General features: G+C 72.0%; 50 protein-coding genes (1 of these 50 running past the window's edge). 29 read left to right on the top strand and 21 right to left on the bottom strand.

Annotation, left to right across the window (positions count from 1 at the left end; translation table 11 throughout):
• Positions 1–531: the 5' portion of a glucose 1-dehydrogenase gene (locus OJ997_RS18735; protein WP_270026722.1), read on the bottom strand. 201 nt of this gene lie to the left of the window's left edge; only the first 531 of its 732 coding nucleotides appear in the window; it begins with the start codon at positions 529–531; the stop codon falls past the left edge of the window.
• Between the two features lie 18 nt (positions 532–549).
• Between OJ997_RS18735 and OJ997_RS18730 the strand changes: the two genes are divergently transcribed.
• The 3 genes from OJ997_RS18730 to OJ997_RS18720 are packed head-to-tail and all read left to right on the top strand — an operon-like array spanning position 550 to position 2,532.
• On the top strand, positions 550–1,158 hold the full coding sequence (locus OJ997_RS18730) for a CGNR zinc finger domain-containing protein (protein WP_270026721.1): 609 nt from the start codon (positions 550–552) through the stop codon (positions 1,156–1,158).
• The gene (locus OJ997_RS18725; RefSeq protein ID WP_270026720.1) at positions 1,155–2,225 is read left to right on the top strand and encodes a citrate synthase 2; all 1,071 of its coding nucleotides are present in this window, start codon (positions 1,155–1,157) and stop codon (positions 2,223–2,225) included. Before OJ997_RS18730 ends, OJ997_RS18725 begins: the two co-directional genes overlap by 4 nt.
• A gap of 10 nt (positions 2,226–2,235) precedes the next feature.
• Entirely contained in the window at positions 2,236–2,532 is a 297-nt protein-coding gene (locus tag OJ997_RS18720) for a hypothetical protein (RefSeq protein WP_270026719.1), read from the top strand.
• Positions 2,533–2,553: 21 nt separating this feature from the next.
• Here OJ997_RS18720 and OJ997_RS18715 read toward each other — a convergent pair whose 3' ends face one another.
• Positions 2,554–3,030: a hypothetical protein gene (locus tag OJ997_RS18715; RefSeq protein WP_270026718.1), complete on the bottom strand. Its 477-nt coding sequence runs from the start codon at positions 3,028–3,030 to the stop codon at positions 2,554–2,556.
• 97 nt (positions 3,031–3,127) lie between these two features.
• On the opposite strand from OJ997_RS18715, the gene OJ997_RS18710 reads away from it, so the two are divergent.
• Positions 3,128–5,290: a putative bifunctional diguanylate cyclase/phosphodiesterase gene (locus OJ997_RS18710; protein WP_270026717.1), complete on the top strand. Its 2,163-nt coding sequence runs from the start codon at positions 3,128–3,130 to the stop codon at positions 5,288–5,290.
• Here OJ997_RS18710 and OJ997_RS18705 read toward each other — a convergent pair.
• The 6 genes from OJ997_RS18705 to OJ997_RS18685 form a co-directional block, all read right to left on the bottom strand.
• On the bottom strand, positions 5,215–6,984 hold the full coding sequence (locus OJ997_RS18705) for a DUF1963 domain-containing protein (protein ID WP_270026716.1): 1,770 nt from the start codon (positions 6,982–6,984) through the stop codon (positions 5,215–5,217). The two genes, OJ997_RS18710 and OJ997_RS18705, sit on opposite strands and share 76 nt — an antisense overlap.
• Complete coding sequence (locus OJ997_RS38240; protein WP_443732122.1) at positions 6,935–7,114, bottom strand: PaaD-like zinc ribbon domain-containing protein; 180 nt, start codon at positions 7,112–7,114, stop codon at positions 6,935–6,937. Before OJ997_RS38240 ends, OJ997_RS18705 begins: the two co-directional genes overlap by 50 nt.
• Complete coding sequence (locus OJ997_RS18700; RefSeq protein ID WP_270026715.1) at positions 7,111–7,776, bottom strand: Phenylacetic acid catabolic protein; 666 nt, start codon at positions 7,774–7,776, stop codon at positions 7,111–7,113. The genes OJ997_RS38240 and OJ997_RS18700 overlap by 4 nt, the downstream gene beginning before the upstream one ends.
• On the bottom strand, positions 7,773–7,955 hold the full coding sequence (locus OJ997_RS18695; RefSeq protein WP_270026714.1) for a hypothetical protein: 183 nt from the start codon (positions 7,953–7,955) through the stop codon (positions 7,773–7,775). The genes OJ997_RS18700 and OJ997_RS18695 overlap by 4 nt, the downstream gene beginning before the upstream one ends.
• 76 nt (positions 7,956–8,031) lie before the next feature.
• Positions 8,032–8,349, bottom strand: a complete 318-nt coding sequence (locus OJ997_RS18690; protein WP_270026713.1) for a metal-sulfur cluster assembly factor — start codon at positions 8,347–8,349, stop codon at positions 8,032–8,034.
• Positions 8,346–9,275, bottom strand: a complete 930-nt coding sequence (locus tag OJ997_RS18685) for a Phenylacetic acid catabolic protein (RefSeq protein ID WP_270026712.1) — start codon at positions 9,273–9,275, stop codon at positions 8,346–8,348. The genes OJ997_RS18690 and OJ997_RS18685 overlap by 4 nt, the downstream gene beginning before the upstream one ends.
• A gap of 67 nt (positions 9,276–9,342) precedes the next feature.
• On the opposite strand from OJ997_RS18685, the gene OJ997_RS18680 reads away from it, so the two are divergent.
• From OJ997_RS18680 to OJ997_RS18670, 3 genes are read left to right on the top strand one after another with little or no spacing between them, the layout of a single operon-like run.
• Entirely contained in the window at positions 9,343–10,719 is a 1,377-nt protein-coding gene (locus OJ997_RS18680) for an aldehyde dehydrogenase family protein (protein WP_270026711.1), read from the top strand.
• Positions 10,720–10,769: 50 nt separating this feature from the next.
• Positions 10,770–12,590, top strand: a complete 1,821-nt coding sequence (locus OJ997_RS18675; protein WP_270026710.1) for a feruloyl-CoA synthase — start codon at positions 10,770–10,772, stop codon at positions 12,588–12,590.
• Between the two features lie 2 nt (positions 12,591–12,592).
• Entirely contained in the window at positions 12,593–12,997 is a 405-nt protein-coding gene (locus OJ997_RS18670) for a PaaI family thioesterase (protein WP_270026709.1), read from the top strand.
• Here the strand turns inward: OJ997_RS18670 and OJ997_RS18665 are convergent.
• From OJ997_RS18665 to OJ997_RS18655, 3 genes are all read right to left on the bottom strand, one after another.
• Positions 12,994–13,677 (bottom strand): SDR family NAD(P)-dependent oxidoreductase, encoded by a 684-nt coding sequence (locus OJ997_RS18665; RefSeq protein ID WP_270026708.1) that lies wholly within the window; start codon positions 13,675–13,677, stop codon positions 12,994–12,996. The genes OJ997_RS18670 and OJ997_RS18665 overlap by 4 nt on opposite strands.
• Before the next feature lie 89 nt (positions 13,678–13,766).
• Positions 13,767–15,278: an alkaline phosphatase PhoX gene (locus OJ997_RS18660; RefSeq protein WP_270026707.1), complete on the bottom strand. Its 1,512-nt coding sequence runs from the start codon at positions 15,276–15,278 to the stop codon at positions 13,767–13,769.
• A gap of 68 nt (positions 15,279–15,346) precedes the next feature.
• Complete coding sequence (locus OJ997_RS18655; RefSeq protein WP_270026706.1) at positions 15,347–15,769, bottom strand: SRPBCC family protein; 423 nt, start codon at positions 15,767–15,769, stop codon at positions 15,347–15,349.
• Between the two features lie 50 nt (positions 15,770–15,819).
• Here OJ997_RS18655 and OJ997_RS18650 point away from each other — a divergent pair, with 50 nt between their 5' ends.
• Positions 15,820–16,671 carry an FRG domain-containing protein gene (locus tag OJ997_RS18650; protein WP_270026705.1) on the top strand — a complete coding sequence of 284 codons (852 nt, stop codon included), beginning with the start codon at positions 15,820–15,822 and terminating at the stop codon, positions 16,669–16,671.
• A gap of 1 nt (position 16,672) precedes the next feature.
• Here OJ997_RS18650 and OJ997_RS18645 read toward each other — a convergent pair whose 3' ends face one another.
• On the bottom strand, positions 16,673–17,815 hold the full coding sequence (locus tag OJ997_RS18645; protein WP_270026704.1) for an HD domain-containing phosphohydrolase: 1,143 nt from the start codon (positions 17,813–17,815) through the stop codon (positions 16,673–16,675).
• Between the two features lie 191 nt (positions 17,816–18,006).
• On the opposite strand from OJ997_RS18645, the gene OJ997_RS18640 reads away from it, so the two are divergent.
• A complete protein-coding gene (locus tag OJ997_RS18640; protein ID WP_270026703.1) occupies positions 18,007–18,636 on the top strand; it encodes a TetR/AcrR family transcriptional regulator in 630 nt (209 codons plus the stop codon).
• A gap of 14 nt (positions 18,637–18,650) precedes the next feature.
• A complete protein-coding gene (locus OJ997_RS18635; RefSeq protein ID WP_270026702.1) occupies positions 18,651–19,385 on the top strand; it encodes a FadR/GntR family transcriptional regulator in 735 nt (244 codons plus the stop codon).
• On the opposite strand, the gene OJ997_RS37670 is transcribed toward OJ997_RS18635, so the two are convergent.
• Complete coding sequence (locus tag OJ997_RS37670; protein WP_270026701.1) at positions 19,367–20,170, bottom strand: malate dehydrogenase; 804 nt, start codon at positions 20,168–20,170, stop codon at positions 19,367–19,369. The genes OJ997_RS18635 and OJ997_RS37670 overlap by 19 nt on opposite strands.
• A 6-nt stretch (positions 20,171–20,176) precedes the next feature.
• On the bottom strand, positions 20,177–21,175 hold the full coding sequence (locus OJ997_RS18625; protein WP_270026700.1) for a sugar phosphate isomerase/epimerase family protein: 999 nt from the start codon (positions 21,173–21,175) through the stop codon (positions 20,177–20,179).
• A 39-nt stretch (positions 21,176–21,214) separates the two neighbouring features.
• Between OJ997_RS18625 and OJ997_RS18620 the strand changes: the two genes are divergently transcribed.
• The 10 genes from OJ997_RS18620 to OJ997_RS18575 all read left to right on the top strand — a co-directional run bounded on the left by OJ997_RS18620 (position 21,215) and on the right by OJ997_RS18575 (position 35,311).
• Entirely contained in the window at positions 21,215–23,356 is a 2,142-nt protein-coding gene (locus OJ997_RS18620; RefSeq protein WP_270026699.1) for an oxidoreductase, read from the top strand.
• Positions 23,353–24,024 (top strand): SDR family NAD(P)-dependent oxidoreductase, encoded by a 672-nt coding sequence (locus OJ997_RS18615; RefSeq protein WP_270026698.1) that lies wholly within the window; start codon positions 23,353–23,355, stop codon positions 24,022–24,024. Before OJ997_RS18620 ends, OJ997_RS18615 begins: the two co-directional genes overlap by 4 nt.
• An 81-nt stretch (positions 24,025–24,105) precedes the next feature.
• Positions 24,106–24,888, top strand: a complete 783-nt coding sequence (locus tag OJ997_RS18610; RefSeq protein WP_270026697.1) for an enoyl-CoA hydratase family protein — start codon at positions 24,106–24,108, stop codon at positions 24,886–24,888.
• Positions 24,889–25,947 carry an acyl-CoA dehydrogenase family protein gene (locus tag OJ997_RS18605; protein ID WP_270026696.1) on the top strand — a complete coding sequence of 353 codons (1,059 nt, stop codon included), beginning with the start codon at positions 24,889–24,891 and terminating at the stop codon, positions 25,945–25,947.
• Positions 25,940–27,394, top strand: coding sequence for an AMP-binding protein (locus OJ997_RS18600; protein ID WP_270026695.1), 1,455 nt, complete (start codon positions 25,940–25,942; stop codon positions 27,392–27,394). Before OJ997_RS18605 ends, OJ997_RS18600 begins: the two co-directional genes overlap by 8 nt.
• Entirely contained in the window at positions 27,391–27,777 is a 387-nt protein-coding gene (locus tag OJ997_RS18595) for a RidA family protein (RefSeq protein WP_270026694.1), read from the top strand. The genes OJ997_RS18600 and OJ997_RS18595 overlap by 4 nt, the downstream gene beginning before the upstream one ends.
• A gap of 21 nt (positions 27,778–27,798) precedes the next feature.
• Positions 27,799–28,305 (top strand): hypothetical protein, encoded by a 507-nt coding sequence (locus tag OJ997_RS18590; RefSeq protein WP_270026693.1) that lies wholly within the window; start codon positions 27,799–27,801, stop codon positions 28,303–28,305.
• A 122-nt stretch (positions 28,306–28,427) separates the two neighbouring features.
• Positions 28,428–32,930 carry a plastocyanin/azurin family copper-binding protein gene (locus OJ997_RS18585; protein WP_270026692.1) on the top strand — a complete coding sequence of 1,501 codons (4,503 nt, stop codon included), beginning with the start codon at positions 28,428–28,430 and terminating at the stop codon, positions 32,928–32,930.
• A 52-nt stretch (positions 32,931–32,982) separates the two neighbouring features.
• Positions 32,983–34,182, top strand: coding sequence for a hypothetical protein (locus OJ997_RS18580; RefSeq protein WP_270026691.1), 1,200 nt, complete (start codon positions 32,983–32,985; stop codon positions 34,180–34,182).
• Position 34,183: 1 nt separating this feature from the next.
• Entirely contained in the window at positions 34,184–35,311 is a 1,128-nt protein-coding gene (locus tag OJ997_RS18575) for a hypothetical protein (protein ID WP_270026690.1), read from the top strand.
• Here the strand turns inward: OJ997_RS18575 and OJ997_RS18570 are convergent.
• Both OJ997_RS18570 and OJ997_RS18565 read right to left on the bottom strand, forming a co-directional pair.
• Positions 35,308–36,156, bottom strand: coding sequence for a tryptophan 2,3-dioxygenase (locus tag OJ997_RS18570; protein ID WP_270026689.1), 849 nt, complete (start codon positions 36,154–36,156; stop codon positions 35,308–35,310). The two genes, OJ997_RS18575 and OJ997_RS18570, sit on opposite strands and share 4 nt — an antisense overlap.
• A complete protein-coding gene (locus tag OJ997_RS18565; RefSeq protein WP_270026688.1) occupies positions 36,153–37,577 on the bottom strand; it encodes a WS/DGAT/MGAT family O-acyltransferase in 1,425 nt (474 codons plus the stop codon). The genes OJ997_RS18570 and OJ997_RS18565 overlap by 4 nt, the downstream gene beginning before the upstream one ends.
• Before the next feature lie 38 nt (positions 37,578–37,615).
• Here OJ997_RS18565 and pgm point away from each other — a divergent pair, with 38 nt between their 5' ends.
• The 4 genes from pgm (at position 37,616) to OJ997_RS18545 (ending at position 44,159) form a co-directional block, all read left to right on the top strand.
• Positions 37,616–39,178 (top strand): phosphoglucomutase (alpha-D-glucose-1,6-bisphosphate-dependent), encoded by a 1,563-nt coding sequence (gene pgm / locus OJ997_RS18560; protein WP_270026687.1) that lies wholly within the window; start codon positions 37,616–37,618, stop codon positions 39,176–39,178.
• A complete protein-coding gene (gene glgC / locus OJ997_RS18555; protein WP_270026686.1) occupies positions 39,175–40,404 on the top strand; it encodes a glucose-1-phosphate adenylyltransferase in 1,230 nt (409 codons plus the stop codon). Before pgm ends, glgC begins: the two co-directional genes overlap by 4 nt.
• Entirely contained in the window at positions 40,401–41,585 is a 1,185-nt protein-coding gene (glgA, locus tag OJ997_RS18550; protein ID WP_270026685.1) for a glycogen synthase, read from the top strand. The genes glgC and glgA overlap by 4 nt, the downstream gene beginning before the upstream one ends.
• 69 nt (positions 41,586–41,654) lie before the next feature.
• Positions 41,655–44,159, top strand: coding sequence for a metallopeptidase domain-containing protein (locus tag OJ997_RS18545; RefSeq protein ID WP_270026684.1), 2,505 nt, complete (start codon positions 41,655–41,657; stop codon positions 44,157–44,159).
• A 160-nt stretch (positions 44,160–44,319) separates the two neighbouring features.
• Here OJ997_RS18545 and OJ997_RS18540 read toward each other — a convergent pair whose 3' ends face one another.
• Both OJ997_RS18540 and OJ997_RS18535 read right to left on the bottom strand, forming a co-directional pair.
• The gene (locus OJ997_RS18540; RefSeq protein WP_270026683.1) at positions 44,320–44,772 is read right to left on the bottom strand and encodes a hypothetical protein; all 453 of its coding nucleotides are present in this window, start codon (positions 44,770–44,772) and stop codon (positions 44,320–44,322) included.
• Positions 44,772–45,128, bottom strand: coding sequence for an SET domain-containing protein-lysine N-methyltransferase (locus OJ997_RS18535; protein WP_270026682.1), 357 nt, complete (start codon positions 45,126–45,128; stop codon positions 44,772–44,774). Before OJ997_RS18535 ends, OJ997_RS18540 begins: the two co-directional genes overlap by 1 nt.
• Here OJ997_RS18535 and OJ997_RS18530 point away from each other — a divergent pair.
• On the top strand, positions 45,127–45,822 hold the full coding sequence (locus tag OJ997_RS18530) for an ion channel (protein ID WP_372517911.1): 696 nt from the start codon (positions 45,127–45,129) through the stop codon (positions 45,820–45,822). The genes OJ997_RS18535 and OJ997_RS18530 overlap by 2 nt on opposite strands.
• The gene (locus tag OJ997_RS18525; protein ID WP_270026680.1) at positions 45,819–47,354 is read left to right on the top strand and encodes a glycoside hydrolase family 127 protein; all 1,536 of its coding nucleotides are present in this window, start codon (positions 45,819–45,821) and stop codon (positions 47,352–47,354) included. The genes OJ997_RS18530 and OJ997_RS18525 overlap by 4 nt, the downstream gene beginning before the upstream one ends.
• Here OJ997_RS18525 and OJ997_RS38130 read toward each other — a convergent pair.
• Positions 47,288–48,088: a 4'-phosphopantetheinyl transferase family protein gene (locus tag OJ997_RS38130; RefSeq protein WP_272599949.1), complete on the bottom strand. Its 801-nt coding sequence runs from the start codon at positions 48,086–48,088 to the stop codon at positions 47,288–47,290. The two genes, OJ997_RS18525 and OJ997_RS38130, sit on opposite strands and share 67 nt — an antisense overlap.
• On the opposite strand from OJ997_RS38130, the gene OJ997_RS18515 reads away from it, so the two are divergent.
• Together OJ997_RS18515 and OJ997_RS18510 are read left to right on the top strand one after the other, a co-directional pair.
• Positions 48,058–49,590, top strand: coding sequence for a hypothetical protein (locus OJ997_RS18515; RefSeq protein ID WP_270026678.1), 1,533 nt, complete (start codon positions 48,058–48,060; stop codon positions 49,588–49,590). The genes OJ997_RS38130 and OJ997_RS18515 overlap by 31 nt on opposite strands.
• Positions 49,591–49,594: 4 nt before the next feature.
• Positions 49,595–51,202, top strand: coding sequence for a hypothetical protein (locus OJ997_RS18510; RefSeq protein WP_270026677.1), 1,608 nt, complete (start codon positions 49,595–49,597; stop codon positions 51,200–51,202).
• Here OJ997_RS18510 and OJ997_RS18505 read toward each other — a convergent pair.
• Positions 51,199–51,864 (bottom strand): (2Fe-2S)-binding protein, encoded by a 666-nt coding sequence (locus OJ997_RS18505; protein WP_270026676.1) that lies wholly within the window; start codon positions 51,862–51,864, stop codon positions 51,199–51,201. The two genes, OJ997_RS18510 and OJ997_RS18505, sit on opposite strands and share 4 nt — an antisense overlap.
• Position 51,865: 1 nt before the next feature.
• Positions 51,866–52,495: a transglutaminase family protein gene (locus tag OJ997_RS37660; RefSeq protein WP_270026674.1), complete on the bottom strand. Its 630-nt coding sequence runs from the start codon at positions 52,493–52,495 to the stop codon at positions 51,866–51,868.
• A gap of 268 nt (positions 52,496–52,763) precedes the next feature.
• On the opposite strand from OJ997_RS37660, the gene OJ997_RS18495 reads away from it, so the two are divergent.
• Positions 52,764–56,483, top strand: a 3,720-nt coding sequence (locus OJ997_RS18495; RefSeq protein ID WP_270026673.1) for a fatty acid synthase subunit beta domain-containing protein, incomplete at its 3' end; no start/stop codon positions are given.

The following is a 56,483-nucleotide window of genomic DNA, read 5'->3' as shown; positions in this document are numbered from 1 at the left end:
GCCGTCCGGGCCGAGCTCCTTCGCGAGCCCGATCGTGATCGCGTCGACGGCGGCCTTCGCGCCCGCGTAGTGCACGTACTCGTTGGGGGAGCCGAGGGTCGCCGCACCGGAGGAGAGGTTCACGATCGCGCCGCCGCGCCCGAGCAGCTCGCGTGCGGCCCGGCGCGCGCACAGCAGCACGCCGATCACGTTCACGGCGTACACGCGGGGAAGCTCGGAGACGTCGATGTCCACGAGCCGTCCGACCGGGCCGACGATCCCCGCGTTGTTGACCAGCCCGGTGATCGGGCCGAGCTCGGCGGCCGCGTCGAAGAGCCGGTCGACGTCGTCGGGGTCGGCGGTGTCGCCCGCGACCGTGATCGCGCGCGCACCGGCGGCGCGCACCTGCTCCGCGACGGCTTCCGCGCGGGCGGCGTCGGAGCGGTACCCGATCACGACGGCGTGGCCCTCGGCGGCCAGGCGTGTGCAGATCGCGGCGCCGATGCCGCGCCCGCCGCCGGTGACCACCGTGATCTTGTGCGTAACCCCCATATCGGCAATCATACGGTTATGGACCTGCCCGCGCATCTGCCGCTGCCGCTCGAGCGTGGCGCGCCGTGGTGGTACTGGCTGGCTGGCCGGCCGGCACTGGACTTCACGAACACGTTGCGCGAGCGCTGGAACCGGCGCGTCGAGACGCTCGTGTGCGGCGAGGACCTGGGGGAGTGGCTCGTAGCGGCGGAGCTGCTGCCCGCGACGCCGGCCGTGACGGACGACGTGCTCGAGCGGGCGCGCACGCTGCGCGAGGCGATCGACGCCGGCGTCGTCGCGAGTCTCGCCGGGCAGCCCGTGCCGGACGCGACGCTGATCGCCCTCGCGCGCGAGCTCCCGCACGCCACACGGCCGGAGACGCTCACGCGCACGGAGGACGGCGGCGTCGCCGTGGTGCTCGCGGAACCCGCCGCGCCCGCCGTGCACGGCCTCGGCCTGCTCGCGCGCGACGCGGCCGAGATGTTCGGCGCCGCCGAGCGCATCCGCGTCTGCGCGTCGGACACGTGCAGCGCGCGCTTCTTCGACCGCTCACCCGCGGCCGGGCGCCGCTGGTGCTCGAGCCGCGGCTGCGGCAACGTGGAAAAGGCCCGCCGTCACCGGCGGCGGCAGAAGGAGACACCGCAATGAGCGCAGTGCAATCGGGACTCGAGGGCGTCGTCGCCTTCGCCACGCAGATCGCCGAGCCCGACCGCGAGGGTGGCGCGCTGCGCTATCGCGGCGTGGACCTGGAGGAGCTCGCGGGCCGCGTGCCGTTCGAGCACGTCTGGGGCCTGCTGGTGGACGGCGAGCCCGCACCGGGCCTGGCGCCGGCCGAGCCGCGCGAGCTGCCGCTGCGCAGCGGGGACACGCGCGCCGACGTGCAGGCCGCGGTCGCCGCGCTGGGCGCTGAGCTTGCACCGCTGATCGACGTCGACGCCGGGCAGGTACGCGACGAGCTCGCGCGGATCTCGGCCCTCACGCTCGACTTCGTCGCGCAGTCGGCGCGCGGCGCGGATCTCCCGGAGGTCCCCTTCCCCGCCGACGGCACGCTGGCCGAGCGCTTCCTCACCCGCTGGCGCGGCGAAGCCGACCCCACGCACGCGAAGGCGATCGACGCCTACTGGGTCTCCGCCGCCGAGCACGGGATGAACGCGTCCACGTTCACCGCGCGCGTCGTCGCCTCGACCGGCGCGGACGCCGCCGCCGCGATCTCGGCCGGGATCGGTGCGCTGTCGGGCCCGCTGCACGGCGGCGCGCCGAGCCGCGTGCTGAAGATGCTCGACGCCGTCGAGCGCAGCGGCGACGCGACCGGCTGGGTCAACGACGCGCTCGACGCCGGCGAGCGGCTGATGGGCTTCGGCCACCGCATCTACCGCGCCGAGGACCCGCGGGCGCGCGTGCTGCGCCGGACCGCGCGCGAGCTGCACGCCCCGCGGTTCGCGGCCGCCGAGGCGCTCGAGGCCGCGGCGCTGACCGCGCTCGCCGAGCGCAAGCCGGACCGGGTGCTCGCCACCAACGTCGAGTTCTGGTCGGCGGTCGTGCTGGACTGCGCGGCCGTCCCGCCGGAGCTGTTCACGCCGCTGTTCGTGTGCGCGCGCACGGCGGGCTGGTCGGCGCACGTGCTCGAGCAGAAGCACGAGGGCCGCCTGATCCGCCCGACCGCGCTCTACACCGGCGAGCCGCCGCGGAGCCTGGAGGCGCTCGCCGCGGGGTAGGAACCTGCAGATGACGGGGCGGATCGCAGCCGGAGTCGCCGCCGGCGCGATCGCCGTCGCCGGGCTGTTCGTCGCGATCCTCGGCATCTTCGTCGGCGCGGACGCGGCCGATCCCGCCGATCCGGCGAGCACGGGGGAGGCGGTCGCGCTCGGCCTCGGGTTCGGCCTCGTCCTGGGGGCGGCGGTCGCCGGCGTGGTGGGCTGCGGCGGGTATGCGCTCAACGGCCGCCTCCCCGGCTGGCGCTGGCTGTTGGCCGTTCCCGTCGGCCTCGCGATCGTGATCGCGGTCCTGGCCGCCGCGGGCTAGGACGCCACCTCGGCGGGGCCCTCAGGCGACCGCGCGGCGGAACGCCTCGACGTCCGTGCCGGCCACGAGCTTGTGCGTGAGCGTGTCGTCGCCGTGGCCCGTGTCGACCGCGACGAAGCAGTCCAGGTGCTCGCGCAGGAGCAGCGAGAGCTGCGTGCGGACGTGCCCGAGGCGCGCAGGCTGAGACGCGGTCGCACGGCACATGCCGACGGATTCCGAGTCGAGCCGGTCGCCAAGCTCGAGCCGCTGGACCAGCCCGCGCGGCACGCCGTCACGCAGATCGTCCATCGTCACGCGCTCCCCGCGCTGCCCGGCACGGACGTGCTCGCGCCACTCCGCGCCGGCGAGCCAGCCCGTCGGCGGGAGCTCGAGGCGGTTGCGCGCCGCCCCGACCAGCAGCAGGAAGGGCTCCGCGATCGCGCTCTCCGCGACCGCCGCGCGCAGCGCCCCCGCCAGCGCGTCGGCGAGCGCGTCCAGCTTCTCCACGTCCTCAGTCATCCCCGAGGTCCTCCCTGGCTGGCCTTTGCCATTCGCTGGCACAGCTTGACGGTGTCTTGACTCCATCGGACACCCCGCGCGTCGATTACCGAGAGCGATGGCCGTAGTCCAGCCGATGGTGTCGACGACCCTGCTGCTCGCGGCCGTGTTCGCCTGCCTGCACCGCGGGCTGCGCGGCGAGCACGACCGCGGGGCGTGGATCGCGTTCGGGCTCGGGATCCTGGCCTGGACGCTCGGCGACCTGGTGCGCGCGATCTTCTACCCCGTCGTGCGCCCGCAGCCGTCGGTGGCCGACGTGCTCTACCTGTCGTTCTATCCGGGAGCGGCGATCGGGCTCGTCCTGATCACCCGCGCCCGGCTGCGCCACCTGACGCGCAGCCTTTTGCTCGACGGCGCGACCGCACTGGTCACGGTCGCGGGCGTAGCGGTCGCGTTCGTGATCCCGGAGGTGCTCAGCTCGGTGAGCGAGCGGGCGCGTGATACGGCGCTGGTGAACCTCGCGTACCCGGTCGGCGACACGGTGCTGCTCGCGTTCCTCGCGTCCGTGATCGCGGTCACGGGCCTGCGGCGGCTCGGGCGCATCACGGTCGCGCTGGTGATGTTCGCCTTTGCCGACGTGGCGTACACGATCGCGCTGCCGGAGTACGGCCAGACGATCCTCTGGATCGGCGCCTTCTGGGTGCTCGGGATGCTGCTGCTCGCGACCGGCGCGCGCGACGACTCGCCGCCGCCGGACGCGCACCAGCGCGCCGACTGGACCCTGTTCCTCGTTCCGCTGCTGGCCGCGCCGGTCAACCTGGCGGTGCTCGTGGCCGACGTGCCGCCGGTGCTGGCGATCCTGCCCGCCTCCGGCATCCTGCTCGGCATGGTGCGCACCGGCGTGACGTTCCGGCACACCTTGACGCTGCTCGAGAGCCGCCGCCAGGCGGTCACCGACGAGCTCACCGGCCTCGCGAACCGGCGCCGCTTCAACCAGCATCTCGCCACGGCGTTCGCGGCGGACGAGCCCTTCGGCCTGCTGGTGATCGACCTCAACCGCTTCAAGGCCCTCAACGACGGGCTCGGCCACCACGTCGGCGACCGGCTGCTGGTCGACTTCGGCCGGCGCCTCACCGCGGCGCTGCCTGACGCGCGGCTGGTCGCGCGCATCGGCGGTGACGAGTTCGCCGTGCTCACCGACGGCGGGATCGAGGCCGCCGCGGCACGGATCGAGGCCGCGCTCAGCGAGCCGTTCGTCCTCGACGGGCTGGAGCTGCACATGGGCGCAAGCCTCGGCGGCGCGCTCGCCCCCGAGCACGCGGCCACGCCCGTCGAGCTGCTCCAGCGCGCCGACAGCGCGATGTACGACGCCAAGCGCGCGAACCTCGGCTTCCGGCTGTACCGCCCCAACGGCGAAGGGCCGTCACGCGACCGGCTGGCGCTCGGGGAGGAGCTGCGGCGCGGCATCGCGGCCGGCGAGCTCGAGGTCCACTACCAGCCGCAGACCGACATCGCGCGCCGCCGGATGGTCGGCGTCGAGGCGCTCGTGCGCTGGCGCCACCCCGAGCGCGGGCTCCTGTTCCCCGACACGTTCATCTCCCTGGCGGAGGATCTCGGGATCGTGCGCGACCTCACGCGCCACGTCCTGCAGACCGCCGTCGACCAGGCCGCGACGTGGCGTGCCTCGGGGCACGACCTCTCCGTCGCCGTGAACCTCGCGCTGGCCGACCTGCTCGATCCGGAGCTGCCGGCCGTCGTCGACGCCGCGCTCGCGCGCTCCGGGCTGCCCGCGCACCGGCTCGTGCTCGAGATCACCGAGGACGTCGCCATGACCGACGAGGACCACATCGTCGCCGTCCTCGCACGGCTGCGCGACCGTGGCGTCGAGCTCGCGCTGGACGACTTCGGCACTGGCCTGTCCTCACTCGCCCGCCTGCGCCGGCTGCCCGTGCAGGAGCTCAAGATCGACCGCTCGTTCGTGATGGGGATCGACGCCGGTGACGAGGACGCCTCGATCGTGCGGATGACGATCGAGCTCGGGCACGCGCTCGGCATCCGCGTCGTCGCCGAGGGCGTGGAGACCGAGGCCGCCCTGGACCTGCTCGCGTCGCAGCGCTGCGACACCGCCCAGGGCTTCCACTTCTCCCGCCCGGTCCCGGCCACCGAGCTGACCGGGCTGCTCGAGGTCGGCGTCGCGGGCCTGGCTCAGCCCGAGTCCGCCATCGTGATCACGCGCGACCAGTCCTCCGCGGCGAGCGCGTCCTCCGGGATGCGGAACTGAAGCGTCCCGCCGTCGCCGTACTCGAAGCCGAGCTCCTCGTCCCAGTCCAGGTGCAGCAGGAGCACCGTCCCGGGCTCCGGCCGCTCACCCTGCACGCCGCTGGCGTAGCCGCCGAAGCGGTGCTGCTCCTCCACGAAGTTCCCGATGAGCTCCGACCACGCCTCCGACTCGGCGGCGCTGAGCCCGAGGTCCTCGCCCGCGTCGGACCACTCCGGCAGCGTCAGCCGCGGCTGGAACCGCACGGGGCGCGGCGTGAGCGCCGGACCGTCCGCGGGCACCGGCGCGTCGGTCGCGAACAGGCGGATGGGGGAGCCCGGGGCGTTGACCTCCTCCCACGTGAGCTCGTCCAGGTCGGCGAAGAACAGCAGCCAGCCCGTGCCGAGGCCGACCTCCGCGCGGTCGATCGCGGCGAGGAACGTGTGCCCCTCCGGCCACGCCTCGCCGGGCGGGAGCAGCGCCGGGCCGCCGAGGTGCGAGCGCCCGTCGCCGGGCACGAGCACGAGCGACTCCAGCGCGACCGCGTGCGCGAGCCGGTGGGCGTGCGACTCGAGTCCGGCCGCGCAGATGAGCGCCTCCAGCGCGCCACGGTCCCGCAGCGCGGCGGCCAGCGCGTCGGGTGACGCGGTCGAGCTGAGCGAGGCGCGGAACGCCTCGACGTCCGCTCCGCCCGTGTAGGTGTTGCGGAGCGCGTCGGTGCCGTCGCTCGGGTCGACCGCCGCGAGCCACGCCGCGCCCGCGTTGAGCCGCGTCGCGAGCCGCTCCTGCAGGGCGTGCAGCGCGTCCCAGGCCTCGGGGTGCGTGGTGGAGAGCAGCGCGCAGGCGCGCAGCGCGTCCGCGTCCAGCCGGTCGCCGACCTCGAGCTGGGCGACGAGGCCACGGTCCACGCCGCGGTGCAGCCACGTCGCCGCGGCGCCGTCCGTGAGGTCGGTCGAGCGCACGTGCTCGCGCCACGCGGCGCCCGCCAGCCAGGCCTTCGGGGGGAGCGCCGGGGCGCTGTGAGGCGTGACGACGTGCAGGAGGAACGGGTCCGCGATCCCGCTGTCGGCGACGGCTCCGCGCAGCGCGGCGTCGAGCGCCTGGGCGAGCGGCTCGACGAGCGCCCGCGCGGCCTCGGCGCCGGGCCAGACGACGAGTTCCTTCGCCGTCCAGTGGACCTCGGTCGGCGCGAGCTGGGTCGCCCGCTGGAGGCCCGCCTCGACGCTGCCGTCGGCCTCGGCCTGCGCGCGGCGCACGTGCCGCACCGCGCCGTCCGGCGCATGGTCGGCCTCGCGCGCGATGTCGACGCCGACCCGGCCGCCGGTCGCGAATCGCAGCGCCTCGTCCGAGCGCACGGCGACGTCGCCGTCCCAGGTGAGCCGCTGCACGCTCACGCGCGAGAGCATGTCGATGCTCACCACGGTGTCGCGGCGGATCAGCGTCGCGCGCGGGCCGAGCGCCGTCATCGCCCGCTCGAGCACCGACCCGTCCTCGCGCCACTCCCACGTGTAGCTCGCGATCCCCGACGTGGCGGAGATCGGCCGGCCGGCGTCGTCGAAGCACATCTCGCCCGGGTGCTCGGGCACCTGGTCGTGCGCGACGAGCGGCACCGGCAGCAGCGCCGGGTCGAACGGCTGGACGCGCGCCGCGAGGGGCGGCTCCGCGGGCTCAGCCGCGTACTGCCGCTCGACCTCCTCCAGGTCCGCTTTCCAGTTCATTGTCAAAGTCCTCCCTGACCGCCTCGAAATAGCTGGCGCAAGTTTTACAGCGCCACTGAGACGTGATGATTTGGCCGCCCCACTGGGCGATGCGCTCGATTTCGGGGGAGTCGCAGAAGGGACAGGTCATGGCTGCCACCGGCGGCGTTCGGCGTCCCAACCGCCGAATGTCGGCTCGGGCAGGGTGATGGTCACGCCCTCGGCGGCCAGCAGGTCGGTCAGCCACGAGCGCATCAGCTCGCGCTGCTCGGCGGCGGTGCGTGAGACCTCGCCGGCCTCGACCGCGGCGGCCAGCTCGGCGTCGTCGTCCGGACCGACCCAGCGGCTCGCGTGCTCCCACGTCTCCAGCACGCGCGCGACGAACGGGTCGCGCTGCTCGCCGCGGAGCAGTCGCCGGGCCCAGGCCTCGCCGTGTGCCCGGTGCGAGCCCTCTTCCTGGAGGATCTTCTTCGCGCGCTGGGCCATGGGGGTCAGCGACGAGTCCACGCACGAGGCGACGAACGTGGTGAGCACGCCGTCCACGACCAGGTTCGCGGCGATGAACGCGTTCCAGTCGGGCAGCTCCTCGTCGAGCAGGGCGAAGCGCTTGTCGCCGCCGAAGCCGTCCTCGTTGGCCTCGACGCCCAGGCCCTTGAGCACGGGGTAGGTGGAGCGCGCGTGGCCGAGCTCGTCCTGCGCCATCGCGGCGGCGGCGACGGCGGACTCGAGTGTCGGCGCGGACACGGCCCACTCGGCGTAGCGGCGGCCGAGCGCCGCCTTGTTGTCGGCCAGCGAGGCGAGGAGCGTCTTCATGGCTTGATCGCCTCCCGGATCGAGTCGCGCGGCACGATGATCATGTGGATCCACGGCTGCTCGTCGTAGATCGAGCGCGCGGACACGAGCGCGAGGTCCACGTCGGACTCGGTCACCGTCCCCACGTGGTGGAGCGGATCCTCGTAGGCCTTGCGGGCGAAGACCTCCCAAACGGTCATACCTCCACCTCCCGCGAGTACGAGCCCCCGGGGCGAGTACTCGACAGCGACGCGAGCCGCCAGGCGAGTGTCGCCATCACGCGACGATCCCCAGGCCGCGCATCGTCTCGCGCGCCTCTTCGCGGATCATCTTGCGCGTCCACACCGGGTCCCAGACGATCTCGATCCGGACCTCGTCCACGTCCGGCTCGGCGAGCAGCCGCTCGCGGATGTCGTCCTGGATGAACTCCATCGCCGGGCAGCCCATGGCCGTGAACGTGAGCTTGAGGTCGACGACGCCGTCGGCATACGCGATCGCCACGATCAGCCCCATGTGCACGACGGAGATCGGGATCTCGGGGTCCTCGACCTCGGTCAGCGCCTCCCACAACCGGGCCTCGACGGCGGCGCTCATCCGCGGTAGCCCTTCTGCAGCTTGGCGACGTAGGTCTCGTTCATCGGCCCGCGGCCCTTCCAGCGCACCATGACCTCGTCCCAGCCGATCTCGACGCCGCCCCACTCCTTCTTCTCGGAGTCGAAGGCCTGCGGGAACGGGCAGTCGATGACGTAGCGCTGGGTCTCCTCGTCGAAGTGCGCGGGCACGTTGAGCCCGACCTCGTCCATGAACGGGACCACGTGGCCCATCCAGTCCTGGCGCAGCTCGTCGTTGGTCTTGCCCTTGAAGCCGTACTCGAGCTGGATGCCGTGCTTCTTCTGCGCGTCCGGGAGCCCGAACCACTCGAGCGTGAGGATGAACATCCAGTCCAGCGAGGACTGCAGCTTGCGCTTGTGGTCCGCGTCGGCGGCGAACTTCTTCACCCACGTGCGCCCGTGCCGCAGGTGGAACGTCTCCTCCTTGTCCACCTTCGCGAGCGCGCGCTTCCACGGCCCGAACGTCGACGACTGGTGCACATCGCTGAGCAGCACGAACCCGGCCTGGTCGTACAGCGCGTTGGCCAGCACGAGCTCGTACCAGGAGTCCAGCGGCACGTCGAAGGCGTACGGGTACTTGAACGCGCGCGCCTCGCGCTCGTAGATCAGCGCGGGCATGTCCACGCCGAGGTCCCCGAGCAGCCGGTACCCGATGTGCGCGTGCGCGAGCTCGTCCTGGATGATCGAGACCGCGGAGCCGAAGTTGTTCAGCGCGGGCGCGTGCGCCGCGGCGCGCAGGTACGCGGGGGCGGAGACGAGCTCGGTGTCGGCCGAGACGGTGAGGATGCGGCGGATCCCCTTCAGGTACTCCGGGGACATGTGCTGGAGCCCTTCGACCAGCTTGCCGGCGGCCAGATGGGCGCGCACCTCGTCCTCGCTACGGGGCGCGAGCTCCTCCACCGCCGTCATCGCTCTCCTCCAACGTGAGACAACATGTTGACGAGCGGGAGCGTATCGTCTAACTTGAGCGGGGTCAATGACCAGTCTTGAAATCGTCAACCCGGGTACGGGTGAATCGGTCGCGTCCGTGCCCGCGGCAACGCCCGAGGACGTCGACCGCGCGGTGCAGGCCGCGTTCCACGCGCAGAAGGGCTGGGGCGGGCTCAGCTACGAGGCGCGCGGCAAGGTCCTGCACGCGATGGCGAAGGCCTTCGAGGCCCACGTGGACGAGCTCACGCCGATCCTTGTCGCCGAGCAGGGCAAGACGATCCGCGAGGCCAAGATCGAGCTGCGCAAGGCGGCCGACACGCTCGAGCACTACGCGGGGCTCTCCCGCCAGGTCCGGGCGATCTCGGTGCACAACATCGACACGGACGTGGACGCGCGGGTGCTGCGTCGCCCCCTCGGCGTCGTCGCCGCGATCGTGCCCTGGAACTTCCCGACGACGCTGCTGTGCAACAAGCTCGGGCCCGCGCTGCTGTGCGGGAACACGGTCGTGGCCAAGCCCGCCGACTCGACGCCGCTCACGACGCTGCGGCTGGCCGAGATCATCGCCGAGGCCGGCGTGCCCGAGGGCGTGTTCACCGTGCTGCCCGGCACGGGGGCCGAGGCCGGTGAGGCGCTCGTCCGCCACCCGCTCGTGCGCAAGGTCGCCTTCACCGGCTCCACGCCCGTGGGCGAGCGCGTCGCGGCGCTCGCGGCGGTCGGCTCCAAGCGGGTGACGCTGGAGCTCGGCGGCAGCGACCCGATGATCATCTGCGACGACGCCGACCTGAAGGCCGCCGCGTCCGCCGCCGCCATGGGCCGCTTCTACAACTGCGGCCAGGCGTGCCTGGCGATCAAGCGCCTGTACGTGTTCGACGCGGTCGCGGACGAGATCATCGAGGCGGTCACGGCCAAGGCCAAGCGGCTGCGCCTCGGTCTCGGCGATGACCCCGACAGCCAGATGGGCCCGCTCCACAGTGAGCGCCAACGTGCCCAGCTCGAGCGCCAGATCGCCGAGAGCGGGGGCGAGATCGTCGCGGGCGGCGGCCGTCCGGACGGCTTGGAGAGCGGCTGGTTCCACGAGCCGACCGTGGTCGTCGAGCCGGGCAAGGACTCGCCGATGGCCGTCGAAGAGGTGTTCGGGCCGGCGCTGCCGATCTGGCGCGTGGCGGACATGGACGAGGCGCTCGAGCTGGCGAACGCGTCGCCGTTCGGGCTGGGATCGAGTGTGTGGACGAGCGACCTGCGCCGCGCCGAGCGCGCCGCCGCGGAGCTCGACTGCGGCTACACGTGGATCAACTCGCGCACCAAGGTCTACGACGAGCTCCCCTTCGGTGGACTCAAGGCGTCCGGCTACGGCAAGGAGCACGGGTCGGAAGCCCTCGACTACTACACGGACCAGAAGTCAGTGGTGGTTCGCCGGGCGTAGGTGGCTGTATGTTCGAGCCCTGAGAGAGGCTCATTGGAGGAGGGAGAGAGATGACGGTTGTCCAGCCTGCGCTGGCGGCGCCCCGGATCGTCGCCTCGGGCGCGCCCGACGGCAGCCTGATCCTGCGGTCGGAGGTGGAGCTCGAGCCCTATGAGGCGAGCCTTGGCCTGCTGCTGCGCCACTGGGCGCGCGAGGCTCCCGACCGGCTGTTCCTCGCCGAGCGCGGTCCGGAGGGAGACTGGATCGAGCTCACGTGGGGTGAGGCCGGGCGCAAGGCGAACAGCGTCGCGCAGGCGCTGCTCGACCGCGGCCTTGGTCCCCAGCGCCCGCTGCTGATCCTGTCGGGCAACGCGATCGACCACGCGCTGCTGACCTTAGGGGCGTTCCTCGCCGGCGTGCCCGTCGCGCCGGTCTCGCCGGCGTACTCGCTGATGAGCCAGACCTACAGCAAGGTCAAGCACATCGCGGCGCTCGTGAAGCCCGGCCTCGTGTACGCGTCGGACGCCGGGCCGTTCAGCGGCGTGCTGTCCGCGGTGGACTTCGGCGGCGCCGAGCTCGTCCTCTCCAGCGGCACCGGCGCGACGCACTTCGGCGAGCTGCTGGAGACGCGGCCGTCGATGGACGTCGAGGACGCGCTCGAGTCCGTCGGTCCCGACAGCGTGGCCAAGATCCTGTTCACGTCGGGCTCGACGGCGATGCCCAAGGGCGTGATCAACACGCACGGGATGCTGGGCGCCAACCAGCAGTCGCTCGCGCAGATCTGGCCGTTCACGGCCGGCACGCCGCCCGTGCTCGTGGACTGGCTGCCGTGGAACCACACGTTCGGCGGCAACCACAACTTCAACCTGATCCTCAAGCGCGGCGGCACGCTCTACATCGACGCCGGCCGCCCGGCGCCGCCGCTGATGCCGATCACGGTCAAGAACCTGACGGAGGTCGCGCCGACGATCTACTTCAACGTGCCCGCGGGCTACGGCGCGCTGCTGCCGTTCCTCGAGCGCGACGAGGCGCTGCGCGCGAAGTTCTTCGAGCGCCTGGACCTGATCTTCTACGCCGCCGCCGCGCTCCCGCAGGACCTGTGGACGCGGCTGGAGGCGGTCGCTCGCGAGGCGCGCGGCGAGCCGGTGATGATGACCTCCTCGTGGGGCCTGACCGAGACGTCGCCGCTGGCCACCGCGGCCCACTTCCCGATCGACCGCGCGGGCGTGATCGGCGTGCCCGTGCCGGGCGTGGAGCTCAAGCTCGTGCCGGTCGAGGGCAAGCTCGAGATGCGCGTGAAGGGCCCGAACGTCACGCCCGGCTACCTCGGCCAGCCCGACCTCACCGCGAAGGCGTTCGACGAGGACGGCTGGTACCGGACGGGGGACGCGGGCAAGCTCGAGGACCCCGATGACCCCAACCAGGGCGTCGTGTTCGACGGTCGGGTCGTCGAGGACTTCAAGCTGCTCACCGGTACGTTCGTGTCCGTGGGGACCCTGCGCGTGAAAGCGCTCGCGGCCGCTTCGCCGCTGCTGATGGACGCCGTGGTCTGCGGCCACGACCGCGACTACGTGGGGCTGCTGGCGTGGATGAACCCGGGTGCGGCGCGCGAGATCGGCGAGGCGGCGGACGCGGAGATGGAGACGCTGATCTCCTCGCCGAAGATCCACGCGTTCGTGCGTGAGCGGCTGCAGGCCTACAACCGCGAGCACCCCGGCTCCTCGACCCGCGTGGAGCGCGTCGTGCTGCTGGCGGAGCCGCCGTCGCTGGACGCGAACGAGATCACCGACAAGGGCTACGTCAACCAGCGCGCGGCGCTGCAGCGGCGGGGCGCGTTCGTCGACGCGCTGTTCTCCGAGCGGCCGAGCGCGGAGGTGATCATCTGCCCGTAGGGATGCCCAAGGTCGGCGGCGAGGTCGTCGGGGAGGAGGACTGCCTCGACGGCGTCCTCGGCTTTCAGGTGGTGTCGATCGGCGACGGGGAGGCGGAGGCGCGCTTCCCGGTCGCCGACCGCGTGCGCCAGCGCTTCGGGCTCGTGCACGGCGGCGCGTACGCGGCGCTGGCCGAGATGATTGCCACCGAGGCGACGGTGGCGGTCGTGCATCCGGACGGCTTCGCGGCGATGGGCTCCTCGAACGAGACGAGCTTCCTCAAGCCCGCGCGCGGCGACTGGATCACCGCGCGCGCCCGGGCACGCCACCGCGGGCGCACGACCTGGGTCTGGGACGTCGACCACACGGACGGCGAGGGGCGGGTCGTCGCGGTGAGCCGCGTGACGATCGCGGTGCGGCCGCGCTAGCGGGGCCGGCTGAGCAGGCCGCTCACGCGCGCCGTCACGGCGGCCGGCAGCACGCGGCTGACGAAGTGCGTGGCCTGCTTCGTGATCGACGGCGCGACCACCGTCTCGCGGCCGGCCATCAGCGCCTCGAAGGCCTGCGAGGCGACGTGGGAGGGAGCGTCGGTCGGGGCCGCGCTCTCGGCGGGCGCGTCCGGCTCGAGCACGGTGACGCTGACGCCGTGGTCGCGCAGCTCGTGGCGCAGGCCGATCCCGAACGCGCGGGCGAACGCCTTGCTCGCGGTGTACGCCGCCTGGTATCGGCCGGGGAAGGCCTCGCCGATCGAGGCCGTCACCAGCACGCGTCCGCGTCCGCGCGCCGCCATCTCGCCGGTGAGCAGGCGCGCGAGGTGCACGAGCGAGCGGACGTCGAGGTCGACGAGCTCCAGCTCGCGGTCGAGGTCGTCGCTGCGGGCGGTGACGCCGGCGTTCAGCGCGAGGGCGGTGACCGGGCGGTGCCGGAGGCGCTCGTGCAGCGCGAGGACGCCCTCAGGGGTCGCGAGGTCGACCTCGACGGACTCGGCGTCGAGGTCGACGGCGACGGCATGGACGGCGGGTGCGCGAGCCGCGACGACGAGGTCGAAGCCGTGCTTGGAGAACTGGCGAGCCAACTCCAGCCCTATGCCGCTGGAGGCGCCGGTCACGACCGCCAATGGTCGGTCCGGTTCTGTCATACGGAACGGCTTACCCACCTATTGCTTGCTCATGACGCAAAGGCGCGCAGCCGCTTGTCCTATAGGGGGCCGCGGTGCCACGGCCCGGTCACCGCGCAGGTCATTCCCTCCACCGGGTCCTCGTCGAACCGGGCCCGGCCGAACAGGTTGAAGAACAGCGTCCGGCCGCTCGGGCTGAAGCTCACGCCCGCCAGCTCGGAGCCGTTGAGGACGTTGACCGCGAGCTCGAACGCCTGCCCGCGCGGCGTGATCCCGATCAGGCGGTTGACGTGCTCGATCCCCGGGGCGAGCGGGTGCGTGTCCACGAGCGCGGACGACGCATCGTCCTCGCACGCGATGAGCCCGCCGCGCGGCGTGACGGTGAGGTTGTCGGGCGAGTCGCACTCGGCGCCGGACGGCGACTCGTACACGAGCGTCAGCGTGCCGCCGCCCCGGTGCTCGGCCCGGTACGCCCACACCTGCCCAAAGCCCTCCGCGTAGCCGTCGGTGTTGACGTCGCCGTTCTTGGCGTCGCCCCCGCTGGTGGAGACGAAGAAGATCGTGCTGTCGTCCTCCCAGCAGCCCTCGAGCCGGTTGAACTTCGCGCCGCCCTTCGCCCAGCCCTGGTTGAACGTGCTCCTGGGGTCGGCGATGCCCATGACGGCGGGGTCCGGGTCCTCGATCCGCACCCAGCTGACCGGCAGCCGCTCACCGCGGCGACGGCCCTGGCGCAGGTCGATCTGCGGGCGTCCCTGGATGGCGAGCATGTCCAGCGTGCCGCCCGCGGCCAGGTCGTCGGGGCGCTTGGGCGTGTAGCGGTAGAAGCCCCCGCCGACGCCGGAGCCCGGGTCCTCGGTCTCGTAGACGATGCCGGTGCGCTGGTCGACGGCCGCGGCCTCGTGCGAGAAGCGGCCGGCGGCCTTGATCGGCACCCCCGGCCGGAGCTCGCCCGGGTCGCGGTCGACCGGGGTCTGGAACAGGTAGCCGTGGCGCTTGGCGAAGCGCTGCGTGGCGTCGGACGCCTCCGGGCCGCCGACCGACTCCTCGCCCGTGAGCCAGTACTTGCCGCGGTAGGAGATGCCGCCGGCGCAGTTGACGATCGTGCCGTTGAGGCTGACGAAGTCCTCGACGAGCACGCGCCGGCGCTCGTCGTAGACCAGCGTGCTCGTCCCTCCGTAGCCCGTCGGGTCGTAAGCCTTCGTGCGGTCGCCGAGCAGCCCGCCGACTGTGCCCGCGGGGTTGCGGTCCTCGCTGTTGCGGACGAGCCGCACGAGGTCGGTGCCGTGATGGCCGCGCCGCCGACCGCCCGGGAACGAGCCCATCCCGTCGAGCGCCAGCGGCGTCGGGTTGCCGTCGGCCATCTTCGAGCCGCTGTGGCTGAACGTGACGTACGTGAAGCCCGCGGGCAGCGCGAGCACCTCGACGCCCCGCTGGTCGCGCGTCCGGCGCAGCGGACCGTACGGCTGCGCGCCGCCGCCGCGGCCCTCCTGCGCGCGAGCGTCGCGCGCCACCAGTCGCTCGAGCGCGCCCAGGCTCATCAGCCCGCCGCCGGTGCGCACGAGGAACGTACGCCGATCGAACCCTGTCTCCATGCCGCTCCCTCCCAAGGGTCGTGCAGGACCCTCGAGAAGATAAAGCAACCTAAAGGGGTCTGACCCTTTTAGGTTGCTTTAGGTTTCGCGACGGCGAGCTCCTCGAGTCGCTTCAGTGACTCCGTGTTGCGGATGCGGGTCGCGATCTGCACCGGCGGGAGGTACTTCAGCGGGGTCCAGAGCTGGTCGGGATCCTCGAGCATCGTGACCTGGGTGCCGCCGTCGAGCGGCTCGAGCTCGAGCACGACGGACGCCGTGCCGAGCGGGCGGCCCTTCGCGCGCAGCTTCAGGCGCCGGGGCGGGTCGGACTCGAGCACCTCGGTGTGGTCGTCGAGCGTCAGCGGGCCGACGCCGATCGTGTGGTGGAGCTTGGTTCCCGCCGCCGGGAACGTGTCGTCGGCGCCGCGGATGTACTTGGAGCCGACGACCCAGTGCCCATACGAGGGAGGATCGGCGAGCACCGCCCACACCGCTTCGGGGGATGCCGACATGAAGCGCTCGTTTCTCGCCATGTCTTGGCTCTACCCAATACGTTGATGGGGTGGAACGGATCACGTCCTGGCGGGAGTTCGACGACGCGGTGGCCACGGCGGGCGCGGCGGGCTCCGACGAGCGCGTGCACTCGTCGCTCGTGTTCCGCGGGTTGGCGCGTTCGAGCTACTCGAACGTGCCCAGCCTCGCGCGACTGGGGGAGGACTCGTCGCGGCTGGAGCGGCACCTGATCCGCAACTTCCGCAAGTACGCGCACCGGGAGCGGCCGGGCCCGACGCTGTGGGACTGGTTGTCACTCGCGCAGCACCACGGCCTGCCGACACGCCTGCTCGACTGGACGTTCTCGCCGTTCGTGGCCGCGCACTTCGCAACCGCCTCGCACCCGGAGGACGAGGCCGTGGTGTGGGCGGTGGACTGCGCCGCCGCCCACGAGCTGCTCCCGCTCGGGCTCAAGACCGCGCTGGGCTCGGAGGGCGCGACCGTGTTCACGACCGAGCTGCTCGCCGCGCACGCGCCGTCGCTGGACGTGCTCGACCGCTTCGGCGAGGGCGAGCCGTTCGTGCTGTTCTTCGAGCCGCCGTCGCTGGACGACCGGATCGTCAACCAGTCCGCCGTGCTGTCGACGATGTCGGACCCGAACACCGGCATGGACCAGTGGCTCGCCGCGAACCCCGGCGTGTGGCACGCGTGGCTGCTCACGCCCGACGCGAAGGCCGAGATCCGCGAGCGCCTCGACCAGGCGAACATCACCGAGCGCGTGCTGATGCCCGGGCTCGACGGGCTTGCCGCGTGGCTGCGGCGCTACTACGGCCCGGCGCGCGCGAGCTCCGACGGGCAGGAGGGCGGCGCGACGATGGCCGGCCCGACCCCGCTCGAGGCAGGGCAAGGCGACCACATGTAATTCAGCCGCGTTTCTCCAGCAGACCCTGCTGGAGCGCGGTGAACAGCCGCCGCGTGTACGCGATCTCGGTCCGCGCGGCGCCGGCACGGACGAGCGCCCGCACCGCGACCTGGCCGAAGCGCTCCAGGAACGCGTGGCGCTCGAGCAGGCTCGCCGCGTGTGAGTGCGCGTGCTTCATCAGCGCGTCGGAGGCCTGCAGCACGGGCGGGTAGACGCCCCGCTCGCACGCCGTCTCGAGCGTGCTCATCCACTCTCGGAGGTCCTCGCGCGCCAGCTCGGAGGCGAACCAGCCGTGCGGGCCTTCGCGGTACACGGCCGCGGCCGCCGCGGACACCATCTGCGCCCCGAAGCCACGCAGCTGCTGCGCGAGGATCGGCAGCGGCTCCTCGGGCGGCTCGACCGGGCGGACGTTCGGTCGCACACCGCGCTCGGCCGCGAGCTTGCGCACGGCCTCGAGCGGGAAGCGCCGGTGCCCACCCGCCGTGCGGACGGCGGAGATCCGGCCCTCGTCGGCCCAGCGGCGCAGGCGTGAGGGGGAGATCGCGAGCGTCGCGGCGGCGGCCTGCAGCGTCATCGGCGCGCCGTCGCCGTCGCGGGCGGGGTCGACGACCTCGACCGGCGCCGGGAACTCCGCGAGGATCGCGCGCACGTCGTCCAGGTGCTCGAGGAACGCGTCGACCACGCGCGCGTCGAACTGCCGGTTGCGCTCGGCGCGGAGCACCTCGACGGCGTCTTCGACGGACCCGGCGGTGCGGTAGGCGCGGTCGGTGGTGAGCGCGTCGAAGGCGTCGGCGACCGCGACGATCCGGCCGCTGATCGGGATGTCGTCGCCCTCGAGCCGGCGCGGGTAGCCCGTCCCGTCCCAGCGCTCGTGGTGCGTCAGGGCGATCTCCGCGGCGATCTCCAGCACGTCGACGCCGGAGCCCGCCAACATGGCGTATCCGAGCTCGGTGTGCTCCTGCATCTCGGTCCGCTCCTCGCGCGTGAGCGGGCCCGACTTCGTCAGGGCGGCGTCGGCCGTTCCCGCCATCCCGACGTCGTGCAGCCGGCTCGCCACGCGCACGCCGTCGGCTTCGACGTCCAGTGCCTCGGCGAGAAGCGCGCTGTAGGCGCTCAAGCGCTGCAGGTGCGAGCTGATCACCATGCCCCGACGACCTTCCCCGGTCACGCTACTCCCCAAAGATGGGTGATGTCGGGTGGGATCAAGCTCAAGCATTTCAATCTGGTCATCGGATCGGGAGCGGGTGCCACCAGCATAACGCTGCAAGCCATCGCAAAGTTGCAATTGGGCGCAGATTTGCGTTGAATTGCACTCAGTAGGGGTATGGTTGGCGTGTGGCCACTTCGAACTTGCGTGAGCGCAAGAAGGAACGCACCCGGGCGACGATCACCCGGGTGGCTCTGGACCTGTTCGCCCGGGACGGCTTCGCGGCCACCACGCTCCCGGCGATCGCCGAGGCGGCCGAGGTCTCGCCGCGCACGGTCTCGACCTACTTCCCCAGCAAGGAAGGGATCGTCTTCGACGTCTACCAGGCGGCGATCGACCGCTTCGCGCTGCGGCTGGAGGAGCGCTCGCCCGACGAGAAGACGTTCGACGTGCTGCGCGCCTGGCTCCGCGACGAGGAGTCGATCCAGCTCGGGGCCGACGCCGGGCTCGTGCACCCGGGCGCCGAGGACGAGGGCGATTTCCCGCGCCTGCGCGAGGCCGCGATCGCCAGCGACGAGGACCTGTGGGGCCTGCAGCGGCGCTACATGCGGCCGATGAAGCGCCACGTCGCCCGCGGCATCGCCCAGGACCTCGACAAACAGCCCGACTCCTTGCCCGCGCAGCTCATCGCCGAATCGGTCGTGAGCGCGCTGCTGGCCGTCAACGCGTACGCCGCGCGCGATCACGCCGCGGCCACCGACGCCTTCGAAACCGCTCTCGCGTTCCTGCGCGAGGGCTTGTCCGCCTTCGAGACCTAGGATTGCCGCCCCAGATGTCGTCCGCGTCAGAGCTCCCTGAGCCCCGATTCGCCCCCGCCAGCGTCGACGCCAGCCATCAGATCGCGCTCGAGATCCGCCGCTACCTGGAGCGCGAGGGCCTGCGCCCGGGCGACCGGATCGGCACCGAGCAGGAGCTCGCCGCCGAGTTCGGCGTCAGCCGTCCGACGCTGCGCGAAGGGCTGCGGCTGCTCGCCTCCTCCCACCTGATCCGCGTCGGCCGCGGGCGCGCGGGCGGCATCTTCGTCGCCCGCACGGCGGGTGAGGGGATGAGCCGCAACGTCAGCGAGTCGATCTCGATGATGCTCGCCACGGAGAGCGTCTCGCTCGGCGAGCTGCTCGACGCGCGGATGTTCCTGGAGGTGCCGCTGGCCGGGCTGGCGGCGCTCAACGCCACCGACGAGACCGCGGCCGAGCTGCAGGCGGCGATCGACGACGCCACCGGGCACGAGTCCGGCACGCCGTCGTTCAGCGACGCCGACACGCGCTTCCACCAGACGCTCGCCCGGGCGGCGGACAACCAGCTGCTGACGGCGTTCACCGACTGGATCCTCGAGGTGCTGCAGCCGCGGCTGATCGAGGAGATCGGCGCGATCACCGACGCCGACGAGATCCTGCGCCAGCACCGCGACATCCAGCGCGCGGTGCGCCGCAAGCAGCCCGCGGCCGCCGAGAAGGCGATGCGCGCGCACATCGAGTACCTGATGCGGATTCAGCGCGGCGACGTCTGAAGCGCGGCGAGCTCGTCCGGCGCGAGCTCCCACTCCTGGATCGCGACGAGCCCGCGCGGGCCGATCGTCACCGGCACGCCGGTGGCGACGTCCCGCAGCCCGTACTCGCCGTCGAGCAGGACGCTCGCGACCCACTGCTCGCCGTCGTCGCGGGCCATGGCGGCGAGCATGCGGGCGATCCCGGTGGCGCTCGTCCAGGTTGAGGAGCGGCCGGCGTCGAGCGCGACGTGGCGGCGGTACCAGCCACGGACGAACGCGCGCGCGTCGGTGCGCCGCGCTTCGTCGACGGGCGGGTGGACGCGGCTGAAGATCGGCACGGCGGCGTCGCCGTGCTCGCCCAGCACCCACACGTCCTTCCCGCCCGGCAGCGCGGCGCGGAGCCGGAGCGTGTCGTTGAGCGTGTAGCCGAGCACGCGGCGGCGGTCGCCGAGCGTGCGCGCGAGCCGGGCGGTGAGCGCGTCGACGGGGTTGGTGACCACGAGCACGGCACCGTCCCAGCCGCTGAGCCGGCCGGCGATCTCGTCGATGATCGGCGCGTTGTCGGCCGCGCGCGTCGGCGAGGCGGACGCGCAGATCACGAGCACGTCGCCGTCCGTGACGTCGGGGCAGCTGCCGGCGCGGACGCCGCCGGCCTCGAGCAGTAGCTCGAGGTCCATCACGTGGGAGGTCACCCGCTCGAGCCCGCGGTCGATCAGGACGACGTCGAACGGCTCGGGCCGCGTCACGAGCGTGTAGGCCAGCGCCGATCCGACGCCGCCGGCCCCGCCCGTGATCGCGACCCGCACCGCGGGCTACTTGCGCTCGAAGGCGGCGTCGAACGCGACGTCGGACGGCGAGAAGTCCGTCCGGCGCACGAAGGCGAGCGCGTCGGGGGCACCCCAGTCGCGGTCCATCCCGGAGTCCTCCCACTCGATCGAGAGCGGACCCTGGTAGCCGATCCGGTTCAACGCGCGGAAGAGGTCCTCGAAGTCGACGTCGCCGTGGCCGGGGGAGACGAAGTCCCAGCCGCGCTCGGCCTCGCCGAAGTTGATGTGGCTGCCGAGGATCGAGCGGCGGCCGTTGAGGCGCTTGATCGAGTCCTTGACGTGCACGTGGTAGATGCGGTCGGCGAACTCGCTCACGAACTCGGCGCTGTCGAGGAACTGGTGCGCGAAGTGGCTCGGGTCGAAGTTGATGCCGAACCCGGGCCGGTTGTCGAGCGCGTCGAGCGTCTTGCGCGTGGTGACGAAGTCGTAGGCGATCTCGGTCGGGTGGACCTCGAGCGCGAACTTGACGCCCTCGGCGTCGAACACGTCGATGATCGGGCTCCACTGCTCGGCGAACTGCTCGTAGCCGCGCTCGATCTCCGCGAAGTCGTTCGGCGGGAACGAGTAGAGCATGTGCCAGATCGGCGAGCCGGTGAAGCCGGTGACCGTGGTGACGCCCAGCTTGGCGGCGGCGCGCGCGGTGTCCTTCATCTTCTCGGCGGCGCGCTGCTGGACGCCCTTGGGGTCGCCGTCGCCCCACACGTCGGGCGGCACGATCGCCTGGTGGCGGGCGTCGATCGGATCGGAGATCGCCTGGCCGAGCAGGTGGTTGGCGATCGCCCAGACGTTGAGGCCGTTGCGCTCGAGGATCTCGCGACGGCCCTTGACGTAGCTGTCGTCGGCGAGCGCCTGGTCGACGTCGAAGTGGTCGCCCCAGCAGGCGATCTCGATGCCGTCGAAGCCCCAGCCGCCGAGCTTCTCGGCGAGCGTCTCGAACGGCAGGTCGGCCCACTGGCCGCTGATCAAAGTGACGGGTCTAGCCATGTGCGGCCTCAGGATATGGAGCCGCAGTACTGTCAGGACATGCGGATCGCCATCGCGGGTGGAGGACCCGGCGGGCTGTATCTCTCGATCCTGTTGAAGCGCCTGGATCCGGCGCACGAGGTCGTCGTCCACGAGCGCAACGCGCCGGACGACACGTTCGGGTTCGGCGTGGTGTTCAGCGACGAGACGCTGGCCGCGTTCGAGGCGGCGGACCCGGAGTCCTACGCGGAGATCGCGGCTTCGTTCGTGCGCTGGAGCGAGATCGACGTGCACTACCGCGGCGAGGTCGTCACGAGCGGCGGCCACGGCTTCTCGGCGATGGGCCGGAAGGCGCTGCTGGGGATCCTCCAGCGGCGGGCGGCGGCGTTGGGCGTCGACCTGCGGTTCGGCTCCGAGGTGTCGGAGCTGGAGGGCGATCTCGTGGTGGCGGCCGATGGCGTCAACAGCACGCTGCGGGCGCGCTACGGCTTCGAGCCGTCGCTCGACCGGCGGCGCGCGACCTACGCGTGGTTCGGCACCGACCACGTCTTCGACGCCTTCACGTTCATCATCGCCGAGACGCCCGGCGGGGTCGTGCAGGTGCACGCGTATCCGTACAGCGATGTTCGATCCACGTTCATCGTCGAGAGCACGGGCGTGCAGCTGGACCGCGCGCAGTGCGAGGACCTGTTCGGCTACCGGCTGATCGAGAACCGCACGCGCTGGATCAACTTCGTCACGGTCCGCAATCCGGTCTGGCGGCGCGGGAACGTCGTCCTGCTCGGGGACGCCGCGCACACCGCGCACTTCTCGATCGGCAGCGGGACGAAGCTGGCGATGGAGGACGCGATCTCGCTCGCCTGGGCGGTGCGTGAGGGCGATCTGGACGCGTACGAGGCCGAGCGGCGGCCGATCGTGGAGTCCACGCAACGCGCCGCGCAGGGGTCGCTGGAGTGGTTCGAGGGCATCGGTCGCTACGTGCGCCAGGAGCCGCGGCAGTTCGCGTTCAACCTGCTCACGCGGTCGCGCCGGATCACGTTCGGCGAGCTGCGCATGCGCGACCCGGAGTTCGTGGAAGGGGCGCCGCCGATGTTCACGCCGCTCACGCTGCGCGGGCTGGAGCTCCGCAACCGCGTCGTCGTCTCGCCGATGGACATGTACACGTCGGTCGAGGGAACGCCGGGCGACTTCCATCTCGTGCACCTCGGCGCGCGGGCGATCGGTGGCGCCGGGCTCGTCATGACGGAGATGATCTGCACGTCGGCGGAGGGGCGGATCACGCCCGGCTGCGGCGGCCTCTACCGCGACGAGCACGTGGACGCGTGGCAGCGGATCGTCGACTTCGTGCACGCGCACTCGCGGTCGGCGATCGGCGCGCAGCTCGGGCATGCGGGCCGCAAGGGTGCGACGAAGCTGATGTGGGAGGGCGACAACGAGCCGCTCGACGACGGTGGCTGGCCGCTGATCGCGCCGTCGCCGGTGCCGTGGTCGGATGCGCACCAGACGCCGCGGGAGATGACCCGCGCGGACCTCGACGACGTCGTCGGGCAGTTCGTGGCCGCCACGGAGCGCGCCGCCGCCTGCGGGTTCGACCTGCTGGAGATCCACATGGCGCACGGCTACCTGCTGTCGTCGTTCCTGTCGCCGCTGACGAACGTGCGCGACGACGCGTACGGAGCGGACCGCGCGAAGTTCCCGCTCGAGGTCTTCAGCGCCTGCCGCGCCGTGTGGCCGGCCGAGAAGCCGATGTCGGTGCGCATCAGCGCCACGGACTGGGTGGACGGCGGCTTCGACGGCGACGACGCGGTCGCGTTCGCGCACCGGCTGCGCGACGCGGGTTGCGACATCGTCGACGTCTCCACCGGCCAGGTCTCGCCCGACCAGCAGCCGGCGTACGGGCGCTCCTTCCAGACGCCGTACGCCGACCGCATCCGCCACGAGGCCGAGATCCCGGTGATCGCGGTGGGCGCGATCTCGTCCTACGACGACGTCAACACGATCATCCTCGCGGGCCGCGCGGACCTGTGCGCGCTGGCGCGCCCGCACCTGTGGGACCCGCACTGGACCCTGCACGCCGCCGCCGACCAAGGAGTGGACATGGAATGGATCCCGCAGTACCGGTCCGGCGCGCGTGAGCCGCAGACCGGTAAGGACGTGCGGCGGATGCCGCTCCGGCGCTTCGACACGCAGGTCCCGGCGTGAGGCGGGTCGTGGTCACGGGCGGCAAGCGCGGGATCGGGGCGGCGATCACCGCGGCGTTCTCCGGCGACGAGGTGCTCGCCTTGGGGAGCGCGGACATGGACGTGACCGACGAGGCGGCCGTGGCGCGCGTGCTCGGTGAGCTGGAGGTCGACGTGCTCGTCAACAACGCCGGCGTGTCGTCCAGCGCGCCCGTCCATCGCACCTCGCTGGAGGAGTGGGAGCGCCAGATCCGCGTGAACGCGACGGGCGCCTTCCTGGCCACGCGTGCGGTGCTGCCGGGGATGCGGGAGCGCAACCGCGGCCGGATCGTGACCGTGGCGAGCGTCGCGTCCGTGCACGGCTCGCGCTACACGAGCGGCTACACCGCCTCCAAGCACGCGGTGCTCGGCTTCACGCGCGCGCTCGCGACCGAACTCGCCGGCACGGGCGTGACCGCGAACTGCGTCTGCCCGGGCTACGTGCGCTCCGACATGACCGACACGACGATCGCCAACATCGAGTCCCGCACGGGCAAGGACGGTGAGGCGGCGCTGGTCGGGATGACGCCTTTGGGGCGGCTGATCGAGCCGGAGGAGGTCGCGTTCGCGGTGCGGTTCTTCGCGGCGGACGAGGCGGGCGCGATCAACGGCCAGACGCTCCTGATCGACGGCGGAGGCGTCCATGGCTGAAAGGCGACACTCGCCTAGCGGCTCGCGTCGCGACGAGGGCTCGCCCCAGGGGCTCGCCCTCGAGCGTCCGGAGGGTTCGGCGTGAGCGGTTTTCGGTGGGAGGTCCGCGACGGCGTCGGCTTCGTCCGGCTGATCGGGGCGGAGCGCAAGAACCCGCTGACGTTCGCGTCCTACGCGGCGCTGCGCGATCACTTCCGCGCGCTCACGTACGACGACACGGTCGACGCGGTCGTGATCGCGGGCGAGGGCGGCAACTTCTGCAGCGGCGGCGACGTGCGCGACATCATCGGCCCGCTGACCGAGATGACGATGCCGGAGCTGCTGCGCTTCACGCGCATGACGGGCGATCTGGTGAAGGCGATCAAGGGCTGCGGCAAGCCGGTGATCGCGGCGGTCGACGGCGTCTGCGTGGGCGCGGGGGCGATGATCGCGACGGCCTCGGACCTGCGGCTCGGCTCCCCGCGCGCGAAGGTCGCGTTCCTGTTCACGCGCGTGGGGCTCGCGGGCTGCGACATGGGCGCGTGCGCGATGCTGCCGCGGATCGTCGGCCAGGGCCGCGCCGCCGAGCTGCTCTACACGGGGCGCTCGATGGGCGCCGAGGAAGGCGAGCGCTGGGGGTTCTTCAACTCCGTCGTCCTGGACGTGGAGGGCGAGGCGGCGGAGCTGGCGGCCTCGCTCGCGTCCGGCCCGAACTTCGCGCACGCCATGACCAAGACGATGCTCGACCAGGAGTGGGACATGTCGCTGCCGGCGGCGATCGAGGCCGAGGCGCAGGCCCAGGCCATCTGCATGCAGACGGCGGACTTCGAGCGGGCGTACCGCGCCTTCCTGGCCAAGGAGCGGCCGGTCTTCGAGGGCGACTAGATGCTCCACACGGACTGGCCGTTCTTCGAGGACCGCCATCGCGAGCTGGCGTGGCGTGTCCCTGACGTGGCGGAGACGGACCTCGACGCGCGCTGCCGCGCGTTCGTGCGCGCACTCGCCGACGACTGGCTCCCGCACACGGTCGCGCGGCCGCTCGACGTGCGCACGCTGTGCCTCGCGCGCGAGACCCTCGCCTACCACGACGCGCTCGCGGACTTCGCGTTCGCCATGCAGGGCTTGGGCGCGGGGCCGATCACGCTGTTCGGCGACGACGCGCTGCGGGCGCGCTACCTGCCGGGTGTAGCGGCGGGGGAGCGGATCGCGGCGTTCGCCCTGTCCGAGCCCGAGGCCGGCTCCGACGTGGCGGCGATGCAGACCACGGCGGAGCGCGACCGCATCACCGGCACGAAGACCTGGATCTCCAACGGCGGGATCGCGGACTTCTACACCGTCTTCGCGCGGGCACCCGAGGGCATCAGCGCGTACGTCGTGGACGCCGAGCACGTCGAGGTGGTCGAGCGGATCGACGTGATCGCGCCGCACCCGCTCGCGACGCTGCGCTTCGACGGCGCGCCCGCGACGCCGATCGGCGAGCCGGGGAAGGGGATGCGGGTCGCGCTCGGCACGCTCGACGTGTTCCGCTCGACGGTCGGCGCGGCGGCGCTGGGCTTCGCGCGGCGCGCGCTGCACGAAGCGCTCGCGCGCGTGAAGGAACGGCAGCTGTTCGGCGCGCCGATGGCCGAGCTGCCGCTGGTGCAGGCCAAGCTCGCGGACATGGCGCTCGGCGTGGACGCGAGCGCGCTGCTCGTCTATCGCGCCGCGTGGACGAAGGACAATGGCGCCGCGCGCGTGACCCGCGAGGCGGCGATGGCCAAGCTGCACGCGACCGAGACCGCGCAGCGCGTGATCGACGGCGCCGTGCAGGTCTTCGGCGGGCTCGGCGTGACCTCGGGCCAGGTCGTCGAGCGCCTCTACCGCGAGATCCGCGCGCTGCGGATCTACGAGGGCGCTTCGGAGGTCCAGCAACTCGTGATCGCCCGGGAGGTGTTACGTGGATAGCTTCACGCGCGACGGGTTGCCGCCGCGCGAGCAGTGGCCCGATCTGCTGCTGCTCGACTACCCGGCGCGGCTGAACGTGGCCGAGGAGCTGCTCAAGAACGAGGGGACGGCGATCGCGAACGGGTGGTCCTACGCCGAGCTGGCCGAGCGCGCCGACGCCGTGGCCGGGGCGCTGAACATCGAGCCGGGCGAGCGCGTGCTGCTGCACTCGCCCAACACGCCGGAGGCGATCGCGTGCTGGCTCGGGATCCTGCTCGCGGGCGGCGTCGTCGTGGCGACGATGCCGCTGCTGCGGCGGGGCGAGATCGACAAGGTCGTGGCCAAGGCGAACGTGACCAAGGCGCTCGTCGCACGCGACCTGACGGGCGAGGTCGACGTGCTGGACATGCTGGTGATCGAGGACCTGCCGACCCGCGGCTGGTTCGACGCCTGCGACACGGCCGCGGACGACGTCGCGATCATCGCCTTCACGAGCGGCACGACCGGCGTGCCGAAGGGCTGCGTGCACTTCCATCGCGACCTGCTGGCGAGCTGCGACACGTTCGCGCGCGAGATCCTCCGGCCACAGCCGACCGACGTGTTCTCCGGCTCGCCGCCGATCGCGTTCACGTTCGGGCTCGGCGCCTCGCTGCTGTTCCCGCTGCGTTTCGGCGCGGCCACCGCGCCGACCTCGCCGCCGCAGCTGCTGGAGACGCTGCACGCCAAGCGCGTGACGACGCTGTTCACCGCGCCGACCGCCTACCGCGCGCTGCTGCGTGAGGAGCTGCCGGACTCGTTGCACACGTGCGTGTCGGCGGGCGAGCCGCTGCCCGCGGGCGTGTCCGACGCGTGGCTGGAGAAGACCGGCATCCGGATCGTGGACGGGATCGGCTCGACCGAGATGCTGCACATCTTCATCGCGTCACGGGCCGACGAGGCGAAGGCCGGCTCGTGTGGGCGACCCGTACCCGGCTATGAGGCGCGGATCGTGGGACCGGACATGGAGACGCTCGGCGCGGGCGAGGTGGGCCGGCTCGCCGTGCGCGGCCCGACGGGCTGCCGCTACCTCGACGACGAGCGCCAGACCACGTACGTGCGCGAGGGCTGGAACCTCACCGGCGACGCGTTCTCGGTCGACACCGACGGCTACTTCTGGTTCCAGGCGCGGACGGACGACATGATCATCAGCGCCGGCTACAACATCTCCGGCTTCGAGGTCGAGGCCGCGCTGCTCGAGCACCCGCTCGTGGCCGAGTGCGCGGTCGTCGCAGTCGACGACGCCGAGCGCGGCCACGTCGTCAAGGCGTGGGTGGTCGCGACCGAGCCCGTGGAGGCGAAGGCGCTGCAGGACTTCGTGAAGGCCCGGATCGCGCCCTACAAGTACCCGCGCCGCGTCGAGTTCGTGGACGCGCTCCCGCGCACGCCCACGGGCAAGGTCCAGCGCAACGTCCTGCGAGACCGCGGGTGAGGCGCCTGCAGCCACCCGGCTGGCCGCCGCCGAAGGGCTACGCCAACGGGATCGAGGCGAGCGGGCGGCTCGTGTTCGTCGCCGGCCAGATCGGCTGGGACGAGACGGGCGCGTTCGTCTCCGACGCGCTCGCCGCGCAGGTCGAGCAGGCGCTGCGCAACATCGTCGCCGTGCTCGCCGAGGCGGGCGCCGGGCCCGAGCACGTCGTCCGCCTGACCTGGTTCGTGACGAGCCGTGACGAGTACCTCACGTCGGTGAAGGAGATCGGCGTGGCCTACCGCGCCGTGATGGGCCGCCACTTCCCGGTCATGTCCGTGGTCGAGGTCAGCGCGTTGGTGGAGAAGTTCGCAAAGGTGGAGATCGAGGCGACTGCTGTGCACTAGATGTGGGGAGGACCTCAGGCGATGAACCTCGCAGCGGCGGCCATCGCCCTCACGTTCGCAGCGCCGGCTCAGGACCCGGCCGACGATCTCGCCACGTGCACGGCGCACCGCCCGGGCCCCGAGCCGGGCCGGACCGTCCTGCAGCTGTGCGTGCCGCGTCTGGTGAAGGCCTGGGCGGACAACGGGCTCGTCTCCGTGCCCGAGGCGCGACGGCTGCAGCCGATTCCGCGGCCGGGCCTGGTGTTCGGCTCCTTCGGCGGCTCGCCCGAGGCGCTGCGGCTGGACGGCGGGGTGCGCAAGCTCGCCGGGCGGCGCTTGCACAACCGGGCGCGGGTGGCGATCACGACCCGGATCGATGTCGTCTCCTGGGACGGTCAGACCCGTTACGCGCGGTCCGGCCACCGGCAGCTGCGGCTCGCGCCCGACACACGCATCCGGGTCCGTGGCCGCACCGTGATCGAGCTCGTGTCCTCGACGGGCACGACCCGCATCCCGCTCCGGCAGTCGTCCACCGCCGAGGACAGCTGAGCCTGTACAGAAGATGAGAAGGGCTCCCACGAGCGTCCTGTATGGTCGCCTCGGTCCGGTTGGTAGGAGGAGAGAGCCCGTTGCATCGCTGGAGAAGTGCGCTGCCGTGGTTGGTGTGCGCGATGGTGTTGGTCATCGTCGGCCCGACGTTCGCGCGCGCGAACGCTGAGCCGCGGCCGTCCGCGGACGCGCGCATCGTCGCCCACGACTCCACGTCCGACGCGCCGTACCTGTGGTTCCAGGACGGCGCAAGCCCCGACACCGCGGACAACAGCGTCACGATCGCCGCCGGTGGGACGGTCCAGTTCTCGTTCGAGGAAGGTGGCGCCCCGCACAACGTGGCCTTCCCCAACCAGCAGCCGAGCTCATGCAGCCAGGACGAGGACCCGACGCTCGTGGCGGCGCCGCTGCCGCGGGGGCCCGAGTTCCCGACCTGGAACGGCGTGTGCACGTTCAACACGCCCGGCAGCTACCGCTTCTACTGCCAGGCGCACTCCGGCATGGAGGGCTTCGTCGAGGTGGAGGGCACGGCGCCCACCCCGACCCCGACGCCGACCGTCACGTTCACGCCGACCGCGACGCCCACGGTCACGGCCACGGCGACGCCGACGCCGACCGGGCGGCCGCTCATCGTCGCCAAGGACGGCGGCGCGCAGCCGTACTGGTTCCAGGACGCGTCCAGCAGCAACCCGGACGACAACTCGGTGACCATCAAGGTGGGCGAGAAGGTCGATTTCGCGTACCCGACGGGGTTCAACGTCCACAACGTGAAGTTCGACACCAACCCGTCGTCGTGCGTGCAGAGGACCGGCAACGTCCGGCCTGCGCCGCCGCTTCCGCAGGGCGTCGAAGGGCCGGGCTGGTCGGGTGAGTGCACGTTCAACACGGCGGGCACCTACACGTTCCTGTGCTCGGCGCACCTGTCGATGACGGGCTCGGTGGTCGTCGAGCCGCCACCGGACCCACCGGACACGACGATCACGAGCGGGCCGGCGCCGCAGACGAACCAGACCACGGCGAGCGTCACGTTCACGTCTCCGCAGTCCGCGGCCGCGTTCGAGTGCAAGCTGGACACGCCGTCGGGCGCCGGCAGCTACGGCCCGTGCACGTCGCCGTGGTCGCGCAGCGCGCTGACCGACGGCGCGTACACGTTCTCGGTGCGCGCGGTCTACCCGGCCGGCAACCCCGATCCGACGCCCGCCACACGGGTGTTCACGGTGGACACCGGGCCACCCGACACGACCATCAACGGCGGCCCGAGCGGCACGGTCAACACCGCGTCGGCGTCCTTCCCGTTCTCCGGGACCGAGCTCGGCGTGACGTTCGAGTGCAGCCTGGATTCGGCCGTCTACGCGCCCTGCACATCGCCGCGCGCCTTCAGCGCGCTGGCCGACGGAGCGCACACGTTCTCCGTCCGCGCGACCGATCTCGCCGGCAACGTGGACCCGACGCCGGCCTCGCGCGCCTTCACCGTCGACACGATCGCGCCCGACACGACGATCACCAGCGGTCCGTCCGGGCCGACGAGCTCGAGCTCGGCGTCCTTCGGGTTCTCGAGCGAGGCGAACGCGACCTTCGAGTGCCGGCTCGACGCCGGCGAGTACGTGGCGTGCACTTCGCCGCGCGTGCTGAGCGGGCTGGCGGACGGGGCGCACACGTTGTACGTGCGTGCGAAGGATGCGGTCGGCAACGTCGATCCGTCGCCGGCGTCCCGGGCGTTCACGGTCGACACGACGGCGCCGGACACGACGATCAACGACGGGCCGAGCGGCACGGTCAACACGACCTCGCCGAGCTTCCAGTTCTCCGGGACCGAGGTCGGCGTGACCTTCGAGTGCCGCCTGGACACGGGCGCGTACGAGGTGTGCTCGTCGCCGCGGGCGCTCACCGGGCTGAGCGACGGGGCGCACACGTTCTCCGTGCGTGCGAAGGACGCGGTCGGCAACCTCGATCCGTCGCCGGCCTCGCGCATGTTCACGGTCGACACGGCGGCGCCCAACACGATCATCGACTCCGGTCCGACGGGCACGGTCAACACCGCCACGCCGGCGCTGGGCTTCTCGTCGAGTGAAACCGGCTCGAGCTTCGAGTGCCGGCTCGACGGGCCGGGAGCGGCCACCGGGACCTACGCGCTGTGCACGTCGCCGCGGACCGTCGGCCCGCTGGTCGACGGCGCGTACACGTTCTCGGTGCGCGCGACCGACGCCGCCGGCAACGTCGACGCCACGCCCGCGACCCGCACGTTCAGCGTCGAGACGAGCCTGCCGGACACGGGCATCACCGCCGGCCCGTCGGGGCCGACCAACGGCACTTCGCCGTCGTTCGCGTTCACCTCGACCAAGGCGGGCTCGACGTTCGAGTGCCGCCTGGACACGCCGAGCGGTGCCGGGACATTCACGGCGTGCACGTCGCCGCAGACGTACACGACCACCGCCAACGGCGCCTACACGTTCCTCGTGCGCGCCAAGGACGCGGCGGGCAACCTGGACGCCACGCCCGCGTCGCAGTCGTTCACGGTCGACACGGTGGCGCCGGACACGGCGATCGACGCGGGGCCGAGCGGGACCGTGACCACGTCGTCACCCAGCTTCAGCTTCTCGAGCGAGGCGGGCGCGAAGCTCGAGTGCCGCCTCGACGGGCCGGGCGGCGCGACCGGCAGCTACGGCCTCTGCACCTCGCCGCGCGTGCTCGGGTCGCTGGCCGACGGCACGTACACGTTCCTCGTCCGCGCGACCGACGTCGCCAACAACGTCGATCCGACGCCCGCCTCGCGCACCTTCACGGTCGACGCGACGGCGCCGGACACCACGATCGACACGGGCCCGAGCGGCGCGGCGTCGTCGCCGACGTTCACGTTCTCCGCAAGCGAGTCGGGCTCGACGTTCGAGTGCCAGCTCGACGGTCCCGGCGGCGCGACCGGCACCTTCGCCGCGTGCACGTCGCCGCGCACGCTCAGCCCGCCGGCGGACGGCACGTACACGTTCCGCGTGCGGGCCAAGGACGCGGCGGGCAACGTGGACGCCACGGCCGCGTCACGGTCCTTCACCGTCGACACGACGGCTCCGGACACGGCGATCGACTCGGGTCCGAGCGGGACCGTCACCACGGCGTCACCGTCCTTCAGCTTCTCGAGCGAGGCCGGCGCCACCTTCGAGTGCCGGCTCGACGGTCCGGGCGCCACGGCCGGCACGTACGCCTCGTGCAGCTCGCCGCGCGTGCTCGGCTCGCTGGCCGACGGCGCGTACACGTTCCTCGTGCGGGCCAAGGACGCGGCGGGCAACGTCGACGCCACGCCGGCCTCCCGGACGTTCACGGTCGACGCGGCGGCGCCCGACACGACGATCGACACCGGGCCGAGCGGGTCCATCGCGACGGCCTCGCCGTCGTTCACCTTCTCGTCGAACGAGCAGGGCTCGACGTTCGAGTGCCGGCTCGACGGTCCCGGCGGCGCGACCGGCGCCTACGCCCAGTGCACGTCGCCGCGCACGCTCACCACGCTGGCCGACGGCGCGTACACGCTCCGCGTGCGCGCGAAGGACGGCGCGGGCAACCTCGACCTGACGCCCGCGAGCCGGACGTTCACGGTCGACACGACCGCCCCCGACACGACGATCACCGGCGGCTCCTCGGGGATCGTCACCGGCACGACGCAGTCGTTCACGTTCACGGGGGAGGCGGGCGCGACGTTCGAGTGCCGACTCGACACCCCGTCCGGGGCGGGCGCGTTCTCTGCCTGCACCGCACCGCGCGCGTACGACGTGACCGCGCTGGGCGCCTACACGTTCCGGGTCCGCGCGCTGGACACCGCCGGCAACGTCGACGCGACCCCGGCGACGCGCGCGTTCACGCTGCAGGCCGCGCCGGCACCGATGGCGGGCACGATCGACGCCCGCGACGACGGCACGGGCAACGCCAACTGGTTCCAGGACGCTTCGCAGAGCAGCGCCGCCGACTCCACCGTCAGCATCACCGCCGGCGAGACCGTGCGCTTCCGGGCGGTGCCGCCCGCGGCCGGCGCGCCGCAGTTCCACAACGTCAGCTTCAAGAACTCGGCGCTCAAGCCGGCGAGCTGCGACCTCCCGGGCATCAAGCCCGGCCCGTGGGAGGGGACCTGCAGCTTCGCCGCGCCCGGCACGTACACGTTCCTGTGCGAGATCCACCCGGCGACGATGACCGGCACCGTCGAGGTCACGGCGGCGCCGCAGCCGACGGTCACGGCGACGCCCACGCCGGTGCCGACGTTCTCGGCCACGCCCGCGCCGACCGTGGCGCCCACGCCATCGCCGGCGCCACCGCCGAAGCCGTCCGCGAGCCTCGACGCGCCCTCCAAGCCCAAGCTCGCGACCTACCTCAAGAGCGGCCTGAAGCTCACCGGCCCGTGCGCGTCGCTCAGCTCGGGCACGGTCACGCTCTCGGTCACCAAGGCGGTCGCGAAGAAGCTCAAGCTCAAGGGCACGTCGCTCGGCACGGGCACCGGCCGCTGCGCGTCCGGCAAGTTCTCCGTCACCGTCAAGCCGTCGGCCGCCGTGAAGAAGGCGCTGAAGAAGCACAAGGGCGCGGTCAGCGCGACCGCGACGCTCAAGGCCGGCTCGGTCACGAGCGTGCGCAAGCTGACCCTGAAGTAGCGATTGCGAGGGATCCGCGCATCCATTGCGCGAATCCCCCGTTTCCAAGCGCATGAGAGTTCCCGCGCTCGCCGCGCTGCTCGGCTTGCTCGCCGCCGCTCCGGCCCAGGCCCGGCCCGGTGACCTGGACCGCACGTTCGGGAAGGGTGGGCGCCTCGCGGTGATCCCGTGGGACAGTGGTGGATCGACGCGCTCGCTGGCGCTGGTGGACGGCGTCCGTCCGCTCCTGAGCGTCTACGCCGACCGCGCCGGCGACTACGCCCCGGCGCTGCTTCGGTTCAGCGGCCGAGGGCGACTCCTGGCCACGACGGACGTGCCGCACGCGGAGTACGACCCGCCGCTGCTCGCCGACGGCTACTCGCTGACGCCCGACGTGCTCTCACTGGTTGCGGGGCAGGAGGTCCAGGTGCTCACGCGCATCGGGTCCTCGCACTCGGTGGCGCTCCCGGCGCAGTCGCCCAAGGCGTTCGGCGTCGACCGCCGGGGCCGCGTGACCGTCGTCAGCTCCAAACAGGCGGAGCGCTTCCTGCCCGACGGGCGGCGTGACCTCGGCTACGGCGAGGGCGGCATTGCAAAGCTCACCGACGCCAAGCTCGAACGGGTCGTCGCGGCGCTGGTCCGGCGGGACGGCCGCGTCTACGCCAGCGGCGGACGCCGCATCGTCGGGCTCGACACGCGAGGCCGGATCCTGCGGCGTCTGAACCGTGGCAAGGTCACGGTTCCCGGCGTGCCCCTCCCGGGTGTCTCAGCGTTCGCGGAGGGCCCGGGCGGCACGGTGCTCGTCGCGGGGCCCGACCGCTTCCGGGACGCGTGGGTCGGGCGCCTGCACGCGGACGGCCGGCCCGACCGGCGCTTCGGCAAGCACGGCTGGGTCACGGGCCGGCGCGACAAGCGCCGCGTGCTGCGCAGCCCGCAGGCGCTAACGCAGGTCGACATCGCTTCGATCACGCGCGACCGGCGCGGGCGGATCGTGCTCGGCGGATCACGGATCGAGACCGAGTTCCCCTGGCAGGCGACCGTGGTCCGGCTCTCTTCACTTGGCCGTGTCGATCGCTCGTTCGCGACCGGCGGACGCAAGTTCGTCGGCCTCGGCGACATCCCTGGCGTCGACATCATCGCCTCCGCGGTGACCCAGGTGGCGGTCGACCGCCGCGGCCGGATCGTCGTCGCCGGCACCGTCTTCGACGACGACGCCGTGCTGCGCGAGGACCTCGGCACGCCGTATCCCGGCATCGCGCGGCTGCGGGGTTAGCGTGCTCCGCCGCCTCGGCACGACGCTCGTCGCCCTGCTCGTACTCGCCGCTCCCGCCCATGCCGGGCCGGGTGACCTCGACCGCACGTTCGGCGACCATGGACGGCTCACGCTCACGACGACCGGCCACGTGGCCGGGGCGGCACTGCCCGACGGACGGCGCCTGTGGCTGAGCGTCCAACCGCCCGGCGCGCGGCCCGCGCCCCTTGCGGTCGGCCTCACCGCGGCCGGGCAGGTCGCCGACCGCACCCGGTTCCCAGCGCCGGTGACCAGAGCGCCGCGCGTCGCCGACGGCCACACCCTGGCTGAAGCGGGCGACGGCCGCCTCGCGCTCGCGCCGATCGGCGGTGCGCCCGTGGTGCTCACGGTGCCCGCGTCCACGCCGTTCGACCTGCATGACTTCGGCGTCGACGGGGCCGGTCGCGCGGTCGTGTTCGGAAGCGAACGCGGTGGACGCGCCCTAGCGATCCGGTTCCTGCCCGACGGTGCGCTCGACACGACCTACGCGACCGGTGGCGTCGCGGAGCTCTCAGGGGTCGCGGGCTTCGCCGACGCGGTCGTCAAGCGCGACGGTCGCGCGTTCGTCTTCGGCGAGGAGACGCAGATGGCGCTGGACGCGAGTGGCGCCCCCATCGCCGCCTACGAGCGATCGATCGTCTGGCCGCGTGCGCTCGACCCGGGCTCCGTCGCCACGGTGGCCGACGGCCCGGGGGACACGGTGCTGATCGCCGGCGACGGCGTCGACGACAACGCGTTCGTCGCGCGGATCGCGAGCGACGGTCGACCGGACCGGCGCTTCGGAATCCGCGGTTACGTGACGGGCTCGCCCGTGCTGGACCGCCTCACGGTGGAGTCGTTGATCCGCGACCGGCACGGACGTCTGCTGCTGGGCGGCGCGTACTACGAGGCCCGCAACCGGTCCAAGGGCGCGGTGCTGCGCTTCTCCGGGCGCGGCCGACCGGACACCGCCTTCGGCAGGGACGGGGCGAAGCTGCTCTCGCCCGCGTCGAGGCCGAAGGCGTGGAGCGTGGAGCACATCCTCGTCGACGCCCGCGAGCGGATCGTCGTCGCCGGCGCAGCGGGGGCCTTCAGCGCCCCGCACCCCGCGATCGCGCGGTTGAAGGGCTAGGCGCCGATCTCGGTGCGGACGTCGAGCAGCTCGGGGAAGAACGTGAGGTCCAGCGCGGCGCGGAGGAAGCCGACGCCGGACGAGCCACCGGTGCCGCGCTTGTAGCCGATGATCCGCTGGACGGTCTTCATGTGCCGGAAGCGCCAGAGCTGGAAGCTCTCCTCGACGTCGACGAGCCCCTCGCACATCTCGTAGGCCTCCCAGTCGCGCTTGGGGGCGTCGTAGATGGCCTTGAAGACCGGGACGAGGTCCTCGCGGCGGCGGTGCGGCTCGGAGACGTCGCGCTCCAGCAGGTCCGTGGGGACCTGGTAGTCGCGCCGGGCCAGGTAGCGGAGGAACTCGTCGTACAGCGACGGCGCCTCGAGCACGGTCCGGAGCCGTTCCTGGTCCGCCGGCGAATGCGCGAACACGTCGAGCATCTGGCGGTTCTTGTTGCCGAGCTGGAACTCGATGATCCGGTACTGCAGCGACTGGAAGCCGCTCGCGTCGCCGAGCACGCCGCGGAACTTCACGTACTCGGACGGCGTCAGCGTCGCGAGCACGCCCCACTGCTCGAACAGCTGGCGCTGGATCTGCTTGACGCGCGCCAGGCCCTTCTGCGCGGGGCCGAGGTCGTCGAGCGAGAGGGAGGACAGCACCGCGTCCAGCTCGTGGATGATCAGCCGCATCCACAGCTCGCTCGTCTGGTGCTGGATGATGAACAGCAGCTCGTCGTGGTGCTCGGGCTCGCTCAGCGGGTGCTGGGCGTCGAGCAGCCGGTCCAGGGCGAGGTAGCCGGCGTAGGTCTGGCGGTCGCGCAGGTCGCGGGTGACGCCTTCCTCGACGTCACGCAGGTTGTCGCTCACAGCGCCGCCAGCTCCTCGCGCATGTAGCCGAGCAGGACGTCCACGTCCGGCATCTGGTCGCGGTCGGCGACGATCCCGAAGTCCATGTGGCCCATGTAGCTCATGACCGTGATGTTGAGCCCCATGCCGTCGAGGATCACGGACACGGGGTAGTTGGCCACGAGCTTCGCGCCCGCCATGTAGAGCGGGAACTGCGGGCCGGGGACGTTGGAGATCACGAGGTTCCACGCCGACCGGCCGGCGCGCGAGGTCGAGTACCCGAACGTCAGCCGCGCGGCGCGCGCGAAGACGGCCGGCGGGATGAAGTTGTTCGCGTCCTGGAGCAGCATCGCGGGCAGCGCGCCACGGCGCTCCTTCATGTCCGAGAGCGCCTCGTGCGTCTTCATCAGCCGCTCGACGGGGTCCTCGACGTCGGTGTACAGCGGCGCCGCCATCAGCAGGATCCGGTTGCCGTAGGTGCCGAACTGGTCGCCCGTGCGCACGGACACCGGGACCTGCGCGACGAGCGGCACGTCCGGCAGGTCGTCGTGCTCGATCAGCCACCGCCGCACCGCGCCCGCGCACGCGCTGACCACGACGTCGTTGACCGTCGTGCCGTGCTTGTTCTTCGCGGCCTTGAACTCGTCCAGCGGCACCTGCCCGAAGGCGAAGCGCCGGTGCGGGGAGATCCGGCCGGAGAACTTCGTCTTGGGCGCGACGAGGTCCGGGCGGTCCACGCCGTCACGCACGAGCTTGGCGGCCACGCGCGAGACCGTGCCCATGCCCGGGAAGACGCCGAACGCGGTCTGGTCGAGGTTCGGGAGCGCCTTCGGGAGCCCGCGCAGCATCCGCAGCGGGTAGCGCGGCAGCCCGGCCAGCCCGAGCCCGAGCATCTGCAGCGTCGAGGGCGAAGGGTCGGCGAGGTCGTCGTCCGGGTCGACCGGCTCGATCTCGCGCCCCTCCGGCGTGAGGTCGAGCAGCAGGGCCATGATCTCCGCGCCCGACAGGCCGTCGATCACGGCGTGGTGGATCTTCGTCAGCACCGCCACGAGCCCGGACTCGTGCCCCTCGATGACGTAGATCTCCCACAGCGGCCGCGCCCGGTCGAGCGGCCGGGCCATGATCCGCGCGACCTGGTCGGCGAGCTGCGCGTCCGTGCCGGGCGAGGCGAGCGCCATCTCGCGCACGTGGTAGCCGAGGTCGATCTCGGCCTCCTCGACCCAGTACGGATGGTCGAGCCCGAGCGGCACGTTCGCCAGTCGCCAGCGCAGCGGCGGGAGCTGGGTACCGCGCTCGGATAGCAGCCGCGTCACCTCCTGGCAGCCGAACGCGCCGTCGGGCGCGGTCGTCGCGTCGAGCATCGCGAGGCTTCCCACGTGCCCGGTCTGGCGTGGGTTCTCCAGCGCGAGGAACTGCGCGTCGAGGGAAGTCAGCTGCCGCATGCGCGCACCCTATCGCCGGAGGTGACAATGTTCGCCGCGTGAGTCCCACTGCCGGCACCCGTCCAGACCCGTCCCAGCTCGTCGATCTCGACGAGCTGCACGCTGCGTATCACCGTCCACCGACCGGCCCCGTCTCGTTCGGGACGTCCGGCCATCGCGGCACCTCGCTCAAGGGCACGTTCACCGAAGCCCACGTATTGGCGATCAGCGAGGCGATCGCCCGCCACCGCTCCGAGCAGGGCATCACCGGCCCGCTGTTCGTCGCGCGCGACACGCACGCGCTGTCGGAGCCCGCGTTCCACACCGCGATCAGCGTCTTCAGCGCGCACGGGATCGACGTCCGGATCGACGCGGAGAACGGCTACACGCCGACGCCCGCGCTCAGCCACGCGATCCTCACGCACCCCGGCTCCGACGGCATCGTGCTCACGCCCTCGCACAACCCGCCCGAGGACGGCGGCTACAAGTACAACCCGCCGTCGGGCGGCCCGGCGGGGACGGACATCACCAAGCAGGTCGAGGCGGTCGCGAACGAGCTGCTGGAGGATGCGGGCAGCATCGCGACCGCGGACGCGCAGACGACCCCGCACGACTACGTCAGCGCCTACGTCGACGACCTCGCCAACGTCATCGACCTCGACGCCATCCGCGAGGCCAACGTGCACATCGGCGCGCACCCGCTCGGCGGCGCGTCGGTCGCGTACTTCAAGGCGATCGCCGAGCGGCACAAGCTCAACCTCGAGGTGGTCTCCGACGAGGTCGATCCGACGTTCCGCTTCGTCCCGCTCGACCACGACGGCAAGATCCGGATGGACTGCTCGAGCCCGTACGTGATGAGCGGCCTGATCGAGTACCGCGACCGGTTCGACGTCGCCGTCGCCTGTGACCCGGACGCCGACCGCCACGGCATCGTCACGCCGACCTCCGGCCTGATGAACCCGAACCACTACCTGGCGGTCGCCATCCACTACCTGTTCGGCGGCGCGCGGGACTGGGGGCAGGACGTCGGCATCGGCAAGACCCTCGTGTCAAGCACCATGATCGACCTCGTCGCGCGGGATCTCGGGCGCCGCCTGGTCGAGGTGCCGGTCGGCTTCAAGTGGTTCGTCGACGGCCTGATCGACGGCACGCTCGGCTTCGGCGGGGAGGAGAGCGCGGGCGCGTCCTTCCTGCGCAAGGACGGCTCGCCCTGGTCGACCGACAAGGACGGCATCCTGCTCGCGCTGCTGGCCGCGGAGATCACGGCCAAGACGGGCAAGGACCCGGGCGCCTACTACGAGGAGCTGACCGCGCGCCACGGCGCGCCCGCCTACAAGCGCGTGGACTCGCCGATCGACGCCGAGCGCAAGCAGAAGCTGCTCGAGCTCGAGCCGGACGACATCACGGCCACGACCCTCGCCGGCGACGAGATCACGGCGGTGCTCACGAAGGCGCCCGGCAACGACGCGCCGATCGGCGGCGTGAAGGTCGTCACCGACAGCGGATGGTTCGCCGCCCGCCCTTCGGGTACGGAAGACATCTACAAGCTCTACGCGGAGAGCCTCAAGGGCGAAGAGCATCTGCACCAGATCATCGATGAGGCACGGGAGATCCTCGGATGAGCAAAGTCCTGACCATGGTGTTGGCCGGCGGCGAAGGCAAGCGCCTCGCCCCGCTGACCGCCGACCGCGCCAAGCCGGCCGTGCCGTTCGGCGGCAACTACCGGCTGATCGACTTCGCGCTCTCGAACCTCGTCAACGCGAACTACCACCAGATCGTGGTGCTGACGCAGTACAAGAGCCACTCGCTCGACCGCCACGTGACCACCACCTGGCGCCTGAGCCCGCTGCTCGGCAACTACGTCACGCCGGTGCCCGCGCAGATGCGGCTCGGGCCGCGCTGGTTCGTCGGTTCCGCGGACGCCATCTACCAGAACTACAACCTGATCGCGGACGAGCGGCCGGAGCACATCATCGTCTTCGGCGCCGACCACATCTACCGCATGGACCCGCGGCAGATGGTCGAGCAGCACATCGCCTCCGGCAAGGGCGTGACGGTCGCGGCGCTGCGCGCGCCGATCGAGCAGGCCGACCAGTTCGGCGTGATCGAGACCGCGCCGAACGGCCGTGACATCTCCCGCTTCCGCGAGAAGCCCACGGACGCCGTCGGGTTGCCGGACTCGCCCAACGAGGTGTTCGCCTCGATGGGCAACTACGTGTTCTCCACCGAGGCGCTGATCAGCACGGTCTCGGCCGACGCGAACGACGAGACGTCCAAGCACGACCTCGGCGGCAACATCATCCCGGCGCTCGTGGCGCAGGGCGACGCGCAGGTCTACGACTTCTCGACCAACGAGGTGCCGGGCGCCACCGACCGCGACCGCGGCTACTGGCGCGACGTCGGCACGCTCGACGCGTACTACGACGCGCACATGGACCTCATCTCGGTCCACCCGATCTTCAACATGTACAACCACGACTGGCCGATCCACACGTGGCCCGGGATCACGCAGCCGGCCAAGTTCGTGTTCGACGAGGACGGCCGCCGCGGCCAGGCGCTGGACTCGATGGTGTGCGCCGGCGTGGTCATCTCCGGCGGCACCGTCCGCCGGTCGATCCTGTCGCCGCTCGCGCACGTGCACTCGTACTCGCTCGTGGAGGACTCGATCCTCATGCACGACGTCGAGGTGGACCGCAGCGCGGTCGTGCGCAAGGCGATCCTCGACAAGAACGTCTACGTGGGGGAGGGCGTCGAGATCGGCGTCGACCCCGAGAAGGACCGCGAGCGCTTCCACGTCTCGGAGGGCGGCATCGTCGTCATCCCCAAGGGCATGCGGGTGACTGAATGAAGGTCGCGCTCTTCACCCGCGAGTACCCGCCGGAGGTCTATGGCGGGGCGGGCGTGCACGTCGAGTACCTGGCGCGCGAGCTGCGCGCGTTCGAGGACGTCACCGTGCACGCGTGGGGTGTGGGCGATGTCCCGCACACGGCGTGGGATGCGCTGTCCGGGGACGCGCCGGAGCTCGCCGCGCTGCGGTCGCTCTCGATCGACCTGACGATGGCCGCGGGCGCGCAGGACGCCGACCTCGTGCACACACACACGTGGTACGCGCAGTACGGCGGGCATCTCGCCAAGCTCGTGTGGGGCATCCCGCACGTCGCGACCGTGCACTCGTTGGAGCCGCTGCGGCCGTGGAAGGAAGAGCAGCTGCGCGGCGGCTACCGCCTGTCGTCCTACGCCGAGAAGACGGCGCTCGAGCACGCCGACGCCGTCGTCGCGGTCTCCAACGGCACCAAGGGCGACATCCTCCGCGTCTACCCGGACATCGACCCCGACCGCGTCCACGTGATCTACAACGGGATCGACACGGACGAGTACAAGCCGGACCTCGGGACCGAGGTGCTGGAGAAGTACGGCATCGATCCGAACAAGCCGTCGGTCGTGTTCGTCGGCCGGATCACGCGCCAGAAGGGCGTGGTCTACCTGCTGGAAGCGGTCAAGCAGTTCGCGCCCGACGCGCAGCTCGTCCTGTGCGCGGGCTCGCCCGACACGCCCGAGCTCGGCGCGGAGATCGCGCAGCGTGTGGAGGACCTGAAGGCGACGCGCGAGGGCGTGTTCTGGATCGAGGAGATGATCCCCAAGCCCGAGGTCATCCAGCTGCTCAGCCACGCGACCGTGTTCGCGTGCCCGTCGATCTACGAGCCGCTCGGCATCGTCAACCTCGAGGCGATGGCCTGCGAGGCGGCGGTCGTGGCCACGGCGACGGGCGGCATCGTCGAGGTCGTGGTCGACGAGGAGACCGGGTTCCTCGTGCCGATCGAGCCGGGCGACGACGGCACGGGCGCCCCGCGCGACCCCGCCAAGTTCGCGAGCGACCTCGCGGCGCGCGTCAACGAGCTGATCGCGGACCCGGCCCGCGCGAAGGCGATGGGGGTCGCGGGCCGCAAGCGGGCCGTCGCTTCCTTCGCTTGGCCAGCCATCGCTGAACAGACGTCGAGGCTCTACCGCCCTCTCATCGTCCCCTCCTGAGGGGTCCGGTAACTAGGTGATCGGGTGCGGTTGGGTGCCGCACCGGGTCTAAAGAGAGGGTTTCATCAGATGAAGGTGCTTCACGCCGCAGGGATTGCGGCGCTGCTGGCGCTGTCCGCGCCGGCCGTGGCCACGGCCGCGGACGGTGCGCCCGCGCCGATCGATCCCCAGAACTGGTCGTGGCAGGACAACCTCGGCTGGAACGACTACAAGCCGGTGCCGGGTCCGGACTACTCCGATCCGAGCATCCAGCCGACGGTCAAGAAGTGGAAGGTCGCGCTGGTCGCGCTCGACTTCCCGGACAAGACGTTCACGATCACCAAGCCCGAGGGCGGCACGGTCTTCGGCACGCCGACCAGCGCCGCGAACAACATCCCGCGCGCCCAGGTCGCGACGTTCTACCGCGACTGGCTCAACACGCCGTCCGCCGAGAACCACTTCCAGACCATGAACCGGTACTGGATGGAGGACTCCTTCGGCCGCTACGGCGTCCAGCTCGACGCCTTCGGCCCGTACCAGCTGCCGGGCCGCTCGTACCAGTACTTCATGACGGAGTTCGGTGGCACCGTCAACGGCCAGCCGGCGAACTACCAGCACTGCCCGGACCTGGCGAACTTCACCTGCAACAAGAACTTCCGCACGGACGCGCGCGCCGCCTGGCAGGCCGACGTCGGCGCCGCGAAAATCGCCGAGTACGACAACATCTTCTACCTCGCCGCGGGTCAGGACGAATCCGCGACCTGGCAGGAGTTCGGCGAGATGAAGTGGAACACGAAGGAAGAGGTTCCGGACGCGTTCGGCCCCAAGGCGCAGTACGGCGACCTGACGCAGACGAACTGGGCCTTCACCCGCTACGTCGACTGGACCTCGTGGGCTTCGGCGGCCTCGATCTGGCCGAGCGCCTCGGGCAACAACTCGATCGAGGGCGAGAGCTCGGGCATGTCGACGTACGCCCACGAGCTGTCGCACAACCTCGGCATCCTCGACAACTACGGCAACCCGTACGGCACCCCGCAGCAGCGCGGGTTCACCGGCATGTGGGACATGATGAGCCGCGGCACGTTCAACGGCCCGGGTGGTCCGCACACGCGCTTCCTGATCCCGCCGACGCAGGGCTCCTCGCTCGGCTCCCAGCACAACATCCGCAACAAGCGCAAGCTGAACTTCGTGGGTGACGCGGACCTGATGAACCTCAACCGCAACGGGCTCGCGCAGTCCGGCGTCGCGGTCGCGGACGTCACCGCGCGCGAGGTGCCGCACACGGCCGGTGAGGTCGCGGGCGTGCAGGTCCAGCTCGACGGCACGGGTGACAACTCCACGCCGTGCACCTCCGCCGACTGGCGCTGCGACGGCGTCCGTCAGGCCGCCAACGGCACCATCAGCGGCAAGTACAACGCGTTCACGATGGAAGTCGTGCAGCAGATCGGCTCGGACTCCTTCGATCCGGGCCACGGCGTCCTGATCACCAAGACCAAGACGAACGAGCGCGACAGCTGCGGCGCGGGCGTCAACTGCTGGGCGTGGATCATCGACTCGCACCCGGAGGACATCAACCACGTCGACTTCGTCCGCCCGGACGGCACGCCGAAGCTGGCGACCCTGGGCGACGAGCGCCAGCTCAACGACGCGTCGTTCAACGCGGGCCTGGACTCCGGCTCCTCCTACGAGTGGACGGACGAGAAGAACCGCCTGCACTTCTACGTCGTCGACAAGTCGACCGACGCGCAGGGCGTCCTGCACTACAAGGTCGCCGTCAAGTCGCTGGACGGTGCCGGCCCGCAGACGCGCGGTGTGGCGCTGACCTCCGGCGCGGCCGAGCAGGTCCAGGCCGGCTCGTGGTCGACCTGCACGTTCACGCTCAAGAACACGGGCGCCGCGGCGACCATCCCGGCGGGCGTCCACCCGCAGGACTCGAGCGCGTTCCTCACGAGCGACATCTACCGGTTGTCGGCGACGGCCACCGGCACGGGCTGGACGGCGAAGATCACCAACGCCCTCACCGCCGCGAAGTTCGGCGAGACGGTCAAGGTCCCTGTCTACGTGACCAAGGGCGCCGGCGCGGCCGCCAACGGCACCGTCCGCCTCACGGCCACGTCCGAGAGCGACCCCAACGCCACCCAGACCGCCGTGTGCGGCCTGTCCGACGGTGACGTCGGCGGCACCGTCCCGGCGACGCTGTCGCTGAGCCTGGACGCCCCGGCCGTGCTCGGCCCGTTCATCCCGGGCGTCGGCAAGGAGTACACCGGCACCTCCAAGGCGACGGTCATCTCCACCGCCGGCGACGCGGCCCTCTCGGTCGTCGACCCGTCCACGACCGCGCCGGGCAAGCTCGTCAACGGCACGTTCTCGCTCAACCAGGCCCTGAAGGCGCAGGCGTCCTCGCCGGCCACTGGCCCGGCGGGCGCGTTCGCGGCCCTCTCCGGCACGCCTTTGACGCTGGCGTCCTGGACCGGCCCGGTGTCCAACGACACCGTGACCATCGGCTACTCGCAGACGATCCTCGCCAGCGAGCCGCTGCGCACGGGCTCGTACGCGAAGACGCTGACGTTCACGCTGAGCACGACGACGCCGTAAAGGTTGGTCTTCCGTGGCGGGCCTTCGGGCCCGCCACGGTTACGGCGAGCACACCGGCGATTTGCTCGGGCTCGTTCCGCGATGCAAAACGACCACCGCCGTCTGCCACTCGAGCGTCGACTTTTTCGTGCTGGAGCCGAGAAACTCGACGCTCGCGTGCCTAGCGGCCGAGCGTGCGCATGAAGTCGCCCGAGCGCTCGCGCGCGGAGGCGACGAACTCGCGGACGTCGGCCAGGCCGGCGCGGAGCTCGGGGTCACCGTAGGTGACGGGCATCATCGAGTCCTGGAGCTCGATCAGGCGCTCTTCGGCCTCGTTGACGGCCTCGATCGCGCGATCCAGGTAGACGCGCGGGTCACGCGCGTGGACGCCGGGGGAGTGCTCGGTGAAGGTGCGGCTCGGGAGGCCGCGGCGCTCGGCGAAGGCGGTGTAGGTGCGCTGGGCGCGACCGTAGGCCTTCTGGACCGGGCCGAAGAGCTGCTCTTCGAGGCGGTCCTGGCTGTTCTCGTCCAGCAGCTCGTAGGCCTCACCGAACGTGGCGAGCGCCAGCGCAAGCTCCTCGATCCCTTCGGCGAGGGCGTCCAGGAGGTCTTGGCGTGCGTCGGCGTCGCTCATCAGTCGGGCTTCCGGTTGCGGGTGGACCACCATTCTTCGCCGTAGTCGATGAACAGCTCCTCGCCGGGCTCGACGGCCCGTAGCGTCTGGAACATGATCACCCGCGGCGCCTCCTGCACGTACTCGCAGTTGGCCTCGGAAGAGTGGTTGTAGAGCATGCCGTAGCCGAGCAGGAGGATCACGTCGTCCTCGTTCTCGTTGGAGCCGAAGACGTAGTCGCCGAGCTGGCCGACGACCTCGTCGCCGGGGAGCTCGAGCGTGGGGCAGTGCTCCACGGCCTCGCCGGCCGCGAACGCGCGCGTGGCGTAGACGCCGCGCCCGTACGGCCCTTCCTTGATCTCAAGACCCTCTGGCATGTCGGCGGGTGACCTTAGCTCAGGCGGTACGGTGCCGACCGTGCTGCCCTTCATCAAGCGGGAACCGTCCGCGATCCTGCTCGCCGTCCAACTCGCCGGCCTGCTGCTGTACCCGTTCATGGAGGGCGACGGCGTGAGCCGCGCGCTCTTCAGCGCGTTCGGGATCGTCGTGCTGGCGCTGGTGGTGCTCGCGGTGCGCGCGTCGCCGACGTGGACGTGGGTCGGCCTGATGCTGGGCGTGCCCGCCACGATCCTGCTGATCATCCAGGCGATCACGAACTCGGACGACCTGTTCCCGTACAGCGCCGGGCTCGAAGCGATCCTGTACTTCTACGCCACGTACGGCCTGATCCGGTACATGCTCGCCGACCACGTGATCACCCGCGACGAGCTGTTCGCGGTCGGCGCGACGTTCACGCTCGTGGCCTGGGGCTTCGCGTACGTGTTCGTCGTCTGGCAGGCGATCGAGCCCGGGAGCTTCATCGCCGCCATCGACCCCGAGGCGCAGCGCTCGTGGGTCGAGCTGCTGTTCCTGAGCTTCACGACGCTGTCGAGCACCGGGCTGAGCGACGTCGTCCCGATCGACCCGTTCGCCCGCTCCCTGGTGATGATCGAGCAGCTCGTGGGCGTGGCCTACATCGCGGTCGTGGTCTCGCGGCTCGTCGCGCTGACGATCCCGCGCGCGCCGCGATGAAGGCGACGATCGACGGCGGCTTCTGGGCCGAGCGGCGGCGGTTCAACCGCGAGGTGCTGATCCCCGACGGCGAGCGGCGCCTGAAGGAAGCCGGGAACTTCGACAACCTGCGCGCGGCCGCGAGCGGCACCGGCGACCACCGCGGCCTCGTCTACCAGGACTCCGACCTGCACAAGTGGGTCGAGGCGCTCGGGTGGGAGCTCCAGAACGCGCCGTCCGCCGAGCTGCAGCGCATGGCGGACGAGGTGACCGCACTGCTGACCGCCGCCCAGGCGCCGGACGGGTACCTCGACACGGCCTTCCAGGTCACCGGCCGCGAGCGCTACCGCAACCTCGCCGACGAGCACGAGATCTACTGCATGGGCCACCTGATCGAGGCCGGCCTCGCGCACGCACCGCTGCTGCCCGTGGCGCGGCGGGTCGCCGACCATCTCGTCGCCACCTTCAGCGAGGACGGCTTCTGCGGCCATCCGGAGGCCGAGCTGGCGCTGATCAAGCTGCACCGCGCGACCGGGGAACGCGCGTACCTGGACCTGGCACGCGCGTTCGTCGACCGCCGCGGTCACCGCCGGCTGCCGGAGCGCTTCGGCGGCTCGACCTACCTCGTCGACCGCGTGCCCGTGCGCGAGCAGACCCAGATCGAAGGCCACGCCGTGCGCGCGCTGTACCTGAACTGCGCCGCGACCGACCTCGGCGAGCTCGACGCGATGCTCGTCCAGTGGCAGGACATGGTCGAGGGCAAGACCTACATCACGGGCGGCGTCGGCGCGGACGCCTCACAGGAGGCGTTCGGGGCGTCCTGGGACCTGAACCCGGAGACCGCGTACGCCGAGACGTGCGCCGCGATCGCCTCCTTTCTGTGGAGCTGGCGCCTGCTGCAGGCCACGGGCGAGGCGCGCTTCGCCGACCTGATGGAGCGCACGCTCTACAACGGCGTGCTCGTCGGCGTCGCCCGCGACCGCTCCGAGTACGCCTACGCCAACACCCTCCACGGCACCACGCGCCGGCGGCCGTGGTTCGACTGCGCGTGCTGCCCGCCGAACGTGATGCGCCTGCTCGCGTCACTGCACCGCTACCTCGCGACCGACGACGAGCGCGGGCTGACGATCCACCACTACGCGACCGGCACGATCGGCGGCGACGTCCGCGTTCGAACCGACTATCCGTGGAGTGGGCGCGTACACATCCAGGCCGAGCGTCCCGTGCGGCTCCGCGTGCCCGCCTGGTCGACCACCGCGCAGCTCGACGGCCGCCCCGTCGGTCCCGGCTACGTGGACACCGGCCCGGGGGACACGACCCTGGATCTCGACGTCAGCCCGAGGGTAACGCACCCCGACTCTCGCGTGGAGCCCATCCGCGGCTGCGTCGCCCTCGAACGCGGCCCGCTCGTCTACTGCGAGGAGGGCGGCGCGCTCGTCCCGTACGCCTTCAACCGCGGCGCCGAGCCGATCCGCGTGTGGCTGCCTCAGAGCGAGAGCTTGCAGAACGCGTGGTCGGCGCTGGCGCCCTCGACGGCCAGCGCGCCGCGGTAGCCCTCGCCGAGCGTCAGGTCGGTCAGCGCGTAGCCCTCGACGCGCGTGGTGTCGAAGCGCTCGGGCGCCCAGCCCAGCCCGCCGCCGAGCGCCTTGGCCCACGCTTCCTTGCGGCACCAGAGCTGCAGGAGGTCGTCGCCGCCCGCGCGCTCGGCCTCCGACAGCGCGCGCCCGACCGCCCCGGCGTTGCGTCCCGGCCGCTCGATGTCCACGCCGACCTCGAGCTGGTCGGACAGCACGATCAGCGCACGGTCGCCAGAGTGGCTCACGTTGAACTGGAGGCTGGAGCCGGGTAGGTACGGCTTGCCGTGCTCGGCGACCTCGATCACGACGTCCTCCGGGATGCACTCCAGTCGCGTGCAGAGCAGGATCCGCAGCGCCGCGCGCGCCACGATCCACCGTTCCGCGGCCCCTGACCGCTTGAACCGGTCCGCGCGCGCGAGGTCGCTTTGAGGAAGGAGCGTCCGCAGCCGCCGAAGCAGCGGCTCGTCCTGCACCAATTCAACTTCCCACACCTCGACCCTGGGCAGGTGTATTAGACTACGCGCGTCAGTTGGCAAGGATGCTTGACAACGAGGGGGAAGGGCGCCTGGCACCGCGGGCGTTGACTCCTGTTCCCACAAAGTCCTAGGGCCTGTTCCGGGCCCCCGAGTTGGAGCAGTGAATGAGACGACGCAATTTGGTTCTTCTGCCGATCGCGGCCATGGCCGCGATCGTCGCCGCGAACCCGGCATCCGCAGCAGAGGGGAACGGCTGGTCGTGCATCAGCCCGTTCGCGAACTACACGAACGGCACGTACCAGGATGATCCGCCCGCGCTGAACCACATCCTGGACTCGCTGGCCATCGACGTCACGCGCACGCTCGCGACGCCGCTGACGGCCGTCGCGGGGCAGGCGCTCCCGCTGCAGGACCTGCAGCTGCGGCTCGAGTTCAAGGACACGCGCCCGGCCGAGCAGATGTACAAGCGCACGGGCGGCATCTCCTACAGCTACAGCGGCATCCCGGTCGGCCAGACCGAGGACAACTCGCGCAGCTTCTCCAACCGCGTGAACCCGGCGGACCAGAAGAACTACTGGTCCTACAACACCGGCACCAACGCGGCCCCGAACTGGGTCTACGCGCAGGAGATCGTGAACGCCGGCCAGCCGCCGCGCGTCCGTCTCGCCGACGCCGACGCGAACACGACGTGGACGTACGCGACGCCGAACGTGAGCCTCGGGCACCGCTACCTGTCGCACACCGGCAACAGCCAGTTCCCGATCGACGCGTGGGTGACGGTTGCCGCGTCGAACACGGTCGAGGGCGTGCAGACGCTGCCGGTCAAGGGCAACTGGACGATCAACATCAAGGACGCGACGCCCGGCACGCCGGCGAACCCGTCGCTCTACGCGAACGACGATGTGGTGGCGACGGTTCCGCCCGTCGTGCTGAACCTCCCGACCAGCCGCTGGACGCCGACCGGCGCCGGCCCGGTCGAGTTCACGATCGCGCAGCCGGGCAAGCTCGGCATCATCCAGGTCGAGTCCAAGGGCTACGACCGCGTGGGTTACAACACGCCACTGAACATCCGCCCGTACGGCAGCGTCTACGTCCGCGCCCAGACGGAGGCCTACGGCGCCAGCAACGACTGCATCCCGGGCCAGATCTCGCTCGCCAACGGCGGGATCGCCAGCGGCCAGCAGAACCTGCTGTTCGGTGACGCCGACCCGACGGTTCCGGACCCCGCGCTCGGCGATCCGTCGACCCCGGGCAAGTACTACACGCAGAACGGGCAGTCGAACGCCGTCGGCTCGCGTGGTCGCTTCGCGCTGGCGTTCACGGCGCTGCCCGCGATCGCCACCGCGCCGCTCCCGGTCGCCCCGGTCCCGGTCCCGGCGCCCGCGCCGGCCCCGAAGCCGGCCACGTTCGGCTCCGCCAGCAGCATCAAGGCGTCCAAGACGGGCGCCGTGAAGCTCGCGCTGACGAACCCGAACGCCGCCGCCGCGAGCTACAAGGTGTCGGCCAAGACGGTCAGCAAGTACGCGACCGGCAAGAGCAAGACGAAGAAGGTCGTCACGGTGGCCGCCACCAAGACGGTGGCGCTCAACCCGGGTGCCTCGAACGTCAACCTCTCGCTGAGTGCGACGGGCAAGGCGCTGCTCAAGAAGCAGAAGTCGCTCAAGGTCAAGGTCACGCTCACGCCCACCAGCGGCGGCGCGGCCATCACGAAGACGATCACGCTCAAGCGCGCCTAGTCGTATGCGCTGGGCAGTTGCGCTCCTTTGCCTCGCCGGCGCCCTCGTGGCGCCGGCGAGTGCCGCCGCGTTCCCGGACTCGGTCTTCGAGAACCAGTGCCAGTACAGCTACGACCGCTACTGGCGCCCGGTTCCGATCGTGTTCGGGGGACGGTTGACGAACGGCTCCGGGGTGGAGCTGACGCCGGGAGCGCAGCTTTCGGTCGGGGACACGGTGCGCCTGGAGGGTGGCACCGTGTCCGCAGTCCTGCCGTCGTGGATCACCACCTTCGCCTATGAGGCAGGGATGATCCCGCTCGGCGACGGCCAGCTCCCGGTCAAGGCGTGGCTCTCCCTCGAGGCGACCAACACCGCCGAGGGCATCAAGGCCGGCATCCCGCTGGACACCGTTGCCCGCACGCATGTGGTGCTGACCCCGGGTGGGGTCGTCGACGAGGAGCGGTCCTCCGTGATCGTCGAGGAGGCGCCGGTCCCGACGCAGAGCTGGACGGCGACCGGTGGCGAGCTGCTCGTCCGCCAGGCGTTTGCGGAAAGCCTGCCGCCGCTCCCGATCCGCGAGGACGGAAGCACGGCTCGCGTTCGCGGCAGCCTGTTCGTGGACGCGAAGCTCACGTTCCCGTCGGGTGAGCTGTTCCACCTGTACCTCGACTGCCTGCAGGGTGAGCAGGTCCGCCAGGGCGAGACCCACACGGACGCGATCCCCGGCACGGTCGGGGCCTTCAGTGTCCCCGGCTTCACGGGGGCGGTCGACGCGGCGCCGGTGACCGATCCGGTCGACGTGGACCTCCAGATCTCCGCGGGACCGCCGCGCGCCGCGCAGGGAACGTCCGCGACGCTGACGTCGAGCTCGTTGCGCCTGCGGTTGACCGACGCGCAGCGTGACGCCTGGTTCGGCAACGCGACCAGCGTCGCGTTCTCCGGCACGGTCGGCCTCACGGGCGACCGCAGCTCGGAGGTGACCCAGGAAGTCGATGTCGACCAAGTGGTCGCCGTGGCCGCCGACGGGCCGGTGACGGTGACGTTGCGGCTGCCGGACACGACCTGGAGCGCAACCACGGGGGACGGCATCGACATCCGCGGCTCTGCCACGGTGACGCTCGACGCCACGGCCGGCGGTGTCACCAAGACCCTCACGTTGACCCGCATCAGCGCGGGGGACCCGTACCCGTTCGCGCGCATCCTGCGCCCGGGGGCGAACCCGACGCCGATCGTCCGGCCGCCGGTGGTCACGCCGACGCCCACGCCGACGGCGGTCCCGGTCCCGGCCCCGAGCCCGACTCCGACGCCGGCCGCGGCCCCGAAGGTCACGGTGCGCTCGACGAAGCTCAAGGTGAGCGCGAACCGTGTGTCGACGTCGCTGAAGTGCACCGGGACCGCCGCCTGCAGGGGCACGGTGACGCTGCGCACGACGGCGAAGGTGAAGAAGCGGTACGTGACGCTCACGAAGGCCGTCAAGTACACGGTCGCCGCCGGCAAGACGGCGACGGTCCGCCTGTCGCTGTCGAGCGCGGGCAAGAAGCATCTGCGCGGCAAGAAGCGCGTCGCCGTCGCGCTCGACGTCAAGCCCGCCTCGGGCAAGACGGTCACGAAGAAGCTGACGCTGACGCGTTAGGCGTTGCTGGTCAGTGCCCGCCGCTCATCATCGGTGAGCAGCGGGCACCCCCAGCACTTCGGCTTGTCGGGGATGCGGTAGTACAGGCAGCAGCCCGACCGCACGTGCACCGTGAGCGCGTAGCCGGGCAGCTCGAGCGTGCGTAGGTCGATGTCCTCGTAGGCGCGCTTGGCGAGCGCACACCCGCGCGGCTCGTCGCCGCGTGTCTGCGCCGCCCAGATCAGCGCGCCGGCCACCCGGTCCGCGACGCCGCGCCGGAGTGCCTTCGCCGGCCGCTTGGTGTGTGCGCACACCGCGTCGATGAGCTCGCCCACGTGCGCCTCGACGTACGCGTCGAGCTGTGACAGCGAAGCGGGCTGGTAACGCTCCTCGAGTACAAGCGTGCCGATGCCGTCCGGAGCCTCGTCCTCATGCACCCACACGCGGGTGTTCTCGGGGCTCAGGTCCGGGAGGCGGTCGTCGTCGAGGAGGGCGTGTGCCGCCGGCAGGCCGAGCCACCACGCGACGACTTCCACGATCCGCTGGCCCTGGATGTCGAGCCGGTCGGTGTTGAGCTGGCGGCCGACGATCGCGAGCGCGCGTTCGAGCCCCGCGCCGGCGAGGTCCGCCGACGTCGTCCAGCCGGCCTCGGCGCGCGCGCCGACGTGCAGCCCTTGGGCCAAGTTAGTTCAGGCGCGCGGCGAGCGTGCGCAGGCGCAGCTCGGCGTCCTGGGTGTCCTCGAACGGCAGCGTGGTCCGCATGCGCGCGACGTGCAGGGCGCGGGCGAGGTCGCCGACGCGCTCGTAGCGCGGCTGCAGCTCGTCCAGGAGCTCCGCGGCGACCTGGTGCCCGCAGCGCCACTGGAGCACGCCGAGCTCGTCGGCGTCCGTGAGCTGACCCGTGTACGGATCGAGCACGAGGGCTTCCGTCAGGCGCTGATGCGCGACGAAGTGCCCGGCGGCGCCGGCGACGACGCCGACCGGCAGGCCGGCGCGGCGGCCGACCTCGGCCAGGATCGTCGCGACGAGGATCGGGTGGCCGTGACCGCGCTCGAGCGCGCGGTCCAGCAGCAGGGCGTCGGCGGTGCCGCCGCGCGTGGCGCGCAGCGGGGCCTCGCCGAGCGCGCGCAGCTGGCCCTCGGCGGTGCGCTCGACCTCGACCGGCGTGGCCGCGATCAGCGCGTCGTAGGCGCGTTCGACGCGCTCGGCGTCGAGGTCGCCCAGCTCCCACGCGAGCGAGGCCGCGAGGTTCGCGGGCGGCGGGCACGTCACCGACGCGTGCAGCCGGAAGGGGAGTGCTCCCGCCTTCCGCACAGCCGTGTTCCTGTCGCTGAAGCTCACGTTGACCCGCCCTCCGGGATACTCTCTCGCCCTCGGGACGAGGGCTGCTCTTAGGGGACCCTAACAAAATCCGACGCCTGGGATCGGATTACGCTTAGATGTGCGTCGACTGGTCGCCTGCCGAACGGCGGCAAGGCCATTTGACATGTCTCTGATCGCGTCCCCTTATACGTCTTCCTCTGCCAATGGTGCGCCCATTGCCAGCCTCGCCGCACGCCTGGCGTCAGGCGAGCTGCGCGCCGTGGTGACGTTCGCGGGCCAGGGCGTGGACGTGCTGGACGAGCTCGCGGCGCTGGTGGCGCAGCGGCCGGAGCTGCTGGCGGGCGCGCAGCTCGCGAGCGACGTCCTCGCCGAGGTCGCGGGGTCCGATCGCGGACTCTCGAGCGGTGCGTACCGCCACGGGACGGATGTGGCCGCATGGGTGATGGACCCGGACGGGGCGCCGCCGCTGGCGTACCTGCGCGGCGCGGCGATCGCGTACCCGCTCTCCCTGCTGGCGCAGGCGCTGCTGTGGCGGGTCGTGCACGCGGACGCGCTCGGGCCGGCGATCGGCTCGGTCGTCGGCTTCGCGGGGCACTCGCAAGGCCTACTCGCGGCGGCGCTGGTCGCGGAGGCACCGGGCGGCGTCGTCGACGACGCGCTGCTCGCACGGCACCTGCGCCAGGCGGCGCTGCAGGGGCTGGAGATGGCCTCGGCCGCGACCGGCCGCTCGCCGATGGCCGCGATCGAGGGCGTGACGCTGGAGCGGCTCGAGCCGCTGATCGCGGCCGTGAACGCCGAGACGGGCGCCGCCGCGGGCTCGCCGGTCGACGCCTCGCCGGCCGTGAACGCCGAGACGGGCGCCGCCGCGGATTCGCCGGTCGACGCCTCGCCGGCCGTGAACGCCGAGACGGGCGCCGCCGCGGGCTCGCCGGTCGCCGTCTCGCCGGCCGCGGCCGCCGGCTCCGGGCTCACCGTCGCGCTCGTGAACTCACGTACGCGGATCGTCGTGGCCGGGCCGCCGGCGCGGCTCGATCGGCTCCGCGCGCGGCTCGCGGCGTGCGCGGCCGAGGAGGCCGACGCGCGGCGGGCAGGGCAGCGCGGCGGTGCACCGCTGCGGTTCGCGTGGACCGCGTTGCCGGTCGACGTGCCGTTCCACTCGAACGCGCTGGCGGAGGCGCTCGAGCGCTTCGAGGCCGCGCCGGCGGGGCCGCGCTGGGCGCCGCTGCTCGGCGTCGGTGACGATCTCGCGCGGGCGCAGTTCGTGGACCCGGTGCGCTGGGACGCGGTGGCCGACGCGATCGTGGCGGCCGGCGCCGACTGGGTGCTGGACTTCGGGCCGGGCACCGCGGTGGCGCGGCTCACCGGCGAGAACCTGCGTGGCACCGGCGTGCGGGTGCTGGCCCTGGCGTCGCCCGAGGGGCGGCGCGTGCTGACCTCCCCGGGCGCGGCGCCCACGGGCCGCGACGTCACCTACGCGGCGTTCGCGCCGGGCGTGGTGCAAGGGCATCTCGACACGAAGTACACGCGGGCGACGGGGCGGCCGCCGGTGATCCTCGCGGGGATGACGCCGACGACGGTCGACGCGCCGATCGTCGCCGCGGCCGCGAACGCCGGCTACATGGCCGAGCTCGCGGGCGGCGGGCAGCCCGACCGGCGCACGTTCTCGCTGCGCGTCGAGGAGCTGGCCGGGCTGCTCGAGCCGGGCCGCGAAGTCGTCTTCAACACGCTGCTGCTCGACCGGCACCTGTGGGACCTGCACGTCGAGAAGGACGCGCTGCTGCTCGGCGCGCGACGGGCGGGCGCGCCGTTCGCGGGGCTGACCGTGTCGGCGGGCATCCCGGACGTCGACGAGGCGATCGCGCTGCTCGACTCCCTGGCCGCGGAGGGCATGCGCGTGAACGCGTTCAAGCCCGGGACAGCCGAGCAGGTGCGCCAGCTGCTGGCGATCGCCGACGCCGCTCCGCACCACACGATCGCCGCGCACCTCGAAGGCGGCCGCGCGGGCGGGCATCACTCGTGGGAGGACCTCGAAGAGCTGCTGCTCGACACCTACCACGAGCTGCGCCGGCGGCCGAACGTCCTCGTCTGCGCGGGTGGTGGCATCGGCACTCCGGCACGGGCCGCCGACCTGTTGCACGGGACGTGGGCGGTGCGCCACGGCGTCGCGCCGATGCCGGTCGACGCGGTGCTGATCGGTACGGCGGCGATGGCGGTGGCCGAGGCGGCGGCGTCCCCGCAGGTCAAGGCGGCGCTGGTGGCGGCATCGGGCTCCGACGCGTGGGTGCCGCGGCGGGGTGTCGAGGGCGGCGTGACGTCGGCCCGGTCGAACCTGAACGCCGACATCCACCTGCTGGACAACGCGGCGTCGCGTGCCGGGCACCTGCTCGAGTCCGTGGCGGGAGATCCGGCAGCGGTGGCCGCACGGCGCGACGAGATCATCGATGCGCTGTCGCGAACCGCGAAGCCGTACTTCGGCGACGTGGCCGCAATGACCTACGGCGAAGTGCTCGCGCGCTTCCGGGAGCTGTGCGCGATCGGGCGCGGACGCCGCTACGACGACGGCGAATGGGGCCATCCCTCCTGGCGCGCGCGGTACGAGGCGCTGCACCGGCGCTTCGCGGCGCGGTTGTCTTCCGTCGAGGCCGGACCGGTCGCGGAGGAGATCGACGAGGCGGTCGCCGCGACCACGCTGCTGCATCCCGCCGACGCGCAGTTCTTCCTCGAGGTCTGCGATCGCAGCGGGAAGCCGGTGCCGTTCGTGCCCGTGCTCGACGGCGAGGTGCGCCGCTGGTACATGGCCGACGGGCTCTGGCAGGCGCAGGACGACCGGCTCGCCGTCGACGAGGTGTTCGTCATCCCCGGGCCGGAAGCGGTCGCGGGAATCACCCGCGCGGACGAGCCGGTGGCGGAGCTGCTGGCGCGTTTCGAGGCCGAGGCCGTCGCGCGGGTGGCCTCCGCTTCGGTCGACCGCCCGCGGCTGGCCGAACCCGGCCCGACGCCCGAGCCACTGGCGTCGTTGCGCGCGGGCGGTGCCGTCGGCGAGCTGCTCGCCGCGCAGTGCGTCGTGGGCGAGGGCGGCCGGACGTGGCCGAACCCGCTGTGGCGCCTGATGGCGCCCGGCGACGCGATCGACCAGCTCGGCGACGTGATCACCGTCCGGCCTGCACACGCGCCGTTCGAGAGCGTCGTCATCGAGCCGGCGGGCGCGGACGTGCTCGTCACCGCGGGCGCCTTGTCGCTGCGGTACGCGGTGCGCGACGGTGCGGTGTTCGAGGTCGAGGGCGGCGCCGCGCGCGCGGCGTTCGCGATCTCGGCGCTGGACCCGGGCACCACCTGGACGTGCCCGAAGTCGTTGCCGCGGGCCTACCGCGCCGCGACGGGCGCGGCCCACGACGGCGTGCCCTTGGACCTGGCGTGGACGCTCGCCTGGCCGGCGGTCTGCGCACTGCTCGCGACGCCCGAGCTGGCCGCCCGCTTCCACGAGCTCGTCCACGCGACGCACGCCGTCACGCCCGGCCCGGCCTGGCCGCCACTCACGGGAGAGACGGGTGAAGCGTCCGCGTGGCTCGTCGAGCTGGACGACCCGATCGGCTCACCGACACGGCTGCGCTGCCGCGCCCGCGTCGAGTCCTCACGCGGCCTCGTCGCGACGGTCGAGGCAGAGCTCGCGATCCTCGGCGACGCCGCCGCCACGACCTTCTCGCTCCGCCGGCACGACCACCACGACGTCGAGCTGACGCTCCGCGAGGCCGGTGACGCCGACTTCCTGACCGAGCAGCCCTGGCTCTCGCTGACCGCTCCGCTGGCCGCGGGCGACGTGCTGCGCGTGCGCGCGGAGACGACGCTGGACGCGCCGCGCAAGGGCGCCGCGGCCTGGACCGCGAGCGGGACGGTGACGCGCGGGGGGGAGACGATCGGCACGATCGCGGGCGGCGCGGGCGGCGCGGGCGGCGCGGGCGGCGCGGGCAAGTCGGAGGCC

This window comes from Solirubrobacter phytolaccae (genome assembly GCF_027587195.1).
GTDB lineage: Bacteria > Actinomycetota > Thermoleophilia > Solirubrobacterales > Solirubrobacteraceae > Solirubrobacter > Solirubrobacter phytolaccae.
Note: the sequence above shows the minus strand (reverse complement) of the source record. Positions and strands in the feature narration are given on the sequence as shown.

Bases quoted from the DNA above. Each gene is read 5' to 3' on its own strand.
- OJ997_RS18635 (WP_270026702.1), top strand. From the start codon at position 18,651: ATGTCGTCCGCGTCAGAGCTCCCTGAGCCCCGATTCGCCCCCGCCAGC.
- OJ997_RS18655 (WP_270026706.1), bottom strand. From the start codon at position 15,769: ATGTCGGCATCCCCCGAAGCGGTGTGGGCGGTGCTCGCCGATCCTCCC.
- OJ997_RS18660 (WP_270026707.1), bottom strand. From the start codon at position 15,278: ATGGAGACAGGGTTCGATCGGCGTACGTTCCTCGTGCGCACCGGCGGC.
- OJ997_RS18535 (WP_270026682.1), bottom strand. From the start codon at position 45,128: ATGCCAGAGGGTCTTGAGATCAAGGAAGGGCCGTACGGGCGCGGCGTC.
- OJ997_RS18680 (WP_270026711.1), top strand. From the start codon at position 9,343: ATGACCAGTCTTGAAATCGTCAACCCGGGTACGGGTGAATCGGTCGCG.
- OJ997_RS18645 (WP_270026704.1), bottom strand. From the start codon at position 17,815: ATGGTGATCAGCTCGCACCTGCAGCGCTTGAGCGCCTACAGCGCGCTT.
- OJ997_RS18625 (WP_270026700.1), bottom strand. From the start codon at position 21,175: ATGGCTAGACCCGTCACTTTGATCAGCGGCCAGTGGGCCGACCTGCCG.
- OJ997_RS18580 (WP_270026691.1), top strand. From the start codon at position 32,983: ATGAGAGTTCCCGCGCTCGCCGCGCTGCTCGGCTTGCTCGCCGCCGCT.
- OJ997_RS18525 (WP_270026680.1), top strand. From the start codon at position 45,819: ATGAAGGCGACGATCGACGGCGGCTTCTGGGCCGAGCGGCGGCGGTTC.
- OJ997_RS18605 (WP_270026696.1), top strand. From the start codon at position 24,889: ATGCTCCACACGGACTGGCCGTTCTTCGAGGACCGCCATCGCGAGCTG.
- OJ997_RS18510 (WP_270026677.1), top strand. From the start codon at position 49,595: ATGCGCTGGGCAGTTGCGCTCCTTTGCCTCGCCGGCGCCCTCGTGGCG.
- OJ997_RS18590 (WP_270026693.1), top strand. From the start codon at position 27,799: ATGAACCTCGCAGCGGCGGCCATCGCCCTCACGTTCGCAGCGCCGGCT.
- OJ997_RS18585 (WP_270026692.1), top strand. From the start codon at position 28,428: ATGGTGTTGGTCATCGTCGGCCCGACGTTCGCGCGCGCGAACGCTGAG.
- OJ997_RS18710 (WP_270026717.1), top strand. From the start codon at position 3,128: ATGGCCGTAGTCCAGCCGATGGTGTCGACGACCCTGCTGCTCGCGGCC.
- glgA (WP_270026685.1), top strand. From the start codon at position 40,401: ATGAAGGTCGCGCTCTTCACCCGCGAGTACCCGCCGGAGGTCTATGGC.
- OJ997_RS18530 (WP_372517911.1), top strand. From the start codon at position 45,127: ATGTCGGCGGGTGACCTTAGCTCAGGCGGTACGGTGCCGACCGTGCTG.
- OJ997_RS18685 (WP_270026712.1), bottom strand. From the start codon at position 9,275: ATGACGGCGGTGGAGGAGCTCGCGCCCCGTAGCGAGGACGAGGTGCGC.
- glgC (WP_270026686.1), top strand. From the start codon at position 39,175: ATGAGCAAAGTCCTGACCATGGTGTTGGCCGGCGGCGAAGGCAAGCGC.
- OJ997_RS18675 (WP_270026710.1), top strand. From the start codon at position 10,770: ATGACGGTTGTCCAGCCTGCGCTGGCGGCGCCCCGGATCGTCGCCTCG.
- OJ997_RS18670 (WP_270026709.1), top strand. From the start codon at position 12,593: ATGCCCAAGGTCGGCGGCGAGGTCGTCGGGGAGGAGGACTGCCTCGAC.
- OJ997_RS18515 (WP_270026678.1), top strand. From the start codon at position 48,058: ATGGCCGCGATCGTCGCCGCGAACCCGGCATCCGCAGCAGAGGGGAAC.
- OJ997_RS18720 (WP_270026719.1), top strand. From the start codon at position 2,236: ATGACGGGGCGGATCGCAGCCGGAGTCGCCGCCGGCGCGATCGCCGTC.
- OJ997_RS18540 (WP_270026683.1), bottom strand. From the start codon at position 44,772: ATGAGCGACGCCGACGCACGCCAAGACCTCCTGGACGCCCTCGCCGAA.
- OJ997_RS38130 (WP_272599949.1), bottom strand. From the start codon at position 48,088: ATGCCGGGTTCGCGGCGACGATCGCGGCCATGGCCGCGATCGGCAGAA.
- OJ997_RS18695 (WP_270026714.1), bottom strand. From the start codon at position 7,955: ATGACCGTTTGGGAGGTCTTCGCCCGCAAGGCCTACGAGGATCCGCTC.
- OJ997_RS18690 (WP_270026713.1), bottom strand. From the start codon at position 8,349: ATGAGCGCCGCCGTCGAGGCCCGGTTGTGGGAGGCGCTGACCGAGGTC.
- OJ997_RS18620 (WP_270026699.1), top strand. From the start codon at position 21,215: ATGCGGATCGCCATCGCGGGTGGAGGACCCGGCGGGCTGTATCTCTCG.
- OJ997_RS18700 (WP_270026715.1), bottom strand. From the start codon at position 7,776: ATGAAGACGCTCCTCGCCTCGCTGGCCGACAACAAGGCGGCGCTCGGC.
- OJ997_RS18730 (WP_270026721.1), top strand. From the start codon at position 550: ATGGACCTGCCCGCGCATCTGCCGCTGCCGCTCGAGCGTGGCGCGCCG.
- OJ997_RS18705 (WP_270026716.1), bottom strand. From the start codon at position 6,984: ATGAACTGGAAAGCGGACCTGGAGGAGGTCGAGCGGCAGTACGCGGCT.
- OJ997_RS18715 (WP_270026718.1), bottom strand. From the start codon at position 3,030: ATGACTGAGGACGTGGAGAAGCTGGACGCGCTCGCCGACGCGCTGGCG.
- OJ997_RS18725 (WP_270026720.1), top strand. From the start codon at position 1,155: ATGAGCGCAGTGCAATCGGGACTCGAGGGCGTCGTCGCCTTCGCCACG.
- OJ997_RS18565 (WP_270026688.1), bottom strand. From the start codon at position 37,577: ATGCGGCAGCTGACTTCCCTCGACGCGCAGTTCCTCGCGCTGGAGAAC.
- OJ997_RS38240 (WP_443732122.1), bottom strand. From the start codon at position 7,114: ATGACCTGTCCCTTCTGCGACTCCCCCGAAATCGAGCGCATCGCCCAG.
- OJ997_RS18545 (WP_270026684.1), top strand. From the start codon at position 41,655: ATGAAGGTGCTTCACGCCGCAGGGATTGCGGCGCTGCTGGCGCTGTCC.